We start from the raw sequence: 46070 nt of genomic DNA on the forward strand, positions 1-46070 counted from the left end.
TTCCGGGGTGTCTCCGGCAGCGGCGCGCAGGGCGGGCACGGCGGATTCTGGGTGGTGGGCGCGCTGCCAGAACATCCAGGTGCCGCCGGCGACGAGAAAGGCGATGGCAGAACCCAGCGTCAGGCTCACGATGGCCAGCACGCTGACAATGCCCGCACCGGAGCGGGCGCGGACGGATTCGCGCTGGAGGCCGAGGACTAGGGTCGCGGTGTTCATGGCTGCACTCCTAAGCGGCGGTCATCGTGAATGATGCCGTCGCGGATTTCCACGCGGCGCTGCATCCAGTCCGCCACCTTGGGGTCATGGGTGACCATGACGAGGCTGGCACCGGATTGGCGCACGGTGGTGGTCAGCATCTGCATGACCTCGTGGCCGGTGGCTTGGTCGAGGGCGCCGGTGGGTTCATCGGCAAAGACGACGCCGGGGTTGGCCACGAGGGCGCGGGCGATGGTCACGCGCTGGGCCTGGCCGCCGGAGACTTGGGCGGGGCGGCGGTCTGCGAGATCGCCGAGCCCCAGCTGGTCAAGCAGCGACAGCGCCTTTGCGCGGGCCGCGCGCCGGCCTAGACCGTTGAGCATCGCGGGTAGCGCCACATTGTCCAGGTTGCTCAGCTCCGGCAGCAGCTGGCCGTCTTGGAAGACGAAGCCGAAGTGGCGGAGGCGGGTGCGGGAGCGGGCGGCATCGGAAAGCGTGGAGATGTCCGCGTCACCGAAGCGGACGCTGCCGTCGGTGGGCGTGAGCACGCCGGACATGCAGTGCAGCAGGGTGGACTTGCCGGAGCCGGAGGGCCCCATGATGGCGACGAGATCGCCAGGGGTGATGTCCAGGGTGATGCCGGCCAGCACGGGGCCGCCGCCGAAGTCCTTCGTGATGTCGTGGAGGGAAAGTGTCTGTGTCATGCTGTTCATTTCACCGTGCCGGGCGCGCTATTCCTACAGCGCTAAGGATACTTTCCCGGTAGTGCTAGCTTTACCCCTGCCTGGGGCGCGCGCGATTAGGCTTGGGGGCGTGATTTTCAGCAAGAAGCAGGCCACCAGCAATGAGGAGCAGCAGGCGCGGGTCATCGCGGAACTGACGGCCTCGCGCCGCGCGATCGCGGATGCCTACGAGGTAGAGCGCGCCCGCATCGAGCGGGATCTGCACGATGGCGCGCAGCAATATTTGGTGGCGGCCAGCATGAAGCTCGGTGAGGCCCTGCTGGATGCCACCGGCACCGAGGCCGAGCTGCTCACCGCCGCGAAGCAGGACGTGGATCGCGGCCTGCGTTCGCTGCGCGCGACGGTGCACGGCATTCACCCGCAGGTCCTCCAGGATCACGGTTTGGTGGCCGCGCTTGCCGATGCCGCCTCCGCCCACGGCCCCCACGTCAGCGTCTACGCCCCACACCCGTTGCCGCGGCTTTCCGCCAGCGTGCTGGCCTGCGGTTATTTCTTCGGTACCGAGGCGCTGACCAATGCCGCGAAACACGCGCCCGGCGCGCCGGTCTCGGTGCTCATCACCTCGGATGCGGCGCTGCATATCTCGGTGGTGGATGAGGGCCCGGGCGGAGCACGGGTGGAGCCGGGGCGCGGGCTTTCCGGCATGGCCGAGCGGTTGGCGGCCTTTGGCGGGGAGATGTCGCTGTCCTCGCCGGAAGGCGGCCCGACGCGGGTGAGTTGTACGATTCCGCTCCTCTTGGAGCGCGGGCAGACGGGAGTATCAGCATGAGTGGATTGAGGATTGTGATTGCGGATGACTCCGCGATCCTGCGCGAGGGCCTTGCCGGGCTCTTGGAGCGCCGCGGCCACGAGGTTGTGGGCAGGGCGGGAACGGCGGTGGAGCTGGAGGGGGTCATCGGCAAGCTGAGTGCCCAGTTGCCGGATGTGGTGATAACGGATGTGCGCATGCCACCGGAGATGGGCGATGATGGGCTGAAGGCGGCGGTGGCGCTGCGCCGCGCCTATCCGGGCCTGCCGGTGATGGTGCTATCGCAGTACGTGGCGCCGGCGTATGCGGTAGCGCTGTTTGATTCCCCGGATGCGGGCACCGGGTACCTGCTCAAGGATCGCGTCTCTGAGGTGCGCGATTTCCTGGCCAGCCTCGAGGTGGTGGCCCAGGGCGGCACGGTCATCGATCCGACGGTGGCGCAGGCGCTGATGCGCTCTGGGCGCAGCGGGTTGGGCGAGCTCAGCCCGCGCGAGCGCGAGGTCCTAGAGCTGATGTCGCGCGGGAAGTCCAATAAGGACATCGCCGCCGAGCTGGTGCTCTCGAACGCCGCGGTGGCCAAGCACGTATCCAATATCTTTACCAAGCTGCGCCTGGATCCCAGCGAGGATAACCGCCGCGTGAAGGCGATCTTGCAGTACCTGTCCGCGGCCACCTACGGCGGCTAGCGCGCGGCACGTAGACTGCGGGGTATGCAAAACGTACAACCCACCGAAGTTCCAGCAGGCGCGCAGCTTATCGATGTGCGCGAAAACGACGAATGGGCCACCGTGCATGCGGAGGGCGCCACCCATATTCCCATGAGCGAGATAACGGGTCGCATCCAGGAAATCGATCCGGACCGAGATATTTATGTGATTTGCCACCTAGGCGGGCGCAGCGCGCAGGTCTGCCAGTATTTGGAGAACTCCCTGGGCTGGGACGTTATTAATGTTGAGGGCGGCACCGATAAGTGGGAGGCGGATGGCCTGCCCGTCGTTCGCGATTAATTGGCCTTTACCCATCTTTTGATGATTATGATGATGGTATGGCTTCCACTAATAATTCTGGCATACCAACCTCCCTGCTCGAATCCCCGTCCTTCCAGCTAGAGCGCCTGCGCCGTCGCACCCGCGATGGCGTCGAGGTGGCTCTGCAGACCAAGCAGACGACCATCCGCGAGTTCTGGGTGCTTACCTGCCTCGTCGAGGCGGATGCCGCCTCCCAGTCCTTCCTGTCTGAGACCTTGGCCATCGATGCCTCCGATATGGTGCGGCTTATTGATGCCCTCGAGGAGCGCGGCTGGGCCAAGCGCGAGCGCGATCCCAAGGACCGCCGCCGCCAGATCGTGGCGTGCACCAAGAAGGGCACCAAGACCCACAAGGACTTGGCGGAGCTCGTCGCCAGCGCCGAGGATGACGCGCTCGACGTATCCACCAATAAGCAGCTCAAGCACCTGCGCAAGCTGGCCAAGGCCATCATCGCTGCGGACGAGGACGAGGCATAAGCATGGACGAGCCCGAAGAATGTAGTAGGTCTAATACAGAACTTCCCAGCGTCCCGCAGCAGTACCTCCTGCGCGATCTGGCCCCGCGCCCGCGCACGCTGTGGGACATCATCACGACCACCGCTGAGATTCACCCAGAAGCCGCCGCGCTTGATGATGGCGAGATCATCACCTACGCCGAACTCATCCACGAGGTCCAGCTGTGGGCCACAGAGCTGCACGTCAATGGCGTGCGCCGCGGCGATCGCATCGGCATCCGGATGACGTCTGGCAAGCGCGATCTCTACCTCGCCATCCTGTCCACTCTGGCCGCCGGCGCGGCCTACGTGCCGGTGGATGCGGACGATCCGGATGAACGCGCGGAGATGGTCTTTGGTGAGGCCGATATCGATGGCTTGTTTAGCGATGACGGCTTCCGCTTCCTGCGCGAAAAACCGCGCCACGCGGCCAAAGGCGTCGAAGCCCCGCGGCCCGAAGACACTGCGTGGATCATCTTTACCTCCGGTTCCACGGGCAAGCCGAAGGGCGTTGCCGTCAACCACCGCTCGGCGGCCGCCTTTGTGGACGCGGAGGCCAGCCTCTTCCTCGTCGATCACCCCCACGGCCCGCTCGGCCCGGAAGACCGCGTGCTAGCCGGGCTTTCGGTTGCCTTCGACGCATCCTGTGAGGAGATGTGGTTGGCCTGGGGCCACGGCGGCTGCCTTGTCCCGGCACCGCGTTCCTTGGTGCGATCCGGCATGGACCTTGGTCCGTGGCTGATTCGCCGCGATATCACCGTCGTCTCCACGGTTCCCACCCTGGCGGGCCTGTGGCCAGCGGAAGCACTGGATAATATCCGCCTGCTCATCGTCGGCGGCGAGGCCTGCTCCCAGGAATTGGTGGACCGGCTAGCCACCGAGGACCGCGAGATGTGGAATACCTACGGCCCCACGGAGGCCACGGTCGTCGCCTGCGCGCAACGGATGATTCCGGGGCGCGCGGTTTCGATCGGTTTGCCGCTGAATGGGTGGGACCTGGTGGTCATCGATAAGCAGGGCCAACCCGTTGGCCTGGGTGAAACCGGCGAATTGGTCATCGGTGGCGTGGGCCTGGCCAGCTACCTGGACCCGCAGAAGGATGCGGAGAAGTACGCGCCGCTGGAATCCATGGGCTGGCAGCGCGCCTACCGCACCGGTGACCACGTGCGCCTGGAAGAAGACGGCCTGTACTTTGTGGGCCGCGTGGATGACCAGGTAAAGATTGGCGGGCGCCGCATCGAGCTGGGTGAGGTCGATGCGAACGTCGCCGCGCTGGATAACGTCTATAACTCCGCAGTGGCCGTGCAAAAGACCCCGGGCGGTGAATCCGTGCTGGTGGGATACGTCTCGCTGGAAGATGAGGCGCGCGGTTTTAACCACGGCGTGGCCCACGAACGGCTGGCGGAAACCATGCCTGCGGCGCTGGTCCCGCGCATCTGCGTGATGGATGAGCTGCCGGTGCGCACCTCCGGCAAGGTGGATAAGAAGGCGCTGCCGTGGCCGCTGCCCGGCGTTGGCGTGGAATCGACCACGCTGACGGAGACCGAGAAGTGGCTAGCCGAGCTCTGGGTCGAGACCCTCGGCGTATCCGTGGAGGATGAGAACGCCGATTTCTTCGACCTTGGCGGTACCTCCCTGGCCGCGGCGACGCTGGTGGGCCACATCCGCGATCGCTACCCCACCGTGGCCGTGCGCGATCTCTATGACCACCCGCGGCTAGGTTCGCTGGCGGAGCTCATCGCCGGCGCCGAACCGCGCCCCGAAGCGGAACAACAGAAACCGCTGCGCGAGGTCACCCCGGTTGGCGCGAAGACCCACGTGGCGCAAACGCTGCTGCAGATCCCCGCCATGACGCTGGCGGCGACCACCTGGCTGGCCTGGCTCATGCTGGGCTCAACGGTGGCCGCAGCTTTAGGCGTGGACTGGGCGCAGTCCTTCCCGTGGTGGCTTGTTATCACCCTGGTGCTCATCTTTGCCACGCCGCTGGGCCGCATCCCCATCGGCAGCTTTGGCGCGCGCCTGATTACTGCCGGCATCACACCCGGCGATTACCCGCGCGGCGGTTCGACCCACCTGCGCATTTGGGCCGCGGAGCGGTGGGCCGATGCCTCCGGATCGCGCTCTATCGCGGGCGCTACCTGGGTCAATAACTACGCCCGCGCCTTGGGCGTGAAGATGAAGCGCGGCGTGGACCTGCACTCGCTGCCACCGGTGACGGGCCTGCTCACCCTGGGCAAGCACGCCGCGGTGGAACCGGAGGTCGATCTCACCGGCTACTGGCTCGACGGCGACGTGCTCCACGTCGGCGCCATCGACATCAAGGAAGGCGCCCGCGTGGGCGCGCGCTCCACCCTGCTGCCCGGCACCGTGGTGGGCAAGTACGCCCACGTGGAGGCGGGTTCCACCGTCACCGGCCGCAAGAAGATCAAGGACGGCCAGCGTTGGTCCGGCTCTCCTGCGAAGAAGGTGGGCCGCTCCAAGCACCGCTTCCCCTCCAAGCCGCCGAAGCGCCGCCCCTGGTGGGTGGCTATTTACGGTGCGACCTCGCTGTTCCTGGCCGCGCAGCCGCTCATCGCGGTGCTTGTCGGCGCCATCGTGGATTTGGCGCTGGTGCATTCCACGGACGGGAACCGCTTCGTCGGCGCGGTGCTCTTCGCTCCACTCGCGGCGCTTGCGGCCTTTGCCACCTACATGCTGCAGACCTGGCTGGGCGTGCGCATCTTGTCCATCGGCATCTCGCCCGGCGTGAACCCGGTGCGCTCTGCCGCCGGCTGGCGCCTGTGGGCCATCGAGCGCCTCATGGATGAGGCCCGCACGCAGCTCTTCCCGCTCTATGCCTCGCAGCTGACCCCGCGGTGGCTGCGCGCTTTGGGCGCGCGCATTGGCAAGGACGTGGAGATTTCCACCGCCGTGATGATCCCAGCGCTCACGGACGTCAAAGACGGCGCCTTCCTTGCCGATGACACCATGATCGGCGGCTACGAGCTCGGCGGCGGCTGGATTCACTCCGGCGAGGCCAAGGTGGGCAAGCGCTCCTTCGTGGGCAACTCCGGCATTACCGCACCTGGGCGCAAACTTTCCAAGAACTCCCTGGTCGCGGTGCTGTCCTCCACCCCGAAGAAGACGAAGTCCGGGGCCAACTGGTGGGGTTCCCCGCCAGAGCGCATGCGGCGCGTTACCGCGCAGATCGATGCCCCCGCCGAGTCCGCCGAGGCGCTGACCTACAACCCGGGCTTCAAGCTCAAGGCCGCCCGCGGCGTCGTGGAGACCATGCGCCTCCTCGCGCCGATGTTCTCGGCCATGCTGCTCGCCGCCACCCTGGGGACGCTGTATTACCTGCTTGCCGATGTCGGCTTCCCCACCACCTGGGCCCTTTCCGGCCTCGTGCTCATGGCCATGGGCGCTATCGCCATGGCGGTGACCATCGCCGTGAAGTGGATCTGCGTGGGCACGCACAGCGCGGCCGACCACCCGCTGTGGAGTGTGTTCGTCTGGCTCAACGAGCTACAGGACACCTTCGTGGAGGTCGTCGCCGCCCCGTGGTTCTTCCAGCACACCTACGGCACAGGAGAGATCAACCTGGGCCTGCAGGGGCTGGGAGTGGACATCGGCAAGGGCGCCTGGATCGATTCCTACTGGTTCCCGGAAACCGATCTCTGCCACGTCGGCGCCGGCGCCTCCGTGGGGCCCGGTACCGTGGTGCAGACCCACCTATTCCAAGACCGCGTGATGAGCCTGGATACCGTCACCATCGAGGCCGGCTCCACGCTCGCCTCTCATTCGGTGGCGCTGCCCGCCTCGCTCATTGGCGAATCCAGCACCGTCGGCCCCGGTTCGCTGGTCATGCGCGGTGACCGCGTCCCCGCCAACGCCACCTGGCAGGGCAACCCCATCGAGCCGTGGGGTTAACCCACGCAAACACCGAACCCCGGCTTTAGAGGGACCACCACAAGGTCAACCTCAAGCCGGGGTTCTGTAAGCAAAAGACCCCTCCTCAGCCAAGCCGCTGAACGGTTGACCACCACAAGGAGGGGAATACTATACCGAGTATAATCGGACGTGCCGCCTCAATCAAAAATATTTTTAAAGAGCCCTTAAGTTGGTAGCCATGAGTAGTAAACGGATTAAAAAAGAGTGGTTATCAGAAAACAGGTTGGAGCCCTACCTTACAAAACCGGTGGATCCACAGATAAGGCTTTTGAGCTCTACGAACTCGATCGCCACCTTAGTGCTTCCCTTTTTCACGAGATAGCCTTCATCGAAGTAGCATTACGTAACTCAGTTTCTGGATATCTCAGCACCGAATACGGAGATGATTGGTATTGCAAGCTCGAGATGGGGTTCGATAAACGGGTTCGAGACAATATCACAGAAGCATGGAATAGCCTGCCAAGAGACTTCACCAAGAATACCGAACGAAGCAGAAGGCTAGGAGGAAGGGTCATTGCTGCTTCGATGTTTAGAACTTGGACAAATATCCTCGATACAGGAGGCTCCACGGGCTTACCAGCCCCTTTCAACAATGCTGATCATGACAGAATTTGGTCCCGCCAAGCCTTAATTTCTGTCTTCCCAGGTGCGAATTCAGTAGCTCGGAAGAAAGATCCAGAATATTCCACTCACGGTCTGACCCGTAAGTGGGTTCATTCCAAAATCCTCGAGATAAAGAAAATTAGAAATAGGGTTGCGCATCACGAGTCTGTAGTCCTTCGCGGCATCCCTGTCACGGGCACAGATACTCGTTTACGGCCTAGAGAATGCCACGAGGCCTGCCAAGATGTAGCAGCGATGTTGGACCGTGATTTAGCCTCTTACCTCACGGAAAACCTGCCAACAACAGCAATTCTCACCGAGTTGGACACCTTCTACGCAGGTCTAAATAATTCAAACAAATCATAAATGACCCACCTTCCCCAGGCCGCTAAAGCCTAAGTACCAACCCAACGGCAGGGAAAGCAGGTCATTATGTGCCGGGCCTATTGAACCCGAGACACGCTATCTTCTACACGTGGCGGTCCAGCCAGTCCACCACGGTGTCGAGGGCCTGGTCAGCGGCTGGCTCGTTGAAGACCTCGTGCTTCTGGCCCTCCCAGTTGATGTATTCCACGTCATCAGAGGAAATGGAGTTGTACCAGTCCTGGGAGAAGTACGGCGGAACGATGCCGTCCTTGGTGCCGTGCATGATAAGCGTCGGCGCGGTGAACAGGTCCGCGTTCACAGCATCGTAGGTAGCGATAGCACCCAACTGCAGCGCGGTACCGGCGCTGGTCTTTTGCGCGATGAGCGGGCTAGACGCGTACTCGTCCTTTACGGCCTGGCTGGTGGAAATGCCTTCCGTAAAGGGGTTGGACAGCATGATCTTCTTCGTGAACTCCGGCGACTGCGCACCAATGTAGGTGCGGTGCGGGATCAGGTTCTGCGCGTAGTGGGCGTTGAAGCTGGTGATATCCGCCAACGGCAGGCGCTCGAACAGGGTGGGGTCGAGCTGCTTTTGCACCTCAGAGATCTCGTCCGGCGTGATGGTCTCGCCCGTCGCCTTCTTACCGGACAGGTTCAACGGTGCACCACCGCCATTGGTGATGATGCCATCAACCTTGCCAGGTTCACGAATACCGTATGCCTGAACGGTCAACGAGCCCATGGAGTGGCCCAGCAGGAAGGTCTTTACATCGGGGTGCTCACCCTTAGCCATATCGACGACGCGGTCGAAGTCATTGAGAATGTACTGGAAGTTATCGATGTGCCCCAGCGGCGTGCTGCCGGAGGCAGACTTACCGTGTCCACGGTGGTCCAGGCGGTAGACGTTGTAGCCAGCGTCCAGCAGGCGCTTGGCCACGTAGTCATAGCGGCCAGAGTGCTCAGACACACCGTGTGCCAACACGACGTTGCCGCGTGGGTTTTCTACCAGCTGCTTGCGGTAGTAAATCTTCACGCCCTCGCCGTCGTGGCTATCGAAGTAGCCGTCTTCATCGGCGATCTGCTTATCAGAAACGGTGGAGCGACCGAGAACGTCGGTCTTATCTGCCGCCACCTCTGCTACTGGCTGGCCGCCTTCTGCAAAGGCGGTAGCGGTGAGCGTTCCTGATACTGCGATGGGCGCCATGGATACAGCGGTTGCGGTAGCCAGAACGCACAGTTTCTTCCTCATCATGTACGTACTCCTTTTAGTGGTTTGTGTCACGCATATTGATAGGATGACTTTTAGGTCACCTTGATAGTAGTTTCCCCGGGAACGTAATTCAAGTATTTTTTATTTATGGCTGCCAGCTTTTTAAGAAATAGCTGTGAGAATTATCAGGCACCCTCAGGCTGCCGCCATGAAGATGGTTAAGCGACATCAGAGGCCTTAGACATAGCAAAGCGGGAAGACCGATCTCCTCGATCTTCCCGCTCAACGGCGCTAGGGATTAACGCTACTAATCACCAATCTGGTCGCGACCGCGCTTGACGATGTTCCCGTCCGGCTCACCCACCACGTCGTAATCTTTATTGGTGTATTCAAACTTGGACAAGACATACCGCATCGCATTGACGCGAGCGCGCTTCTTGTCATTGGACTTGATGGTAATCCACGGCGATTCCTCAGTATCCGTATAACGGAACTGCTCTTCCTTCGCGCGCGTGTAGTCATCCCACTTATCCAGAGAAGCCAGGTCCATCGGCGAAAGCTTCCACTGGCGCACCGGGTCAATCTGGCGGATAGCAAAGCGCGTGCGCTGTTCCTTCCGGGTAACAGAGAACCACAGCTTGGTCAGCGAAATGCCCGATCCCAGGATCATGTTTTCTAGCATGGGCACCTCGCGCAGGAACTCCGCGTGCTGCGACTCGGTACAAAAGCCCATCACCCGCTCAACGCCGGAGCGGTTGTACCACGAGCGGTCAAAGAAGACGATTTCGCCGGCAGCCGGGAAATGCTCGATATAGCGCTGGAAATACCAGGAGGTGGACTCACGTGGGGATGGCTTTTCCAACGCGACGGTGCGCGCACCACGCGGGTTCAAGTGCTCATTGAAGCGCTTGATGGTTCCGCCCTTACCGGCAGCATCGCGACCCTCAAATAAAATGATGTGGCGCTGGCCAGTTTCCTTGGTCCAGTTCTGCCACTTCAATAGCTCAATTTGAAGTGCGCGCTTAATGGACTCGTATTCATTGCGAGTCATACGCTCTTCATAAGGGTAATTCTCCCGCCACGTCTGCACCGGAGAGCCATCCGGCATGATCAGCGACGGATCATCCTCATCCGTTCCGTCAACGACGAAGCCGTCGGTTTTTGCAAGGTCAATCTCAGGAAGATCGTCGTCTTTAATATCAGCCATGCACTTAGTGTAACCCGAATGTAGACATCTAGCGCGCTAACTTTTCGCAGGTGCACCCCATAAATAAAGGAAAGGAAAACGAAAAAAGACCTACCGAAACCGGTAGGTCTTCTTTGTTTAGTAAGCCTTAAGGCTCACCCGAGGATGCTCTTAGACGAACATGCCGATCAGCTGGGATGCACCGTTAGCAATGTCGATGAACGGGCTAACAATGTCGTGGCCAGCTTCTACGATGGTGTTAGCTACGCCGTTTGCCTTGGAGGAAAAAGTGATGATTTCCATTATGGTCTCCTTAAAATGGGATGGAAAGTAATCCGGTTTAGATTACTAGGAAGACAGTTCGGTGATTGCGTCCGGCAAAGCTGCCTCAGTAGCAGTCTCAGCTGCGTTCTCCAAGTTACCAAAGGAAAGAATCTCGGTAACGCCGGACAGTACCTTGTACCAGCCTTCCTGGGTGTTTACGAAGTTGTCTAGGTGCATCTGGATGGTGGCGAGATCCACGTTCATGTTTTTCTCCTCGAATAGGTCCGAAGCTTGTACCCCGAAGGGGCTTTGCAATGTGCAGGCACCCTCGGTGGGCGCTACGAGAAGTATTTTGCCATAGGGCTTCAGCGAAGCAACCCCAGATTTCCAGAAACCTTCTCAGCGCCTTAAGTTTTCATAAAAATTTTACACTGGATTTTTACTTCAACCGTTTACCTTATTTACAACTGTATGCCGCTGAACTGGGATTACCGCACCACCCCCTTCGCTGCTAGGTTAAGGAAAAATTATCACCGTAAAGATTGTTGGTGAATTTTCCTATAAATGCAGTACCGGAGGTTTATATGGAATTAGTTTTCATTACCGCGGTTTTTGCCCACTTTTTACCCTAATACGGGGTTAGTTCCGGTAACTAAAGGCGATTGAGAAGACTGCCGATGTAACGAAAAGTAGATTCCAAGCTATACAAACGGATCCGTTCGTATCCCCTGTCCCCTCAAAGGGGTATCCGCCTCAGCGCTTTGCAGAGGGGCATAAAACGCCGCTGCGCCCCTCCCCGCGTGCGTTCAGCACACAGTGGAGGGGCGCAGTTTCGCCAGACTCAAGCGCATATAAGAGCGGGAGCTCAGTATGCGCCAGGCGTGGTGGAGAGCTCTTAGAAGCCCATGCCGCCCATAGCGTCAGCGTCAGGCATAGCGTTGTTGGAGCCGGCAGGCTCTGGCTTATCAGCCACAACAGCCTCGGTGGTCAGGAACAGTGCCGCAATGGAGGCGGCGTTCTGCAGTGCAGAGCGGGTGACCTTAACCGGGTCGTTGATGCCGGATTCCATGAGGTTGACGTACTCGCCGGTAGCGGCGTTGAGGCCCTCGCCGGCGGGCAGGCCGGAGACCTTATCTGCAACGACGCCTGGCTCCAGGCCAGCGTTGTGAGCGATCTGCTTCAGCGGTGCAGACAGTGCCTCGCGGACGATCTTTACACCGGTTGCCTCATCACCTTCAGCCTCGATGGAGTCAAGAACGGTAGCGGCCTGCAGCAGGGCAACGCCACCGCCGGCAACGATGCCTTCTTCCACGGCTGCCTTGGCGTTGCGGACAGCGTCCTCGATGCGGTGCTTGCGCTCCTTGAGCTCAACCTCGGTGGCTGCACCGACCTTGAGCACGGCCACGCCACCGGAGAGCTTAGCCAGGCGCTCCTGCAGCTTCTCGCGGTCATAATCGGAATCGGAGTTCTCGATCTCAGCGCGGATCTGCTTGATGCGGCCATCGATCTGCTCCTGGGTGCCAGCACCCTGGACGATGGTGGTCTCATCCTTGGTGACAACGACCTTGCGTGCCTGGCCCAAGTACTCCAGCTCGGCGGTCTCTAGGGAAAGGCCAACCTCTTCGGAGATGACCTGGCCGCCGGTCAGGATGGCCATGTCCTGCAGGGTGGCCTTGCGGCGGTCACCGAAGCCCGGGGCCTTCACGGCAACGGACTTGAAGGTGCCGCGGATCTTGTTCACCACGAGGGTGGACAGGGCTTCGCCCTCAACGTCCTCAGCAATGATCAGCAGCGGCTTACCGGACTGCATGACCTTCTCCAGCAGCGGGACGAGGTCCTTGATATTGGAGATCTTAGAGGAGACCAGCAGGATGTACGGATCCTCCAGCACCGCCTCCTGGCGCTCCATATCGGTAGCGAAGTAGCCGGAGATGTAGCCCTTATCAAAGCGCATACCCTCAGTAACCTCGAGGTCCACGCCGAAGGTATTGGACTCTTCCACAGTGATAACGGAGTCCTTATTTACGGAACCGTTGCCCACGGTGTACATAGCCTCGGCAATCTTTTCACCAATTGCCGGGTCTGCGGCGGAAATGCCAGCGGTGGTAGCGATCTGCTCCTGGGTTTCTACTTCCTTGGCGGAAGTCAGCAGCGAGTCCACAACCTTCTTGGTTGCGGTCTCGATGCCGCGCTTGATGCCCATTGGGTTGGAACCAGCGGCCACATTGCGCAGGCCTTCGCGGACGAGTGCCTGTGCCAGAACGGTTGCGGTGGTGGTGCCGTCGCCGGCGACGTCATCGGTCTTCTTGGCAACTTCCTTGACCAGCTCGGCGCCGATCTTTTCGTAAGCATCCTCGAGCTCGATTTCGCGAGCGATGGAAACGCCGTCATTAGTAATGGTCGGTGCGCCCCAGGACTTTTCTAGGACGACGTTGCGGCCCTTGGGTCCGAGGGTGACCTTGACTGCGTCAGCCAGAGTATTCAGGCCGCGCTCAAGGCCGCGGCGGGCCTCTTCATCAAAAGCGATAATCTTTGCCATAGTGTTTGTGCTCCTTGGATTTATTGAGGACGACACTCACGTCTTTCTCGCTGCGGACGCCCGCGACGGCATGGCTGGTGAGTGTGGACCAACCTCAACCACAACGATGGAGATTTATCTAGCACTCATCCTGTCCGAGTGCTAACGCCCATTCTGGCACTCTCCTACCCCTACTGCAAGAAACAACGCGCTTGCCTGTAGCGATCTTTTGCCCGCCGCACACCGCGCTGTGGCACTTCCCCTCGGAAGGACGGCTGAGGCGGAAGGTGGCGCGGTGGGGAAGGTGGGGGCATCGGCAAGCGCGGGCAGGAATGCATAGGAATTGTCGTGAGGATCGGTCTTGCGGCCCAAGCGCTCAAGGTACCGTGGATTGCATGACAGATATGATTGACACCATACGTAGCGACCGTGACACCATCTTCCGCCAGCTCAGCGAGCTCGTGGGATTCAACTCCGTACACAATGAGCCGGGCTTGGAGGACCAGGCCCAGGGCGCAAGCCAGTGGGTGAAGGCCGCGCTGGAAAAAGCCGGGGCAACGGTAGAAACCATCACCACCGCGGATGGTTCCACCGCCATTCTGGGCGAGCGCAAGGGTGAAGAAGGCGCCAAGACCGTCCTGTTGTACTCGCACTACGATGTCGTGCCTGCAGGAGACCGCGCAGCCTGGGAATCCGATCCGTTCACCCTGACCGAGCGCGCCGATGCCGAGGGCACCACCCGCTGGTACGGCCGCGGCGCGGCAGACTGCAAAGGCAATGTGGCCATGCACCTGGCGGCCCTGCGCGCCCTCGAGGCCAATGGCGGCACGAAGGTAAACCTGAAGTACCTCATCGAGGGCTCCGAGGAGCGCGGCGGCGAGGGCCTGTCCCAGCTCATCAAGGACCGCCCGGAGCTTTTCGCTGCCGATGCCATCCTGATTGCAGATGCCGGCAATGCCGCGGTGGGCCAGCCCACCTTGACCACCTCCCTGCGCGGCGGCGCGCAGATTGAGGTCGAGGTCAATACCCTGGCCGCGCCCGTGCACTCCGGCCAATTCGGCGGCGCTGCCCCAGACGCAGTGAAGGCGCTAATGCGCACGCTGGATTCGCTCACGGATGAGTACGGTCGCACCACCATCGATGGCGTGGATACCAGCGCCCATTGGCAAGGCCAGGAATACCCGTCCGAGGCCTTCCGCGGCGACGCACAGCTGCTCGAGGGCACCGAGATCATGGGCTCCAAAGACCCGGAGGGCGCTACCCCGGTGGCAGACATGGTGTGGTCCCGCCCGGCCATTTCCGTGACCGGCTTTACCTCTACCCCAGTGGCTGAGGCCGTCAACGCCGTTCCCGCTACCGCGGCGGCCAAGCTGAACCTGCGAGTTCCGGCCGGCACCGATGCCCGCGCCATTGGCGAGGCCGTCTGCGAGCACGTGAAAAACCACGCCCCCTGGGGCGCGCACATCAAGGCAGAGGTCGTGGAGGCCAATGCCGGTTTTTCCACCGACCCGGAAAAACCCGCCGTGGCGCTGTTGGGCCAGTGCCTTTCCGAGGCCTATGGCAAGGAAACCGCGGCGCAGGGCATGGGCGGTTCCATCCCGCTGACCACCGAGCTGCAAGAGGCACACCCCAACGCGGAAATCGCCCTCTACGGCGTGGAGGAACCCAAGTGCACCATCCACTCCGCCAATGAGTCCGTCGATCCCACCGAGATCGAGCACGTCGCCGCTGCGGAGGCGCTTTTCTTGCAGCGCTACGCGTAAGAACATGCGCGCAACGGCGGCATATAATACTGTGTGCTAAAAATAATCTTTCGAAGTTGTGGAAAAACCGGTAAACTTTCGACGAGTTGACCCCGTTTCCGGCCACGCTGCTTGCACACGTGGGATAGTTCGTACTCGGCCGAGTACGAACTGTCTTGGTGTGTATATGACTATGGCGCATATCGCCACGCCCCGCGGCAATGAGGGTCTGAGAACTTGACACAACCTAAGGAGCGCAGATTCCAACGTGCTAATACTTCTGGGTGCCCTCATCGTTGCCACCGTGGTTGCACCGCTGCTCATTATGAATGTGGGCCGCCCAGCCTTTGGTTTATTGGCAATCGTTCCCGGTGTCGGTTTCGTGTGGACCCTCGCGCACTTTGCCCGGGGTACCTTCCACGACGGCGGCGCGCTGAATTACACCATCGAGTGGATGCCGGCCGCGCACCTCGCCGTGGATCTGCGCATGGATGCCCTGGGCGGGCTCTTTAGCCTCATCATCTTAGGGATGGGCGCGTTGGTCCTGCTGTATTGCTGGGGCTATTTCGATTCCACGCGCCGCCGCCTTGCCATGTTCGCCGGCCAGATGGTGGGTTTTGCCACCGCCATGTTTGGGCTTGTCACCTCCGATAGCCTGCTGCTCATGTACGTCTTCTGGGAGATCACCTCCCTCTTGTCGTACCTGTTGGTCAGCTACTATGCCGAGCGCGCCTCTTCGCGCCGCGCCGCGCAGCAAGCCCTGATGGTCACCGTCTTGGGTGGGTTGTCCATGCTGATGGGCATCTGCCTGCTCGGCCGGCAAACAGGGGCGTGGACGTTTAGCGAAATCCACGCCTACGATCACTTCCCCCAAACCCCATACGTCACCGTCGCCATCGTGCTCATCCTGGTCGGCGCGCTCACCAAGTCCGCCATCGTGCCGGCGCACTTCTGGCTGCCGGGTGCTATGGCAGCGCCAACGCCTGTCTCGGCGTACCTGCACTCCGCGGCCATGGTCAAGGCCGGAATCTACCTGATCGCTCGCCTGGCACCGGATATGTACGAGGTAGCCACCTGGCACCTCGTGGTCATTTCCTTAGGCGTATTTACCATGCTGCTCGGCGGCTGGATGGCGCTGAAGCAAAAAGACCTCAAGCTCATTTTGGCCTATGGCACGGTCTCCCAGCTGGGCTTTATCACCTCCATCGTGGCGGTTGGCTCCCGGGAGGCCATGCAGGCGGGCCTAGCGCTGACCTTTGCCCACTCGCTCTTTAAAGCCGCACTCTTCATGGTGGTCGGCGCCATCGACCACTGCTCTGGCACGCGCGATATTACGAAGCTATCCGGCCTCGGCCGCAAGCAGCCCTTCCTCTACGGCATCGCCATTATCTCCGCCCTATCCATGGCGGGCGTTCCCCCGCTCTTTGGCTTCGTTTCCAAGGAGGCCGTGCTGGAATCCACCATGCACGAAGAGCTGCTTATTGGCATGCCGCGCAATATGATCCTGGTAGCCTATGTGGCAGGTTCCATCCTCACCATGGCCTATGCCCTGCGCTTTTTGTGGGGTGCCTTTGCCACCAAGAACCTCCCCGAGGATAAAGACGGCGTCTCTAAGGCCGTGGCCACGATGCACAAGGTCAACGTGGGCCTGTGGCTCGCCCCCGCCGTGCTCACCGCGCTGACCATCACGCTCGGCCTCGCGCCGCAGGCGCTCTCGGCGACCATCGATCAGCACCTCGATTCCACCTTTGGGGCAGGCGAGCACCACGGCCTAGCCCTCTGGCACGGGTGGTCAGTGACCTTGGGCGTATCCGCCATCATCATCGTGGCCGGAATCATCGTGCACTGGCGCCGCCAGGTCCTGGAGCAATGGCAGTTTGCGTACCCCGCACTTGGCGATGCCGACGCCGTCTACGACAAGGTCATCTCCACCCTGCGCAAGCTCTCCCTGCGCACCACGGCCGTCACCCAGCGCGGTTCGCTGCAGCTCAACCTGACCGTCATCTTCGCCACCCTCATGGTGCTGCCGCTGACCATGCTGATTACCGGTGATCTCACGGATATCCGCATGGTGGTTGCAGAAAACCCCTGGCAGGTCGTCGCCGCCATCATCATGATGGTGGCCGCCATCGCAGCCACGGTCACCGATAACCGTCTCTCCGCCGTCATCATCGTCGGCATCACCGGCTACTCGTTGTCCTTTGTCTTTGCCATCCACGGTGCCCCGGATTTGGCGCTGACCCAGTTGCTCACGGAAACCATCATCATGGTGCTATTCATGCTGGTGCTGCGCCGCATTCCGGCGTCTACCGAGTGGAAGCAGGACCCGAAGATGGGACGCCTGCGCGCCTGGCTCTCCGTTGGCACCGGCCTGACCGTCACCATCGTGGCGATGTTTGCCATCAACGCGCGCTCGGCAGAACCTATCTCGCAGTACATGCCGGAGCTGGCTAAGGAGATAGGCCACGGCGCCAATGCCGTCAACGTCTTGCTGGTGGACCTGCGCGCCTGGGATACCTTTGGCGAGATCACGGTGATTATCATCGCCGCGCTCGGCGTGGCCTCCCTGATTTATCGCACCCAATCCTTCTCTAGGGATAGCCGCCGGCCTACCCTGCAGGTCACGGGCCGGCGCTGGCTGGCCGCGGGCTCGGAATCAGAGCAGGCGCTCAACCGCTCGCTGATGATCGATGTCTCCACCCGCGTGCTCTTCCCCTCCATGATGGCGCTGTCCTTCTACTTCTTCTTTGCCGGGCACAACGCGCCAGGCGGCGGCTTCGCCGGTGGCCTTGTGGCCGCACTCGCGCTCATCCTGCGCTACCTGGCCGGTGGCCGCGCGGAGCTCGATGAGGCCCTGCCCATCGATGCCGGGCGCACCATGGGCGCTGGCCTCTCCCTCTCTGCCTTGGCGGTGGTGGTGCCTATGTTCTTTGGCCATCCGCCGCTTACCAGCGGATATACCTCGCCCGAGATCCCTCTTATCGGCGCGGTCTCGCTGCCTTCGGCGCTGGTCTTTGACTTGGGCGTCTACCTCATCGTCGTGGGGCTCACGCTCTACGTGCTCAGCTCGCTCGGCGCCAAGCTGGATGAAGAAGAAGAGATGCGTAAGCAGCGCGCCCGCGACCGCGCCCGCTCGCTGGCGCGGAAGAACCGGGAGCGCAGCACCAAGCAAAAGGCCCAACGGGCGCAAAAACAAGAGAAGAAAAAAGAAAAGATACCAGCCGCAACGAGCTCCTCCGGCACAGGTTCCGGGGATAACGCAGGAAAGGAGAAATAAATGCAAGCCAACCTCTTCCTCCTGCTCGCCGCCGGAGTAATGGTTTCTGCGGGCATCTACCTCTTGCTCGACCGCGCCATGACCAAGATGATGCTCGGGCTGCTCTTGCTGGGCAATGGCGCCAACCTCTTTATGCTGCAGGCCGGTGGCCCGGCGGGCTCGCCGCCCATCGATGGCCGCGAGGCCCAGCCTTATGGCAGCGATATTGCGGATCCTCTTACCCAAGCGATGATCCTTACCGCCATCGTCATTTCCATGGCGCTGACGGCCTTTATTCTCACCTTGGCCTACCGCCAGTACCGCTACCGCACCGCCGACGTCATTGAAGATGACGCCGAAGATACCGCGATTGCCGCTAAGGCCTCCAAGCCCGGCAACGCCGCGGCGAGCGCGGATCATGATGCCTCCAATGACCCCGCCACCGGACGGGCCACCAAGGAAGGCGATAATTTCGGCCCCGAATCCTTCGAGGAGCCGGTGAAGGGAGCCGAAGATGACTGAGCCATTCCACCAGGCGGCCGAAACAATGTACCCGTACGTCGGCGCCCTCATCCCGCTGCCCGTCATCATCCCGGCTGTGGCCGCGGCGCTCTCGCTGCTGTTTGCCCGCATGCCTAATGTGCAGCGCCAGATCGCCTTTTTCTCCCTGCTGATTACGGCTGCGGTGAACGCGAGCCTGATCATAATAGTGGATTTCCATGGCATACAGACCCTGCAGATAGGCGGCTGGGACGCCCCCGTGGGCATCACATTGGTGGCGGACCGGCTCTCCACGATGATCCTCTTTACCTCGTCTGTGGTGCTGTTCTCCGTCATCTGGTACGCCATTTCCCAGGGTGTGCGCGATGGCACCAAGGACGAACCGGTCGCGGTCTTTTTGCCCACCTACATGTTGCTGACCATGGGCGTGAATATCTCGTTCTTGGCCGGCGACCTCTTTAACCTCTACGTCGGCTTCGAGGTCTTCCTCGTCGCCTCGTACGTGCTGTTGACCTTGGGAGCATCGGCAGGCCGCGTGCGCGCCGGCGTGGGTTATGTGATGGTCTCGATGGCCTCATCCATGATCTTCTTGCTGGCGCTAGCGTATGTCTATGCCTCCGTCGGCACCATGAACATGGCCCAGATTGGCCAGCGCATGCAGGACATCCCGGAGGGCACCCGCACCGCCATCTTCGCCACCTTGCTCGTGGCCTTTGGCATCAAGGCCGCGGTGGTGCCGCTGGCCGCCTGGCTGCCGGACTCCTACCCCACCGCGCCTTCGCTGGTCACGGCCGTGTTCGCCGGCCTGCTCACCAAGGTTGGTGTGTACGCGATCATCCGCGCGCGCACGTCCATCTTTACCAATGGTGGCCTCGATACCGTGCTGATGTGGGTGGCGCTGGCCACCATGCTGGTGGGTATCTTGGGCGCCATCGCGCAGACCGATATTAAGCGTCTACTGTCCTTTACCCTGGTCAGCCACATCGGCTATATGATCTTCGGCGTCTCCTTGGGCACCGCCCAGGGGCTATCCGGCGCCATTTTCTACGCCATCCACCACATTTTGGTGCAAACCGCGCTCTTCCTCGTCGTCGGCCTCATCGAGCGCCAGGCCGGTACGTCCTCGCTGCGGCGCCTGGGCTCGCTGATGTATTCCGCCCCGCTTATCGCCGTGCTGTATTTTATCCCAGCCATCAACCTGGGCGGCGTGCCGCCGTTCTCTGGCTTCCTGGGCAAGATCATCCTCATTCAGGCGGGCACCAATGAAGGCTCCTGGCTGGCGTGGGTGCTCATCGGCGGCGCGCTGGTGACCTCGCTGCTGACCCTGTACGTCATGATGCTGGTCTGGGCCAAGGGCTTCCAGCGTGACCGCGCCGATGCCCCCGAGGGCAACGTCGCCCTAGCACGCCCCGCCCCGCTTTCTGATATCACCGATGAGGTCGAGTTCTCCTCCCGCCAGGATGTCGGCCGCGTGCCGTTCGGCATGGTGGGTGCCACCGCACTGTTGGTCATTGCCTCGACCTCGATCACCTTCCTAGCCGGCCCGATTTCCGGTGTCACCTCCCGCGCGGCCGAATCCGCGCAGGATACCTCCATTTATCAGTACGCCGTATTGGGCGAAAATGCCGATAACCCCACCCGGCACCTTGACCAGAAGGACCGCTACGAAGGCGGCGCGGACTCCTACAAAGAGCGCAGCCACCTGCTGCCGGACCCCGGCCCGGCCCACGATCCGGAATCTGCTGCCAAGGAGACGGCGAGCTCGGAGACACCAAGCTCGGACGCGTCGACGAAATTGAGGGCACCAGAAAGCCCTACGCCAGTAAAGAAGGAGGCCCGCGATGACTAAGAGCCGCTTTGCCGGTCTGCGCTACCGCTTCCGGCCGTGGTTTACCGTCTGGATCACGGTCATGTGGTGCATGCTCATGGGCGAAATCACGGTGGGCAATGTGGTCGGCGGCCTCCTCGTCGCCCTGGTCATCGTCTTCGCCCTGCCACTGCCGGCGATGCCCATTGCCGGCGTCGAGGTCGCGTGGGGCAAATTCTTCCGCTACATGCTGCGCTGGTTCTGGGAGCTGTTTTATGCCTCCCTCAAGGTGGGCTGGCTGGCCTCCCGGCCGCAGCCGCTGCCTCAAACCGCCATCCTGGAATTGCCGATGCGCCTGGAAAATGAGTTCATCCTCTCCCTTGCGGTGACGCTGTACAACCTGCAGCCGGGTGGAACGGTGACAGACATTGACATCGCCAATCGCATGATCACCATCCACATCCTGGATGCCCGGGATGAGGCGCAGATCCAGCGCGAAATTGATGCCGTGTCCCGTCTAGAATCTTCCATGATCGAGATCTTTGAAAGGAGCCACCCATAATGGATCCGCAGATCTATCACGCCATCCTGCTGGTTCCCGCATTCCTGCTGTGGGTCTCCGTATTAATTACCGTCTGGCGCATTATCGTAGGGCCCAACTCCCTCGACCGGCTGGTGGGAATGGACGGTTTTACCGCCATGTTCCAATGCGCGCTGGCGACCTACATGTGCTGGTCACTAGATACCTCCGTAGTCTCGGCCATGCTGGTCATCGCGCTGCTCGGCTTCATCTCCACCGTGTCTGTTACCAGGTTTAGGAAGAGGGATAACCAATGAGTTGGTCACTAATCGCCGATATCCTCTCGCTCATCCTCGTCATCAGCGGCAGCCTCCTCATCCTCGCCGCCGCCATTGGCCTGGCGCGCTTTAAAGACACGATGTCCCGCGTTCACGCCGTGAGCAAGCCGCAGACCACCGGTCTCATCCTCACCATCATGGGTGCGTTCATCCGCATTACCGGCGCCGAATCTTTCAGTATGGCCGAGCGTGGTGATTTGGGTATGCTTATTTTGCTGGTACTGTTTGCGATGTTTACCAGCCCGGTAACCGCGCAGCGCACCTCACGCATTGCACGCCGTGAAGGCCTGTATGGTTCCGAGGAATCGATGTCGCGCAATGACCGCCCCGCCGGCCGTTCGCTGCGCCGCAAATAGGAGGCACCTTTAACCGTGAAAAAGCTATACGGACTGCCTACTCTGGCTACCCTTCTGATTGCCTTCTTTATCTTCAGCATATCCCGCTATAGCAAATACGACGGTCCCAATGCCTTCATCTGGCGCGTGCCGCTGGATTTGAAGATTTACTGGCTCGCCGGCGGCGAGGTGGCTAACGGCGCCAACCTTTATGACAACGCTTATATTGGCAACCTTCCTTTTACCTACCCGCCCTTTGCCGGCACGCTGTTCAAGTGGATTTCTGCGCTTGCCGATGACCCCCTTATTATCCTCTGGCAAGGCGGCACCATCCTTGCTTTATTGGCCGTCATCCTCATGGTCTTCCACGAGCGCGGCCTTAAACTTTCTCCGCTGACCTGGTTTGTTGCCATCCTACTGGTGCTGTGCGCCCCGGCTGTAGAGCCGATGTACGGCACCTTGTTCTATGGCCAGATCAACGTCTTTTTGATGTTCTTGGTCGCCCTCGACGTCGTTCCTAAGAAGAGGGCCCTACCCGGCATTGGCATCGGCCTCGCCGCAGGCTTGAAACTCACCCCGGCCTTTATGGGCTTGGTACTCCTATTCCAGAAGCGCTGGTGGCAGGCGGTTATCTCCGTCCTTACCTTCGCGGTGACCGTTGCGATTGGTTTCGTCACCATTCCGGATGCCGGGGTGTTCTGGACCGATGCCATCTTCAATTCCTCCCGCGTGGGTGAACACACCAACCCGGGTGCGCAATCCATCCGCTCGGTCATGGTGCGCGCGTGGGGCATCGACGGCGGTTGGATGTGGCTCGCCGCCGTAGCGGTGGTCTTCGTCTTGACTTGCTTGGCCCTGCGCACAGCGATGAAGCACAAGAATAACTCCGCCGCCATGTCCCTTGCCGGCATTAGCGCCTGCCTGGTCTCGCCCTTCTCTTGGTACCACCACTGGGTCTGGGTCTTCCCGTTAGCCATCGTGGTTCTCATCTCCGTCAACCAGGCACTGGGCAAGCGTCTGCGCGGGGTCATCGGCGCGCAAGTAGCAGCACTCATTTCCTTCGCGGCCATGTGCGTGGTGCTGCTGCCGTACGTCTCCGCAGCCTTCTGGCTCGAGGGCTCCAACCGCTCTTTGAACCAGTTGGACTTCCAGCCCTGGGCCATGCTCCTTTTCACCGCCTCCGGCATCCTTTACATCGCCTTTTATGCCCTGTGGGGATTTATCCCCGGCACCCAGCCCAGCGAGGAAGATGCCCCCAGGGGCCGGCACGCGGCACAGCGTGCTGCTCAGCCGCAGTACGCCCAACAGCACCGCGCCCAGCAGCCCCAGCACGCCCAGCCGCAGCACGCCCAGCCGCAACGCACTCAGACAGCCGGAGCTCACGCGTCTGGCGCTACCGCACGGGGTTCTGCCACTACCGACGAAACCGCAGAGTTCCCAGTATTTAACCCTGAGACCCGCGAGTTTCCCTCCACCGAGGGCTATACCGATATTCCGGCTCCCCCGTCCCCCGGCGGCCGCCACGCCCTAGATAACGACTAAGCCGCACGCAGCCGCCGCATGCCGGCAGCCATCTGCGCACCACCGCGCCGGCCTCGTACAGCTTCCTCCAGTGCGACCCTAGGCTTGCGCTCACTAAACGCACGCCTAGCCGATCATCGCTTAGCTGATTAGCGCACCGGCCGGAAGGTGTGGAGCTCGCGGCAGGTTTCTTCGACGACATCGCGCCAGCTGCCGGTTTCTTGGAAGAGGCGGCGTTGGCGTTCGTATCCGGCGCCGCCGTCGATGATTTCGTGCACCAAGGCCAGCTCTTCCGCGCAGCCCAACTCGCGGGCTAAGGGCGTGAGTTCTTCTACCATCTGGGCCAATTCATCTTTGACCCAAGCCTCGTCCGTATCGCGCGATGTAATAACGAGGGCATCCATGCCGTAGCGCGCGCCGCGCCACTTATTTTCCGCCACGTGCCACGGCTGCAAGACGGGTAGCTCCTCGCCCGCATCAATCATGCGGTCATAGTGCACGACCAAGCAGTGCGTGAGAGCGACGACGGCGGATAGCTCCCGCAGGTTCGAGGTGGCGTCGGATACGCGGACCTCTACGGTGCCCCACTTCGAGGCTGGGCGGATATCAAAGTGCATCGAGCCGGTGTGATTGATAACCCCGGAGATGGCCTGATCCCGCATATAGGACTGCCACTCGTCCCACGTGAAGAATTGATACGGCATGCCAGCGGTAGGCAGCTGTTGATAGAGCATCGTGCGGTTGGAGGCGTAGCCCGTATCGAGGCCTTCCCACCCGGGCGAGCACGCAGAAATGGCCAAGAGGTGGGGGTACTTCGTCATCAACGCATTGATGATGGGCCAGACGCGATCCTCGTGGCTGATGCCAACGTGGACGTGTGTGCCCCACAGTAGCATCTGCTTTCCCCAATACTGGGTGCGGGCGATGATCTCTTGATAGCTGGGTTTATCCGATAGCGGGTTTTCCCGGAAATCCGTAAACGGGTGCCCGCCAGAGGCCCACACATCGATACCGAGCTTGGCAGCTGCTTCTTCCACGGCCGCCAGCGAGGTTTCTAGCTCCGCAATGGCTTCTGGCACCGTGGTGCAAATGCCCGTGACTAGTTCCACCGTATTCTGGAGGAATTCCTTTTCCACGTGAATATCTGGGTGGGCGGCAGTGGCGAGATCAATAAGCTCAGCCCCACGCGGGACGAGATCGCGCGAGTCGCGGTCCACGAGCGCGACTTCCCATTCCACCCCGAGCGTGGGCTCGGGGGAACGGGCGAATACTTCTGCCGGAATCTTCACTGGTCCAGCTTAACGGGTGGCAGGTAATATTCCATGAATTTTATTTAGGCCTGTGGGACGGCGAGGGCGACCACAACGGCGCCGTCCTCGGTAGCTTCCTTGGGCAGGTCCTTATTCATGGGCTTGATTTCCGCCTGGTAGCGCGCGGCGACTTCCTTAGCCAAGGACTCCGCGGAGGTATCGCCTTCTGGGTAGAAGACGGTGGTCTTGGGCACGGTCAGGACGTCGCCTGGCAGGTTGCCCACATAGCCCACCTTGAAGCCGCCGTCCTTCAACACGTCGGCTTCGTTCTTGGCCTTATCGGATTCACCGGAGTTATTAAGAACGCTGACCTTAATGTCATTGCGGTCGCGCGCAGCGGACGGCGTATCGTTGCCGCCGGCCCGGGCTTCATCCCCGCCGCGATCGTTACCTCCGCCGCGTGCACCGGCATCGCGGCCGGCATCGCGGTTAGCCTCGCCCTCGGCGTTCGGGTGCGCGTTATCGCCCTCGCCTTCGCGAGGCGGCTGGTTATTGGCCCCGTCGCGGGAGCCATCGCCGCGCGCGCCATCCGCGGCAGGCCCGCCGGCGCCGTTACCCTCCTGGCCACCATTGGCGGAGCCGTCTGACTTCGACTGCTCGGAATCGGAAGCGACGGTCGAGTCATCGTCCTCCGAGGTCATGGCATAAAGGCCCCACAGGCCGAGCATCACAGCTACGGCGATAAGCACCATGGCAAGCCCGCGCAGCGGTAAACCGCCCTTCTTGGCGTGGGCGCCTCCCCCACCGCCAGTTTCAGCCGCAGCGGCTCCCGCTCCGGCACCTGCAGCGCCAGCGGTAGCGTCCTCGCCGCCTACCTCATCGTCATAAGCGCCGTCGTAGGCGTCGTCATAATAAGCATCGCCATAATCGGTCGCGGCGGCATCCTCCGCGGCGGCACCGTCTGCGGCGTCGTCGAATTGCTGGTCGTATAGATTATCCGGATTCTCTTTAGTCACTTCAGTAACATTAGTAGCCAGTTCTAACGCGGTGGGGTATTTCCCCGCGCGGCGCGCCGCGTGTTTTCGCGCTCCTCCCGCAGGCGCTTCAACCGGGCCACCAAGAGAGGATGGGATTCGGCGGCAGCGGGGGCATCAAGAAGCAGGTTGAGGCGTTGGTGATAGCGCACCGGCGAGATATCCAGCTGCGCGCGGATGGCCTCTTCCTTGCGGCCAATGCTGCGCGGGGCGGTTTCCTCAAAATCTAAGATGGCGGCGTCTAGGTCAGACAAGGGGTTCATGCCTAAACTGTAGAGCATGACTATTCGCCCCATCGTTATCCACGGCGACCCCGTGCTTCATCAGCCCACCACGCCGGTGGAAGAATCCGAGATTTCCAGCCCTGAGATGCAACAGCTCATCGCGGACATGTACGAGACCATGGAGGTCGCCCACGGCGTGGGCTTGGCTGCGAACCAGGTGGGCATCGGCAAGCGGCTCTTCGTGTACCACTGCCCCGATACCGAAGGCCCGGACGGCACCGAGCTGCCCGCCGATAAGGCCGGCATGCGCAAGGGCTGCGTCATCAATCCAGTGCTGGAGACCTCCGAGATTCCAGAGACCATGCCTGCCGATGACGGCTCCGACGACGAAGGCTGCCTCTCCGTGCCGGGTGAGGGCTTTCCCACCGGCCGCGCCGACTGGGCGCGCGTAACCGGCAAGGACGAGCACGGCAACGACATTTCCGTGGAGGGCTACGGCTTTTTTGCCCGCTGCCTGCAACACGAGACCGGCCACCTCGATGGCTACGTCTATACCGATACCCTCATCGGCCGCTACAAGCGCCAGGCCAAGAAGGCCATTAAGCGCAATGGCTGGACCGAGCCGGGCTACACCTGGATGCCGGGTGAAGACGAAGACCCCTTCGGGCACGACGATTAATCATGTCCCGCATCTTTCGTTCCGATGAGGTGCAGGTAGGCGATCGCGTCGTGGCCCGGCGGGATTTTGGCGATGTGCACAGCGATGTCATCGGCCACGTCCTCAGCCTTAAGCCGCTGGTCATCCGTCCGCAGCAGGTCGGCGGCTATCCTTCCGATCTCGAGGCCGTGGAGATCGCGCCCGAGCAGCTGAAGATCATCAAGCGGCTTTCGCCGCGCATGGTGCGCAATTCCGATATTCGCGCCGTCGAATACGCCACCGCCCAGGCCTTTCCCGGCAAGGAGCACACGTGGACCGCGGACGGCTCCTGGCTCATGCGCGCCGGCGATGGCGTGACGGGCCGGTCCAATTCCGCCGTCCCGCTCGGGCCTTCTGCGGGCTTCATCCCGGTCCCGCTAGCGGAAATCACGGAGTTCTACCGCCGCCACAATCTCCCGGTGCGATTGCTCATCCCGGAGCGCATTGGCAAGCCTGCAGAGCGCCTGCTTGCCGATGCCACCTGGGAGACCGAACCCGAAATCCTCGTCATGGTCCTGCGCGATCTCGCGGGTCTATCCGCTGAAGTCCCGGGCTCCCACCCCAGCGGCGCGGAGTTCCGCATCGACGCCCAGCCCGATGACGCGTGGTTAGAGATGTACCACTTCCGCGGCCAGGCGCTGCCTGCCCAGGCCTTGGAATACCTGCGCGCCCGCATCGAGGGCACGATGGGCTTTGGGCGGCTGATTATTGGCGGGGAGACCGTTGCCATCACCCGCGGCACCATCACCGAATCCGGCGACGGCACCGCCTGGCTGGGATATTCTGCCGTGGAGGTAGCGCCCTCGCATCGCCGCCAGGGCTTAGGCGCCCTTTTGGGCCAGCACATGCTGCGCTGGGGTCGCGAGCAGGGCGCGAAGCACGCCTACCTCGATGTCTTGGCATCTAATACCGCCGGCATTCGCCTGTACGAAAAGCTGGGGTTCATCGAGCAGCACCGCCAGATCTACGCCCAACTGCGCGACTAGCCCCAGCTGGGTTAGTCCGCCTAGCCCGCCGGCCGCGGCCTGGACTAGTCCGGGCCATTGCCCGCGCGGTACTGTATTATCCATGCGCATCACCACGTGGAATATCAACTCCGTTCGCACCCGCATCCAGCGGGCGCTGGATCTTCTCCACAAGCACGATATTGACGTGCTGTGCTTACAAGAAACCAAGGTCAAGGACGATAAATTCCCCCGCGAGGCCTTCGAGGATGCCGGCTACCATGTCACCTGCCATGGCCTGAACCAATGGAATGGCGTGGCCATCATTTCCAAAGAAGAACCGGAAGAAGTCTTTACCGGATTCCCCCACCAGCCTGGCTTTGCCAAGGACCCTGAAAAGCCCCAGGACCGCGAGGCCCGGGCGCTTGGTGCGCGCATCCGCGGGGTAGAAATCTGGTCGCTGTATATTCCCAACGGCCGCGAGATTACGGACCGCCACTACGACTACAAGCTGGATTTCCTCTACCAGCTCTCCCACTACGCCGCGGGCCGCGCCCAATCCAAGCTGCTTCTAACCGGCGATTTCAATATCGCCCCGCGCGATGAGGACGTGTGGGATATCGAGGCCTTCCGCGGCAAGACGCATGTCACCGAACCCGAGCGCGCCGCCTTCCAGATGCTCGAGGAGGCCGGCCTCGAAGAGGTCACGCGCCGTTTTACCGAAGACCAGCGCTATACCTACTTTGATTACAAGGGAATGCGCTTTCACAAGAACGAGGGCATGCGCATCGATTTCCAGCTGGCCTCGCCGCCGCTGGCCAAGCACGTCACCGGCGCGCACGTAGACATGGAAGAACGCGCTGGCGAAAAGACCTCCGATCACTGCCCGCTTAGTGCAGATTTCGATCTGCCCGATTTCGATTCCGTGCGTTAAATGACCTGGTCGCTTGATCTCAGCTTCTGGCAGCTGATCTTCCTCATCATTGATTATTCCATCAAGATCATCGCCGTCGGCTTCGTGCCAGAAGGCCGCCGGCCCTCCAATTCCACCGCGTGGTTGCTGGCCATTCTGGTGCTGCCCGTCATCGGCCTGCCACTGTTTTTGCTCATGGGCTCGCCGTATATCAACCGGCGCCGCCACCGCATCCAGCAAGAGGCCAATGAACGCCTTGAGGATATTTCCGCCCGCACCCCGGATCATCCCAGGGGCATCCTGTCGGCGGAGGTGGAATCCGTCATCAAACTCAACCGCGAACTGACCGGCTTTCCGGCGCTCATTGGCCACAATCTGGGCCTGCATGCGGATTATGATGAATGCATTCGCGCCATCGCCGCGGCCGTGGACCGCGCCGAAAAGTACGTCTCCATCGAGGTCTATATCCAGTCCTGGGACGAGGTCACGGATGTATTTTTCCAGGCCCTCGCCCGCGCCACCGCGCGCGGCGTCAAGGTTCGCCTGTTGCTGGATCAGATTGGCAGTTTTAAGTACAAGGGCTATTCCTCGCTGGGGGACAAACTGACAGAGATCGGCGTGGATTGGCGCCTCATGCTGCCCATCCAGCTGCACAAGGGCAGGTTCCGCCGCCCGGATCTGCGCAACCACCGCAAGCTCGTCATCATCGATGGCGAGGTAGGTTTTATAGGTTCCATCAACCTGATCAAGCGCCAATACAAAACCACTGACCGCTTTTGGATCGATTACATGGTGGAGTTATCCGGCCCCATCGTCACCGCCATGAACGCGGTTTTCGCGGTGGATTGGTACACCGAATCCGGCGAGAACCTCCCGCTAGATGAGCTGCCCTATGACGATGCCCAAACCGTTGATGCCAACTATCTGCAGATGATTCCCTCCGGCCCCGGCTATACCACCGAGCCAAACCTGCGCATGTTTAACTCCCTGGTACACCACGCCAAGCAGCGCCTGGTGCTGTGCTCGCCGTATTTCGTGCCGGATGAATCGCTCTTAGAGGCCGTCACCACCGCCTGCTACCGCGGGGTGGACGTGGAGCTTTATGTCTCCGATACCGCGGACCAATTCATGGTCAACCACGCCCAGTCTTCCTATTACCAGGCGCTGCTTGAGGCCGGGGTGCATATCTACCAATTCCCCTACCCGTATGTTTTGCACTCCAAGTTCATCATCACGGATCCGGATGACCAGGAGTTCAATCCGCTGTGCATGTTCGGCTCGTCCAATATGGACCCGCGGTCCTTCGGCCTCAACTATGAGACCACCATGCTCGTGGCCAAGGGCGATCTCCTCGCCCAGTTCAACCAGCTCGCCGCCAATTACCGCGCGGTCTGCCACCAGCTCACCCTCGAGGAGTGGAACCAGCGCGGCTTTGTCCGCCGCTACATCGATAACGTCATGCGGCTGACCTCGGCACTGCAATAAGCTCTGCTTGCCGATGCCCCAATAGTCCACTCATAGGCTATCTAAACACAAGCCTTCTTTTGCAGAACCAGAGTAGAACTTCCCGCGTTGAACCGCGCACGGTATCACCGCAGAGATGAGCGTGTAGTCCACTTAATTGACTCCGGATCGGCGTTAATTATTGGAACTAATTGCGAAAGATACGCCGAATCCTCCGCAGATTTCTCTCTTGTCTATTGCTTTTACTATAAACCCTGATTCTGACTTTGATATTGCTTATGCGCGAGAGCGTATCAAAAGCTTAGGGAATACAAGAGTGATCATATCGCGGCTATTCCGAAGAGGATTATTAAAAGGCGCTTCTTTAACGCCCAAAATTCTGTACGGCAAAAAGCTCACCGTTCGCGCCAACGGCAATGCCCGTGCCAACCGTTTTCGCTTCTGGGTCCAGCAAAATCTTCCTGTGGCTGGGTGAATTCAGCCACATATTTACCAGCTTCGCATCTGCGAAATCGTCCCATGCTTGAAGGACGTTTTCGCCACCGGCAGGAATACTATCCGGATAGGTTTCCCAGTGATTTGGCCGATGCTGCAAATCCCCTGTTCCCACCAAATGGTCGGCCCAGTCTTGAGCGATATTGTTTAACGCAGGGTTTTCTGTCACGGGATTTAAACCATGATCCGCCCTTGCTGCATTGACTTCGTTAACAATAGAGTGCGCACGGGCCCCATCGGGCTTCATGTGGCTAACTACTTCAGCAGCGTTACCGATAGGTCCTTGTGCCTTAGCTGGAGGGGTAGTTGCGGCTACCCCACCTCCCACTAATGCGGCACCCGCGATAGTCGGGGCTACAAACTTTTCAACAGAATCTGGAAGCATTTCATTGGACACACTTACCACTCCCTCGGATAAACTTGACTACATTACTCTACACAATTTCTTTTTCTTCACCCCCAACCCTAACGCAAAAGAAAAATATTGTCAGTACATAAATAATATTTAAACTGCATTTCCGATAAAATAGAATTATATTTAAAGACGTTTAGAGTTTAATTTGCGATATGCGCCCATCCATAGGGTTCTCAAATATTCTCCCACCTGGAAAGGCTGTTTTCTGAGGCAGCCATTAATCACCACCAATAAAAGTAACCGGCTGATCACAATCAGCCGGTTACCAGTCATGTCTCAAACAACAGACCTACCCTCGCCTAAGCATCGCGCTTGTGCAGCACCAGCACGCCAAGGGCCCACAGCACTGCGGCCCAGATGAAGAATACGATGCCGCTGCCTGCGGATTCCGTCCACAGTGCGTTATCCACTGGGACATTGAATAGCCAGTTCTGGAAAGCAGTAAAGGGCATGAAGCTACCGATCTTATCGCCTACCACGGGCATCATGCTGACGATTTGATCCACGCCCAAGTACAAAATAAGGCCTAGCGCCACAGAGCCCGCAGTCTGGCGAATGAGCATGCCGATGCCTTGGGCAAAGGCCACCACGAGGACCGCGGCCAGTGGGTACTTCCACAGCTGCTCGCGGCCGACTTCATCGTTCCAGGGATCGAAGGTGGCGGAAATGGAGCTATCGGCAAGCAGATCCGTAAGCAGGTACGCGCCCACCACACCGATGAAGGTCAGTACGGCCGCGATGACCGCGTATAAGACCAGCTTGGACACGGCCACGCTCCAGCGCCGCGGGGAGGCCATGAAGGTAATGGCTTGGGTGCCGAAGCGATATTCGGTGGTCACCAGCATGATGGCCTGAATCATCAGCACCGGCAGGCCCAGGGTTACCAGGAATACGACGGTGAACTCGGCCCCAATAGGCTGAAAGCCCATATCAACGGCTTGCGGATCGAGCGGCTCCGTAAACGCAGCGGTGACACCGGCCCAACCCCAGGAAAATAGGAGGAATAGCGCGGTAGTCCACCAGAAGGAGCGGGTGGTGCGCAGCTTAATCCACTCGGATTTCAAGATATTCAACATGGCGGATTAAACCTCCTGCTCGTTGGGGCGGGCGAACCCACCGGATTGGCCTGGCTGGCCGGATTGGCCGACCTGGCCCGACTGACCTGCCTGCGCGCCCGAGGCACCAGGCGTGCCTGCGTGGTACTGCACGGCATCGCCAGTGAGATCCATGAAGGCATCCTCCAGCGAAGCGCTTTTCAGGGTGAGCTCATGCAGCGGCACCCCGGTGGAATAGGCCAGCTCGCCCACGAACTCGGTGGTCTGGTTGATGACCTCTAGCCGCGGGCGGCCCTCCTCATCCTTGGATTCGGTAAAGGAAACGCCCTCCTTCTTTAGGGCCTCACCGAATTCCGGGAGGTGGTTCGAGCGCACATACACCAAGGACTGCGAGTGCCCGCGGACGAACTCGTGGGTGGGCTTATCCGCAACCATCTTCCCCTTGCCAATGACCACGAGGTGATCGGCCGTCTGGGCCATCTCGGACAAGAGGTGGGAAGAGATCAAAATGGTGCGGCCTTCTGCAGCTAGCGCGCGCACGAGCTGGCGCACCCAGCGGATGCCCTCTGGATCCAGGCCGTTGACCGGCTCATCCAGAATGAGGATTCCCGGATCGCCCAATAGCGCACCCGCAAGGCCCAAGCGCTGGCCCATGCCGAGGGAAAAGCCGCCGGCTTTCTTACCGGCGACATCGGAAAGCCCCACCAGCCCCAGCACCTCATCGACGCGGGAGGCAGGAATGCCATTGGACGCCGCCATCCACTTCAGGTGATTCGCGGCCGTGCGGTTGGGGTGCACCGCCTTCGCATCCAAAAGCACGCCCACCTCACGCAGCGGGTGCGCCAAGTCGCGGTAGTGCTTGCCGTTCACGCGAATCTCACCCGCCGTGGGCTCGTCCAAGCCCACGATCATCCGCATGGTGGTGGATTTGCCGGCGCCATTGGGCCCCAAGAAGCCGGTGACCACACCGGGCTTTACCTGAAAGGTGAGATCCTCAACGGCGCGGACAGACCCGTAATCCTTAGTCAGTCCCTGTACTTCAATCATGAGCACTACAGTGCCATAATTTTGGATACTTTACCGGTACAGTTTTTCCACCCGCTGCCGCAGGGCAGGAAAGGCGTGGCGGAATGGCGCGATAAGCGGCAGGTTTTCCACCTCATCCAGGCCCACCCAGCGCAGCTCGTGCGATTCCTCGTTGGCGGTGGTGGGCAAGCGCAGGCCGCTGCGGGTGCGCGCCAGCACGGTGGTATAGGTCCATTCCCCCGGCAAATCCCCCGCCGGAGGATAGGGCCCGGCCGTCACTTGGGTGTCGAGCACCTCGACATCGGCAGGCGCGATGGCGCATTCCTCGTGCGTTTCCCGCAGCGCGGCCTGGGTGGGGCTTTCTTGTAGGTCCCGCGCCCCGCCGGGAATCCCCCAGGTATTTCCGTTATTGGTCCACGCGGCGCGGTGTTGCAGCAGCACCTCGCGCCCGGCGACGAGGAAGAGGCCGGCGGCACCGAATTTTCCCCATACGCGAATGCCACTGGGGCCCGCCGCCCAGCCGTCTCCACTGTGAGGGTTATGCATATTTTCTATCCTAGCCACACACGCGGGTAAATGGTGGCGCCTAGCACACTGGGGGCGTTATTCTAAGTAAATGACTGAGCAGGCAGTGCGGGTAGAGTCAGAGCGCGAAGAGGACGCTCACCCCAGCGATCACTGGCTGGATGAGGTTACCGCGCCCTCTCGCCCGGCCCTAAGCGGGCTCACCCACCGCGCCATGGAATGGTTTGCGGGCCCGGCGCGCCTACTGCGGCGGTTTTATTACTTCGCCTCCACCACCCCGGGCAAGCTTTTTACCGTCACCCTGATCCTCACGGTGGCATTGGGAGCCGCCGGCTTATCGATGTCCCAATCTTCCGCCGCCCGCCACTCCGACCTCGACGAGCTGCTCAATACCACCGAGCCGATGTCCAACGCGGCCCACCACCTCTATAGCTCCCTATCGGTGGCAGATACCATCGCGACCACCGGATTCGTGCAGGCCGGCGTGGAATCAGAGGGCAACCGCGAGCGCTATAACGATGCCATCGATGCTGCCTCCATCGCCGCGACCGAATCTGTGCTGGGCACCACGCCTGACGATGCCCGCGTGCGCGATCTCGTCACCTTCATCCAGCGCGAGCTGCCCATTTATACCGCGATGATCGAAAAGGCGCGCTCGAACCACCGCGCCGGCAATGCCGTGGCTAATTCCTATATGTCCAATGCCTCCTCGCTCATGCGCGAGCACATTCTGCCGGCGGCATCCGAGCTCTTCCAGCTGACCACTGCGAAGGTTAACCAGCAGCAGCAAAAGCTCACCTCGCCGCAGTGGGTCCCACTATCTGGCCTTTTGGCTGCGGTTTTCTTCCTCATCGTGGCGCAGTGGTGGCTGTGGCGCCAGACGCGCCGCCGGTTTAACCGCGGCTTTTTAACCGCAACTGTGCTGCTCTTCTTGGCCGTTTTCTGGGTCGCGCTGTCTAACCTAGCCACCTGGTCCACCGGCCACCAAGGCTTTGAAACGGCCTCGCGCCCGTGGGATTCGCTGACAGCCTCGCGCATTGAGGCGCAGCAGGCGCGCACCTCAGAAACCCTCGCGCTGGTGCTGCGCTCCTCTGAGGAAGATACGCTCGAGCGCTTTTCCGGATCGGTAGATTCCATCGAAAAGGCGCTGGGGGATTATGAAAGCGCGCTGCATGATGATGACGTCGAGGTCAACGATCCCGAGCTCATCCACAGCGCCCGCGCCGCCACCGAAAAGTGGCAAAACTCGCACGAAAAACTCATGGAGGCGCTGAGCGAGGGCGACTACGATGAGGCCGTCTACCAGGCCACCATCACGGATCCTGAGGATGGCGAGACCACCGCCGCGCAGTCCTTTAATGAGCTCGATAGCGAGCTTTCGGAGCTCATCGGCCAGGCGCGCATCGCCATGCGCACCTACTTAGAGCGCGGGCTGACCGCCATGACCGCGGTCTCCTCCGCCGTCTTCCTGCTCACCCTGTGCGCCATCTTCGCGGTGTGGCTGGGCATTCGTCCCCGACTGCAGGAGTACCTCTAATGCGCTACCGAGCACGGCTTACCGCACCGCTGACCGCCATCGTTGCCACCTGCAGTGTCCTCGCGCTGGCCGGCTGCGATATTCGCTCCGCTCCGCCACTGGAATCACCCGAACAGCAGGCACTCGATGCCAGCCCCGGCCCGCCGCTGCCGGAGGGCTCCACCATAGAAGAAGCCGGTAGCACCGCGCCCAAGAAGGAAGACGATACCGAACTCAGAGGCACCTACCGGCCGGATGGCAAAACGGCGAAGGAGCGGGTGCCGGACATCGTCAAGCGCGGGCGCCTTATCGTGGGCGTGGACCGCTCCAATAACCTGCTGAGCTACCGCGATGCCGCCTCCGGCGATGTCCGCGGCTTCGAGGTCGATATCGCTCACGAGATTGCCCGCGATATCTTCGGCGATCCCAATAAGGTGGATTTCCGCTTCGTCGAATCCTCTGACCGCACCGCCGCGCTGGATAATGGCACCGTCGATATCATCGTGCGCACCATGACCATTAGCCCCGAACGCGAGAAGGAAGTGGCCTTTTCCATCCCCTATATGACCACGCAGACCCGCATGCTGGTCCTTACCAGCTCTGGGATGAATTCCATCGATGATGCGGAAGACAAAAGGCTGTGCGGGGTGCGCGGATCCACCGCGCTGGATACCATCCGCGAGCGCGCCCCCAAGTCCGATATCCTCATCACCCGCTCCTGGGGCGATTGCCTCATGGCGCTGCAGCTCAACCAGGCCGATGGCGTGGTGGTTGATGATGCCCTGCTTTCCGGCATGGCCGCGCAGGATTCCTATACCTCCATCGTGGGCGAGCCCCTAAAGACCGAGAATTACGGCGTTGCCGCGCGCCGCCCTAGCAAGGATCATGACTCCCGCCCGCTGCTGCGCCAGGTCAATTCCACCTTGGAGCGCATCCGCCGCGACGGGACGTGGTCCGACATCTTTGACAGGTGGCTAGGTGCTTACCTGGACGAGCCCACCCTGCCGTCGGGTACATACATCGAGGAAGATAAGTCATGAAGCATAACCCGAATTTCAGCGAAGACGAGCTCGAGTACCTAGAGCCCGAAAACCTCGATACCCAGCGCCAATTCCGAAAGCCCACCAAGGCTTCTTACCGCGACGCTGACCGCGACCAAGACCCTGACCAAGACCGCAGCCAGGACCGCGACCTCGGCGCTACCGACTCCCCTGACGCGGCCAGCACAGCCAGTACAGCCGACGCCGCCGACCCCGCTGGTCCGGATACCGCCGCTGCTCGCCCCAACTCTGCAAACCGCAACATCGACGTCGATACGGCTGCCACTCCTCATAACGCTGGCAATAGCAATAAAGGCGCTAGCGAAGCTGATGTTGATACCGCCGCGGCGCAGGTTTCCGGCACGGCTCCCGCGGCTGCCTTCCCGGATACGGAGGCCACGGGTAGGCGCACAGCGGGCGGCAGCACAGCTGGCCCAAACGCTGCGGGCCAGCGCACGACTGGCCCGGGCGCAGAGGGCCAGGGCACCGCGGCTCAGGGCGTACGAAATGGCAACGACGCCGATGAGAGCGACGATGCCGGCGATACCGGCGGAGTGGGCACGGCGGCCGTGGCGTATGACCCTTTCGCCAGCGAGCCCATCGAGCACCGGGAGGATCCGGGAACCTCGGCGGTAGCCTTCGATCCCTTCGCCGATGACGATGAAGACGACGATGGATCCATCGACCCGGATCACCTCTCCAGCCTGCTCGCGGACCTAGAGAATATCCGCGCCCAGCGCGAGAGCGAACGCGATGAAAAAACGGCGCAGGAAAAGTCCTCGGAGCGTTCGCGCCGGCAGGCAATCGATACCTTCCGCGAGCGCCGCGGCACGCAGCGCACCGAGCGGCCGGTTGCTGATGGCATGGTACGCCTGCCGTTTATCACCCCGGCCAATCCCACCGCCGCCCTTATCGATCCCACAGAGAAGATCAAGGGCAAGAAAGTTCCGCCGCCGCAGCTGGAACCGGGCGATATGGTCGCGGAGCAATACGAAATCCTCGGTGTCATCGCCCACGGCGGCATGGGCTGGATTTACCTGGCCAATGACCACTATGTCTCCGGGCGCGTGGTGGTGCTCAAGGGCATGCAGGCCCAAAAGTCAGCCGATGAGACGGCCGCTGCCGAGGCCGAGCGCGAGTTTCTGGCAGACATTACCCACCCGGGCATCGTCAAGATTTTTAACTTCATCGACGATGACCGCGTGCCCGGTGGATTCATCGTCATGGAGTACGTGGGCGGGCCATCGCTAAGAAGCAGGCGCAATAAGCAGCCCAACGAGCTGCTGCCCGTTGACATTGCCATTGGCTATATCCTGGAAATCCTGCCGGCGCTTGAGTACCTACACTCGCGCGGCGTGGTCTATAACGACCTGAAGCCCGATAACATCATCGTCACCGAGGACCAGGTCAAGCTCATTGACTTGGGCGCGGTCTCCGGCATCGGAGCCTTCGGGTTTATCTACGGCACCCAAGGCTTTCAGGCCCCGGAGGTTGCCTCCAAGGGGCCGTCCATCGCCAGCGATATCTACACCATCGGCCGCACCCTGGCGGCGCTGTGCCTCAAGCTGCCCAGCGAGGACGGTGTCTTCCTTCCCGGAATCCCCAACCCCTCCAAGGAGCCGGAGCTGCGCCGCTTCCTCTCCCTCTACCGCCTGCTGCTGCGCGCGACCCATCGCGACCCGCAGCGCCGGTTTAGCTCCATCAAGGAGCTGCGCACCCAGCTCTACGGCGTGCTGCGCGAGGTGCTCGCCATCCGCGACGGCCGCCAGTACCCCTCCCAGCACTCGCTCTTCTCGCCGCAACGTACCACCTTTGGCACCAAACACCTGGTCTTTCGCACGGATCAGCTTATCGATGGCATCGACCGCACCATCCAAATCACCGCCCCCGAGGTCGTCTCCGCCTTGCCGACGCCCCTGGTAGACCGCGATGACGTCGGCGCCAGCCTGCTGCAAGGTACGTCCTACGCCGAGCCGCAGGAAGCCCTCGAGACCCTGCGCCAGGCCATGCGCACCCCTGAATACGAACATTCCGCCGAGATTCCCCTCGGCGTGGTGCGTTCCATGATCGACTTGGGCTATACCGACGAGGCGCGCCAGTGGCTAGGCTCCATCGAAGACCGCCTCGGCCGCGACTGGCGTTACCAGTGGTATGCCGGCATCACGGAGCTCTTGCACGATGATTACGTCGATGCCCAGGAGTACTTCGCCACCGTCCTCGATTTATTGCCCGGCGAGGCCGCCCCGAAGCTCGCCATCGCGGCCATCAATGAGCTCATCCTGCAGCAAATTGATTACAGTGAAACATCGCTTATTGATGCCACCGTTGCCCGCGCCTGCTCCAACCTCTACACCACCTTGGCGGATCTCCCCTCTTCTGCCTTTGAGGGCCAGCCGGAAGTCTGGTCCCACGTCACCCAAGACCCGGGCGCGCTGCGGTTTAATTCCATGCGGCTATACGGCATCGTTTGGGCCACCAACCCCACGACGGTGTCCTCCGCCTTTGGGCTTGCCCGCCAATTGCGCGCGGAGGGCCAAGTGGAGCTGTCCGTAGCCACCTTGGATAAGGTACCCAATGCCTCGCGCCACTTCCGCATGGCGCTGCTTACCACCGTATTGCAGCTCATCGTGCACGATTTATCGGAATCGCGCATTCGTCGCGCTGCCCGACGCCTCGAAGAAGTCCCCACCAACGAGCCGCGCTTTCTCCAAATCAAGATCGCCGTCATCTCCGCGGGCCTGAACTTCCTGCGCAACGCCGATCTCGCGCGGGCGTCCTCGCCGAATGATCTCTTTGAGTACGCCTTTACCCAGCGCGGCCTGCGCACCGGCCTGGCCGAGACCCTGCGGGCCCTTGCCCGCCAGGCCCCGTTTAGCCGCCACCGCTACGCGCTGGTGGACTTGGCCAACCAGGTCCGGCCCATCACCACCTTCTAGGGCCTACTTACATGGCCTACTTAAATAGGCCGTCCTCGCGCGCCTTGGCGGCAACGTCTGCGGACTTCTGCGCGATGGCCAGCTCCTCGTTGGTGGGAACCACCAAGACCTTGACCGGGGAATCATCGGTGGAGATGACCCGAGGCTCATCGGAGCGGACGAGGTTGCGCTCTTTATCAAAGTCGATGCCGTACATATCCAGGTTGTACAGCGCGTCCTGGCGCACCTCGGTGTCGTTTTCACCCACGCCGGCGGTGAAGGTAATCGCGTCCACGCGGCCCAGAGCAATCATGTAGGAGCCGATGAAGCGGCGCAGCTGGTGGATGTAGATGTTATACGCCAGCCATGCGTCTTCATCGCCGTTATCGATGTGCTCGCGCAGCGTACGGAAGTCATTGACGCCCGCAATGCCCTTGACACCGGATTGCTTATTGAGCAGCTTATCGATCTCGTCGATGCTCATGCCCGCCTGGCGCACCAGGTGGAAGATGATGCCTGGATCGATATCGCCGGTACGCGTACCCATGGCGAGGCCGGCCAGCGGGGTCAGGCCCATCGAGGTATCGATGGCACGTCCATTGCGGATGGCGGCCGCGGAGGCACCATTGCCCAGGTGCAGCGTGATCTGGTGGGTGTGCTCCGGATCGCGGTCCAAAATCTTCGGCACCTGCTGGGAGACGAACTCGTGGGAGGTGCCGTGGAAGCCGTAGCGGCGGATATCGTACTTGGAAGCAACCTCGCTATTGATGGCATAGAGCGCTGCGGCCGGCGGCAGGGTATTGAAGAACGCGGTATCGAAGACCGCCACGTGCGGAATATCCGGCAGGATCTTGCGCGCCACGCGGATGCCGTCCAAGTTGGCCGGGTTGTGCAGCGGGGCCAAGGGGATGAGATCCTCGATCATCGATTCAATTTGATCCTCGATGAGCTGCGGCTCCGAGAAGAGGCGGCCGCCGTGCACGACGCGGTGTCCCACGGCGATGATATCGACGTCCTTCGGGCCCACCTGATGATCATCCATGAGGTCAAAGGCGCGTTTTAGGCCAAAGGAGTGATCGGGAACTTCCAGTTCCTCGGTGACCTTTTCCCCGTTGACCTTGATGGTAATGGCGCCGCTCGGCTCGCCAACCTGTTCCACCAGGCCGGAGACGAGTGGATCATCGGTGGCAGTAGCGGTTGGGTCCACCAGCTGAAACTTGATGGACGAGGATCCCGAGTTAAGGACCAGTACGTATGACATTTATTTCTCTCCAGCCTGGATAGCGGTAATGGCAACGGTATTGATGATGTCTGGAACGGTAGCGCCGCGGGATAGGTCATTGACCGGCTTGTTCAGGCCCTGCAGGATGGGGCCCACGGCCAAGGCGCCGCCGGTGCGCTGTGCGGTCTTATAGCCAATATTGCCGGCATCCAGATCGGGGAAGACGAAGACATTGGCCTTACCCGCGACATCAGAATCCGGCATCTTCTTCGCGGCAACGCCGGGATCGCAGGCGGCGTCGAACTGCAGAGGGCCATCGACCTTGACCGAGGAGTCGAGCTTCTTGGCGGCCTCGACGGCTTCAATGGCGCGCTCGACGTCCGGGCCGGTGCCGGAAGCGCCGGTGGAGTAAGACAGCATGGCTACGCGCGGATCGATGCCGAACTGGGACGCGGTCTGCGCGGACACCACGGCGATTTCGCCCAGCTGTTCCGCGGTCGGGTTCGGGTTTACGGCGCAGTCGCCGAAGGCCCACAGGCGCCCGCGCATGACCATCAGGAAGATGGAAGAGACCACCGATGCATTCGGCTTGGTCTTGATGATCTGGAAGGACGGCTTAATGGTGTGGGCGGTGGTGTGGGCGGCGCCGGAAACCATGCCATCGGCAAGCCCCTTGTGCACCATCATGGTGCCAAAGTAGGAGATGTCCTGCATGGTCTCGCGGGCCTGCTCCAGGGTCACACCCTTCTTCTTGCGCAGTTCCGCGAAATCGGCGGCGAATTCCTCCGCAAGCGGCGATTCCAGGTGGTCGATGATATTGGCTCCCGAAATATCCAGCCCCAGCTCCTTAGCGCGGGCCTTAATATCGGATTCCTTGCCCAGGATGGTCAGCTGGGCAACCTCATCGCGCAGCAGGGCATCGGCGGCTTCAAGGATGCGGTCATCATCGCCCTCTGGCAAGACGATGTGGGATCCAGTCGTCTTGGCTTGGTCGATGAGCTGCTTTTGGAAGAGGTCTGCGGACATGACGGGCGCGGTCTCCTCTGCCGCGCTTAACGCACCTGGCACGGCCTCTAGGTCGGTGAAGACGCCTGCCACGGTGGCGCCGAGGGACTCTGCCTTGCGCTGTGCCAGCTCCGCGGCGCGCTCTGGGGCGCCGGAGATAATGACCAGTGGCAGGCCCAGCGCGGCGGCGACCTCCGCATCGAAGGAGATTTCGCCGGTGCCTTGGACCAAGAGGGCACCGGCAGTAGCGGTGGGCGCGTGGGCCAAGACATCCGCCACGGTGGGGTCGAAATCTTCTAAGCGGATCAGTTCAGCGCCAAGGCTATCCGCCAAGGCGGGAATATCGAGGCCGTCGAAGCCGCGGCCGATGGAGCTTAACACTGTGGACTGGGATGCAGACATGCGGATTACCTTTCCTTTGCCGTCACGGGAACACTTGGAACACGCGCCGTAACATTATGCCGTACATCACAGTTACTAGCACGTGGTGACGACTCCACTGTACGTGAATCACCCCCTCCCCCGCCCTTCCGCAACCTCCTAAACTGGGGGTAGATAACTCAGAGCAGTGTGGCATTTATCGCACTGCCACCGCGTAGAATGTGAGAAAAACCAAAAGAAAGGACACCCTAAACAGATGACTAGCCCCATGCGTGTCGCCGTGGTCGGCTCCGGACCGGCCGGCATTTACGCCTCTGACCTCCTCGTAAAGTCCGATGTGGACGTGCAGATCGATCTCTTTGAAAAGATGCCCGCACCCTTTGGCTTGATTCGCTACGGCGTCGCCCCGGATCACCCGCGCATTAAGGGCATCGTGCAATCGCTGCACAACATCATGGAGAAGGAAGACATCCGCTTTCTGGGCAATATCGAAGTGGGCAAGGACATCACCGTCGAAGAGATGCGCGAGTACTACGACGCCATCATCTTCGCCACCGGCGCCACCGCCGATAAGGAAATGGGCATCCCCGGCGAAGACCTCGAGGGCAACTACGGCGCCGGCGAATTCGTGGGCTTTTATGACGGCAACCCCAACTTCGAGCGCGATTGGGACCTATCCGCGGAGTCCGTCGCCGTCGTGGGCGTGGGCAACGTTTCGCTCGACGTGTCCCGCATCTTGGCCAAGACCGCGGATGAGCTGCTGGTGACGGAGATCCCAGACAACGTCTACGCTTCCCTGAAGGAAAACCGCGCCAAAGAGGTCCACGTCTTTGGCCGCCGCGGCCCGGCGCAGGCCAAGTACACGCCGAAGGAGCTCAAGGAGCTCGATGAGTCCCCCACCATCGAGGTCATCGTGGCCCCAGAAGACATCATCTACGACGAGGCTTCCGAAGAAGCTCGCCGCGCCGCCAAGTCCACCGACTTGGTCTGCCAGACCCTAGAGTCCTACGCCATGCGCGAGCCTGGCGATGCCCCGCACAAGCTCTTCATCCACTTCTTCGAGTCCCCGGTAGAGGTGCTTGGCGATGACGGTCACGTCACCGCCATCAAAACCGAGCGCACCGAGCTCAATGGCGATGGCTCCGTGAGCGGCACTGGCAAGTTCACCGAGTGGCCCGTGCAGTCGGTCTACCGCGCTGTGGGCTACCACCCGCAGTCCGTGGAGGGGATTCCCTTCAACAACGACACGGCCACCATGCCCAACGACGGCGGCCACGTGCTTGCCAATGTCGACGGCGACAAGCTACCCGGCCTCTACACCACCGGCTGGATCAAGCGCGGTCCGGTGGGCTTGATTGGCAATACTAAATCCGACGCCAAGGACACCACCGGCATGCTGCTTGAGGATTACAAGGCAGGCGAGCTCGAATCCGCCACCAAGCGCGATCCGCAGGATATCCTCGACCTGCTCAGCAGCCGCGATATCGCCGTCACGACCTGGGACGGCTGGCACCGCCTCAACTCCGCCGAGCAGGCCGCCGGCGAACCGCACGGCCGCGAGCGCATCAAGATCGTCGAGTGGGACGAGATGGTCAAGCATGCCGGCCCACAGCACTAACCAGCGCTGCACTGCGGGCCTGACTAGGCACCGACTGGCACGGTCGGCAGCGCCCCGAAGCTAGTCGGTATCGTCCACCCCTGAGGTCAGCTTGGGGTCGAGCTCGACCCCACCCTCGTATTCAACAACCTCGATATCGGGCACATTGTCCGCTTGCGGGTCGATGCCGCGCGCACCGCCCTGCGCGAGCAGGCCAGGAGTCGAGGTCACGCTCACCTTATGCGCGGCCAGTGCGGCGCGATCGCGGGCCTCTTCCACCGTTTCCGCCGTCGTGGTCACAAGCCCCATGCGCCGGCCCTTATAGGCATCGGGCTTGCCAAAGAGCTTCACGTCCGTCTCGGCGTAGTGGAGGGCGGAGGCGATGCCGGTAAAGGCGACATCGGCAAGCGGCTCAGGCGCGTGCAAGAACATGCTGGCGCCCGGGGTTATCATCGTGGCATCGATGGGATAGCCCAAGATGGCGCGGGCGTGCAGATCGAACTGGGAAAAGCGCTGCGTATAGGCGGTAAGCATCGCCGTATCCGAAGGCCGCGGGGAAACCGAAGAAAAGTAAACATCATCGCCGGCGACGAAAAGCTCCACGCCGTACACGCCGCGCCCGCCCAGCTCATTGGAGATGCGCGCCGCAACCGAGCGCGCGTTCTCCAACGCAATCTCGCTCATGCCGGTGGGCTGCCATTCTTCGATCAAATCGCCCTTCTCGTGGCGGTGGCCGATGGGCTCGCTAAACCACGTGGCCAACTTGCCCGTGGCCGGATCGATGGAGCGGATGGCCAGCAGCGTGACCTCCAGGTCAAAATCCACGAAGCGCTCCGCCACCACGCGCTGCGAATCCGAAGAAACGCGGCGCACCGTCTCCCACGCCTCGCGCACGTCTTCTACGTCCCGCGCCAGCATGTGGCCCTTGCCCGAGGTGGACACGTCTGGCTTCACAATGCACGGAAACCCCAGCTCCGTCGCCGCTTCTTCCAGCTCCTCCACAGAGGAGGCGAAGCGGTAGGCCGAGGTCGGCAGCCCAATATCTTCCGCCACCGCGCGCACCCGTTCGCGGTCTTGGGTAAGGGCGCAGGCACGCGCCGTGGGCACGACGACGGCATCCGTGGACTGCTCAACCTGCTCTAAGGCCTCCACCGCGACGATTTCCACCTCCGGCACCACGTAGTGCGGCTGAATCTGCTGCACCAATTCCGATACCTGCGCGGAGTCAGTAATATCCGCGATATAGCTATAGTGCGCCACTTGGTGCGCCGGCGCCCCCTGGTACTTATCCACGGCGTGGACCTCAAGGCCCAGGGACTGGAATGAAATAGCCAGCTGCTTTCCCAACTCGCCCGCGCCGAGCAGCAATACCTTCGTGGCATTGCCCGTCAGCGGCGTGCCGATATGACCGGCGATTTTGCCTGGAATATCCATGACTTTGCTCCTTTGATTCCGCTCCGAGCAGCAGATACTTCCCCAAATTATTTCATAGATGCCCGCCGCACCCCGGGCGCACATGCGTGAAGTGCATAAACGCAAGCGCCCGGCCAAGGATTCTCATCCTCGAACCGGGCGCTCGTTGGGCTCTAGAGCGTGCTACTAGGCCTGGGGTGCCTCTGGTGGAACCGGGGCATCGACTGGCTCTGCCACGGTAATAATGTTGTCCTCATACCCCAGCGCACCGCCGACGAACTTGCCGCCGCAGGTGATAAGGACCAGGCGGTTGGTACCGTCCGTATCATTAACCACGTCCGGGAAATCCCCGCCCTTGGGCAGGCGGTACGGCTTTTCCGTCACGCGGAAGGTGCGCTCCTCACCATCGATGACCACCGTGAATTCCTGGTTTTCTTGCAACCGGGTGAATTTCTCCGCATAGCCGGTGCCTTGGCCCTGGTAATTCACGTGGCCGGTGATGACACTGGAGCCGACATTGCCGGCATCGCCAGGCACAGCCGAGGCGGAGTACCAGCCCAGGCGGGAGACATCGTGTGGCGGCAGCAGCACGCCCTGGTCCGTCACCTGCACCGGGTCCACGGCAGCGTACTCGCCATCGATGCCCACAGACATGCCTTCGAAGCCTTCGAATTGGCCCGGGGCCGGCTCGAATTCGTGCTCCTGCGCACCGGAATCATCGACGTAGGCATCGCCCTTATCGTCCGGAGTGTCTACGGCCGAGACGCTTTCCGATGCCCCCTCACTAGCCTCATCCTCTTCCCCACCGGTGGTGAGGTAGAGGGCCAGCTGTATCAACATCAGAATTACGGCCACTACCAGCACGATAAAGCCGATCTTCTTACCCTGGCTTACGGGTTCCTCGCGGCCTGTCTCCTCAGACATTGCCCAATCTCCTCATTGTGGTCTTCTCGATGGTTCATCAGATGGGTTGCCCCCTCCAGCGTGTGCGGTGACACCCTGAAGGGGGACATGTTGTGCCCAGGCGCTATGGCCTGTTACCTGACCAGTACGCTCACACTACTGAATGTAGTCCCGCATACCTGGGTCAAGCTTGGTAGCACCGGACGGTACGGACTTGATCTGCGTACGTCCTGCGTCGGACGGTAGCGGTTTACCAGTCTTTCCAGGCTCTTGGCCCATAACCTCGACAGGACGATCGTCCTTGTCAGTACCCTGGTCAACCTTATCCGGCGTATCTTGGCCCTTCACCTCGGTGGGGCGAGGCTCTTCGCTGGAGTTCTGGTCAACCTTATCCGGCGTATCCTGACCCTTCACCTCGGTGCTTGGGTGCTCGCCGTGGCCCTCGGTGTCCTTCTCAGGACGATCCTTAGGCTTGTCGTGATCATGGTGGCCGTGGTCGTGATCATGGTGGCCGAAGATAATCTTGCCCAGGCCGATTCCCAAGCCAATGCCCGGAATCAGGATGGCCCACTTAGGAATCTTGCCCTTAGACGGCTTGCCTGGGACATCGGAGTCATCAGAGGTTACGGTCTGATCCTCATCATTGATGTCCTTGTGCTCAGCAATCTTATTCGGCTTCTCAGCATCCGGAGTGTCCTCACCCTCAGCGTCAACCTCAGTAGAGGTCAACTC

Annotated in this window: 41 protein-coding genes and 1 pseudogene (1 of these 42 cut by a window edge); 23 read left to right on the forward strand and 19 right to left on the reverse strand. The window is 61.3% G+C overall.

Going from position 1 to position 46070, the window contains the following annotated elements:
• Positions 1-216: the beginning of an FtsX-like permease family protein gene (locus ABRP84_RS08035; protein ID WP_349853276.1), read on the reverse strand. The gene continues 1185 nt to the left of window position 1, outside the view; only the first 216 of its 1401 coding nucleotides appear in the window; it begins with the start codon at positions 214-216; its stop codon lies off the left edge, out of view.
• Complete coding sequence (locus ABRP84_RS08040; protein WP_349853277.1) at positions 213-899, reverse strand: ABC transporter ATP-binding protein; 687 nt, start codon at positions 897-899, stop codon at positions 213-215. The genes ABRP84_RS08035 and ABRP84_RS08040 overlap by 4 nt, the downstream gene beginning before the upstream one ends.
• Here ABRP84_RS08040 and ABRP84_RS08045 point away from each other — a divergent pair.
• The 6 genes from ABRP84_RS08045 to ABRP84_RS08070 all read left to right on the forward strand — a co-directional run bounded on the left by ABRP84_RS08045 (position 898) and on the right by ABRP84_RS08070 (position 8106).
• Positions 898-1707 (forward strand): sensor histidine kinase, encoded by an 810-nt coding sequence (locus ABRP84_RS08045; RefSeq protein ID WP_349853278.1) that lies wholly within the window; start codon positions 898-900, stop codon positions 1705-1707. The two genes, ABRP84_RS08040 and ABRP84_RS08045, sit on opposite strands and share 2 nt — an antisense overlap.
• Positions 1704-2372, forward strand: coding sequence for a response regulator transcription factor (locus tag ABRP84_RS08050; RefSeq protein ID WP_005279481.1), 669 nt, complete (start codon positions 1704-1706; stop codon positions 2370-2372). The genes ABRP84_RS08045 and ABRP84_RS08050 overlap by 4 nt, the downstream gene beginning before the upstream one ends.
• Positions 2373-2396: 24 nt before the next feature.
• The gene (locus ABRP84_RS08055) at positions 2397-2693 is read left to right on the forward strand and encodes a rhodanese-like domain-containing protein (protein WP_349853279.1); all 297 of its coding nucleotides are present in this window, start codon (positions 2397-2399) and stop codon (positions 2691-2693) included.
• A 38-nt stretch (positions 2694-2731) separates the two neighbouring features.
• A complete protein-coding gene (locus tag ABRP84_RS08060; protein ID WP_349853280.1) occupies positions 2732-3190 on the forward strand; it encodes a MarR family winged helix-turn-helix transcriptional regulator in 459 nt (152 codons plus the stop codon).
• A gap of 2 nt (positions 3191-3192) precedes the next feature.
• Positions 3193-7116, forward strand: coding sequence for a Pls/PosA family non-ribosomal peptide synthetase (locus ABRP84_RS08065; protein ID WP_349853281.1), 3924 nt, complete (start codon positions 3193-3195; stop codon positions 7114-7116).
• 225 nt (positions 7117-7341) lie between these two features.
• Positions 7342-8106 carry an Abi family protein gene (locus ABRP84_RS08070; protein WP_023023986.1) on the forward strand — a complete coding sequence of 255 codons (765 nt, stop codon included), beginning with the start codon at positions 7342-7344 and terminating at the stop codon, positions 8104-8106.
• Between the two features lie 103 nt (positions 8107-8209).
• On the opposite strand, the gene ABRP84_RS08075 is transcribed toward ABRP84_RS08070, so the two are convergent.
• From ABRP84_RS08075 to groL, 5 genes are all read right to left on the reverse strand, one after another.
• Positions 8210-9358: an alpha/beta hydrolase gene (locus ABRP84_RS08075; RefSeq protein WP_349853282.1), complete on the reverse strand. Its 1149-nt coding sequence runs from the start codon at positions 9356-9358 to the stop codon at positions 8210-8212.
• A 265-nt stretch (positions 9359-9623) separates the two neighbouring features.
• Positions 9624-10523 (reverse strand): polyphosphate kinase 2, encoded by a 900-nt coding sequence (gene ppk2 / locus ABRP84_RS08080; RefSeq protein ID WP_023023989.1) that lies wholly within the window; start codon positions 10521-10523, stop codon positions 9624-9626.
• Between the two features lie 150 nt (positions 10524-10673).
• Positions 10674-10805 (reverse strand): hypothetical protein, encoded by a 132-nt coding sequence (locus tag ABRP84_RS08085; RefSeq protein ID WP_023023991.1) that lies wholly within the window; start codon positions 10803-10805, stop codon positions 10674-10676.
• A gap of 45 nt (positions 10806-10850) precedes the next feature.
• Positions 10851-11030, reverse strand: coding sequence for a hypothetical protein (locus ABRP84_RS08090; protein WP_349853283.1), 180 nt, complete (start codon positions 11028-11030; stop codon positions 10851-10853).
• Between the two features lie 631 nt (positions 11031-11661).
• Positions 11662-13305: a chaperonin GroEL gene (gene groL, locus ABRP84_RS08095; protein WP_349853284.1), complete on the reverse strand. Its 1644-nt coding sequence runs from the start codon at positions 13303-13305 to the stop codon at positions 11662-11664.
• Position 13306: 1 nt separating this feature from the next.
• On the opposite strand from groL, the gene ABRP84_RS08100 reads away from it, so the two are divergent.
• The 9 genes from ABRP84_RS08100 to ABRP84_RS08140 all read left to right on the forward strand — a co-directional run bounded on the left by ABRP84_RS08100 (position 13307) and on the right by ABRP84_RS08140 (position 23325).
• Complete coding sequence (locus ABRP84_RS08100) at positions 13307-13450, forward strand: hypothetical protein (RefSeq protein WP_156904629.1); 144 nt, start codon at positions 13307-13309, stop codon at positions 13448-13450.
• 229 nt (positions 13451-13679) lie between these two features.
• A complete protein-coding gene (locus ABRP84_RS08105) occupies positions 13680-15047 on the forward strand; it encodes a dipeptidase (protein WP_023023997.1) in 1368 nt (455 codons plus the stop codon).
• A gap of 247 nt (positions 15048-15294) precedes the next feature.
• Entirely contained in the window at positions 15295-18303 is a 3009-nt protein-coding gene (locus tag ABRP84_RS08110; RefSeq protein ID WP_023023999.1) for a Na+/H+ antiporter subunit A, read from the forward strand.
• Positions 18304-18804 (forward strand): Na(+)/H(+) antiporter subunit C, encoded by a 501-nt coding sequence (locus ABRP84_RS08115; protein ID WP_023024001.1) that lies wholly within the window; start codon positions 18304-18306, stop codon positions 18802-18804. It abuts the gene before it with no gap.
• Positions 18797-20632, forward strand: coding sequence for a Na+/H+ antiporter subunit D (locus ABRP84_RS08120; protein WP_284869430.1), 1836 nt, complete (start codon positions 18797-18799; stop codon positions 20630-20632). The genes ABRP84_RS08115 and ABRP84_RS08120 overlap by 8 nt, the downstream gene beginning before the upstream one ends.
• Positions 20625-21152: a Na+/H+ antiporter subunit E gene (locus ABRP84_RS08125; RefSeq protein ID WP_023024005.1), complete on the forward strand. Its 528-nt coding sequence runs from the start codon at positions 20625-20627 to the stop codon at positions 21150-21152. Before ABRP84_RS08120 ends, ABRP84_RS08125 begins: the two co-directional genes overlap by 8 nt.
• Entirely contained in the window at positions 21152-21427 is a 276-nt protein-coding gene (locus tag ABRP84_RS08130) for a monovalent cation/H+ antiporter complex subunit F (protein WP_005279460.1), read from the forward strand. The genes ABRP84_RS08125 and ABRP84_RS08130 overlap by 1 nt, the downstream gene beginning before the upstream one ends.
• Complete coding sequence (locus tag ABRP84_RS08135; protein ID WP_005279458.1) at positions 21424-21804, forward strand: monovalent cation/H(+) antiporter subunit G; 381 nt, start codon at positions 21424-21426, stop codon at positions 21802-21804. The genes ABRP84_RS08130 and ABRP84_RS08135 overlap by 4 nt, the downstream gene beginning before the upstream one ends.
• Positions 21805-21819: 15 nt before the next feature.
• Positions 21820-23325: a glycosyltransferase 87 family protein gene (locus tag ABRP84_RS08140; RefSeq protein WP_284869429.1), complete on the forward strand. Its 1506-nt coding sequence runs from the start codon at positions 21820-21822 to the stop codon at positions 23323-23325.
• Between the two features lie 128 nt (positions 23326-23453).
• On the opposite strand, the gene ABRP84_RS08145 is transcribed toward ABRP84_RS08140, so the two are convergent.
• Genes ABRP84_RS08145 through ABRP84_RS08155 form a run of 3 tightly spaced genes read right to left on the reverse strand, consistent with a single transcriptional unit; the run spans position 23454 to position 25869 of the window.
• A complete protein-coding gene (locus ABRP84_RS08145) occupies positions 23454-24593 on the reverse strand; it encodes a glutamate--cysteine ligase (protein ID WP_284869428.1) in 1140 nt (379 codons plus the stop codon).
• A gap of 44 nt (positions 24594-24637) precedes the next feature.
• Entirely contained in the window at positions 24638-25570 is a 933-nt protein-coding gene (locus ABRP84_RS08150) for a LytR C-terminal domain-containing protein (RefSeq protein WP_349853285.1), read from the reverse strand.
• Positions 25571-25593: 23 nt separating this feature from the next.
• A complete protein-coding gene (locus ABRP84_RS08155) occupies positions 25594-25869 on the reverse strand; it encodes a DUF3263 domain-containing protein (protein WP_084529689.1) in 276 nt (91 codons plus the stop codon).
• Here ABRP84_RS08155 and ABRP84_RS08160 point away from each other — a divergent pair.
• The 4 genes from ABRP84_RS08160 (at position 25868) to cls (ending at position 29851) form a co-directional block, all read left to right on the forward strand.
• Positions 25868-26491 carry a peptide deformylase gene (locus ABRP84_RS08160; protein ID WP_023024016.1) on the forward strand — a complete coding sequence of 208 codons (624 nt, stop codon included), beginning with the start codon at positions 25868-25870 and terminating at the stop codon, positions 26489-26491. The genes ABRP84_RS08155 and ABRP84_RS08160 overlap by 2 nt on opposite strands.
• Positions 26492-26493: 2 nt before the next feature.
• Complete coding sequence (locus tag ABRP84_RS08165; protein ID WP_349853286.1) at positions 26494-27495, forward strand: N-acetylglutamate synthase, CG3035 family; 1002 nt, start codon at positions 26494-26496, stop codon at positions 27493-27495.
• An 82-nt stretch (positions 27496-27577) separates the two neighbouring features.
• Complete coding sequence (locus ABRP84_RS08170; RefSeq protein WP_349853287.1) at positions 27578-28387, forward strand: exodeoxyribonuclease III; 810 nt, start codon at positions 27578-27580, stop codon at positions 28385-28387.
• Entirely contained in the window at positions 28388-29851 is a 1464-nt protein-coding gene (cls, locus tag ABRP84_RS08175; protein WP_349853288.1) for a cardiolipin synthase, read from the forward strand.
• A 343-nt stretch (positions 29852-30194) separates the two neighbouring features.
• On the opposite strand, the gene ABRP84_RS08180 is transcribed toward cls, so the two are convergent.
• The 4 genes from ABRP84_RS08180 to ABRP84_RS08195 all read right to left on the reverse strand — a co-directional run bounded on the left by ABRP84_RS08180 (position 30195) and on the right by ABRP84_RS08195 (position 33367).
• Positions 30195-30722 carry a CAP domain-containing protein gene (locus ABRP84_RS08180; RefSeq protein WP_239268516.1) on the reverse strand — a complete coding sequence of 176 codons (528 nt, stop codon included), beginning with the start codon at positions 30720-30722 and terminating at the stop codon, positions 30195-30197.
• A 317-nt stretch (positions 30723-31039) separates the two neighbouring features.
• On the reverse strand, positions 31040-31816 hold the full coding sequence (locus tag ABRP84_RS08185) for an ABC-2 transporter permease family protein (protein ID WP_349853289.1): 777 nt from the start codon (positions 31814-31816) through the stop codon (positions 31040-31042).
• Positions 31817-31822: 6 nt separating this feature from the next.
• Positions 31823-32842, reverse strand: a complete 1020-nt coding sequence (locus ABRP84_RS08190) for an ABC transporter ATP-binding protein (RefSeq protein WP_349853290.1) — start codon at positions 32840-32842, stop codon at positions 31823-31825.
• 30 nt (positions 32843-32872) lie between these two features.
• Complete coding sequence (locus tag ABRP84_RS08195) at positions 32873-33367, reverse strand: NUDIX domain-containing protein (protein ID WP_023024031.1); 495 nt, start codon at positions 33365-33367, stop codon at positions 32873-32875.
• A gap of 70 nt (positions 33368-33437) precedes the next feature.
• Between ABRP84_RS08195 and ABRP84_RS08200 the strand changes: the two genes are divergently transcribed.
• From ABRP84_RS08200 to ABRP84_RS08210, 3 genes are read left to right on the forward strand one after another with little or no spacing between them, the layout of a single operon-like run.
• Complete coding sequence (locus ABRP84_RS08200) at positions 33438-34883, forward strand: GlnX family signal transduction membrane protein (RefSeq protein WP_349853291.1); 1446 nt, start codon at positions 33438-33440, stop codon at positions 34881-34883.
• Complete coding sequence (locus ABRP84_RS08205) at positions 34883-35902, forward strand: glutamate ABC transporter substrate-binding protein (protein ID WP_239268526.1); 1020 nt, start codon at positions 34883-34885, stop codon at positions 35900-35902. The genes ABRP84_RS08200 and ABRP84_RS08205 overlap by 1 nt, the downstream gene beginning before the upstream one ends.
• Entirely contained in the window at positions 35899-38838 is a 2940-nt protein-coding gene (locus ABRP84_RS08210) for a serine/threonine protein kinase (RefSeq protein ID WP_023024037.1), read from the forward strand. Before ABRP84_RS08205 ends, ABRP84_RS08210 begins: the two co-directional genes overlap by 4 nt.
• A 16-nt stretch (positions 38839-38854) precedes the next feature.
• Here the strand turns inward: ABRP84_RS08210 and ABRP84_RS08215 are convergent, their stop codons facing one another.
• Together ABRP84_RS08215 and pta are read right to left on the reverse strand one after the other, a co-directional pair.
• Positions 38855-40078 carry an acetate kinase gene (locus ABRP84_RS08215; protein ID WP_349853292.1) on the reverse strand — a complete coding sequence of 408 codons (1224 nt, stop codon included), beginning with the start codon at positions 40076-40078 and terminating at the stop codon, positions 38855-38857.
• Complete coding sequence (pta, locus tag ABRP84_RS08220; RefSeq protein ID WP_349853293.1) at positions 40079-41446, reverse strand: phosphate acetyltransferase; 1368 nt, start codon at positions 41444-41446, stop codon at positions 40079-40081.
• 235 nt (positions 41447-41681) lie between these two features.
• On the opposite strand from pta, the gene ABRP84_RS08225 reads away from it, so the two are divergent.
• Complete coding sequence (locus ABRP84_RS08225; protein ID WP_349853294.1) at positions 41682-43043, forward strand: FAD-dependent oxidoreductase; 1362 nt, start codon at positions 41682-41684, stop codon at positions 43041-43043.
• Positions 43044-43103: 60 nt separating this feature from the next.
• Here the strand turns inward: ABRP84_RS08225 and purT are convergent, their stop codons facing one another.
• The 3 genes and pseudogenes from purT to ABRP84_RS08240 form a co-directional block, all read right to left on the reverse strand.
• Positions 43104-44456 (reverse strand): formate-dependent phosphoribosylglycinamide formyltransferase, encoded by a 1353-nt coding sequence (gene purT / locus ABRP84_RS08230; protein WP_349853295.1) that lies wholly within the window; start codon positions 44454-44456, stop codon positions 43104-43106.
• A 165-nt stretch (positions 44457-44621) separates the two neighbouring features.
• Entirely contained in the window at positions 44622-45359 is a 738-nt protein-coding gene (locus tag ABRP84_RS08235; RefSeq protein ID WP_349853296.1) for a class F sortase, read from the reverse strand.
• A 135-nt stretch (positions 45360-45494) separates the two neighbouring features.
• Positions 45495-46070: pseudogene (locus ABRP84_RS08240) on the reverse strand (VaFE repeat-containing surface-anchored protein); the annotation flags it as partial.

This window comes from Corynebacterium sp. KPL2861 (genome assembly GCF_040225475.1).
Classification (GTDB): Bacteria; Actinomycetota; Actinomycetes; order Mycobacteriales; family Mycobacteriaceae; genus Corynebacterium.

What these genes read in the sequence shown, in the direction of transcription:
- ABRP84_RS08045 (WP_349853278.1), top strand. Translation starts at nt 898, where the DNA reads ATGCTGTTCATTTCACCGTGCCGGGCGCGCTATTCCTACAGCGCTAAG.
- ABRP84_RS08040 (WP_349853277.1), bottom strand. Translation starts at nt 899, where the DNA reads ATGACACAGACACTTTCCCTCCACGACATCACGAAGGACTTCGGCGGC.
- ABRP84_RS08050 (WP_005279481.1), top strand. Translation starts at nt 1,704, where the DNA reads ATGAGTGGATTGAGGATTGTGATTGCGGATGACTCCGCGATCCTGCGC.
- ABRP84_RS08055 (WP_349853279.1), top strand. Translation starts at nt 2,397, where the DNA reads ATGCAAAACGTACAACCCACCGAAGTTCCAGCAGGCGCGCAGCTTATC.
- ABRP84_RS08060 (WP_349853280.1), top strand. Translation starts at nt 2,732, where the DNA reads ATGGCTTCCACTAATAATTCTGGCATACCAACCTCCCTGCTCGAATCC.
- ABRP84_RS08065 (WP_349853281.1), top strand. Translation starts at nt 3,193, where the DNA reads ATGGACGAGCCCGAAGAATGTAGTAGGTCTAATACAGAACTTCCCAGC.
- ABRP84_RS08075 (WP_349853282.1), bottom strand. Translation starts at nt 9,358, where the DNA reads ATGATGAGGAAGAAACTGTGCGTTCTGGCTACCGCAACCGCTGTATCC.
- ppk2 (WP_023023989.1), bottom strand. Translation starts at nt 10,523, where the DNA reads ATGGCTGATATTAAAGACGACGATCTTCCTGAGATTGACCTTGCAAAA.
- ABRP84_RS08085 (WP_023023991.1), bottom strand. Translation starts at nt 10,805, where the DNA reads ATGGAAATCATCACTTTTTCCTCCAAGGCAAACGGCGTAGCTAACACC.
- ABRP84_RS08090 (WP_349853283.1), bottom strand. Translation starts at nt 11,030, where the DNA reads ATGAACGTGGATCTCGCCACCATCCAGATGCACCTAGACAACTTCGTA.
- groL (WP_349853284.1), bottom strand. Translation starts at nt 13,305, where the DNA reads ATGGCAAAGATTATCGCTTTTGATGAAGAGGCCCGCCGCGGCCTTGAG.
- ABRP84_RS08105 (WP_023023997.1), top strand. Translation starts at nt 13,680, where the DNA reads ATGACAGATATGATTGACACCATACGTAGCGACCGTGACACCATCTTC.
- ABRP84_RS08115 (WP_023024001.1), top strand. Translation starts at nt 18,304, where the DNA reads ATGCAAGCCAACCTCTTCCTCCTGCTCGCCGCCGGAGTAATGGTTTCT.
- ABRP84_RS08120 (WP_284869430.1), top strand. Translation starts at nt 18,797, where the DNA reads ATGACTGAGCCATTCCACCAGGCGGCCGAAACAATGTACCCGTACGTC.
- ABRP84_RS08125 (WP_023024005.1), top strand. Translation starts at nt 20,625, where the DNA reads ATGACTAAGAGCCGCTTTGCCGGTCTGCGCTACCGCTTCCGGCCGTGG.
- ABRP84_RS08130 (WP_005279460.1), top strand. Translation starts at nt 21,152, where the DNA reads ATGGATCCGCAGATCTATCACGCCATCCTGCTGGTTCCCGCATTCCTG.
- ABRP84_RS08135 (WP_005279458.1), top strand. Translation starts at nt 21,424, where the DNA reads ATGAGTTGGTCACTAATCGCCGATATCCTCTCGCTCATCCTCGTCATC.
- ABRP84_RS08160 (WP_023024016.1), top strand. Translation starts at nt 25,868, where the DNA reads ATGACTATTCGCCCCATCGTTATCCACGGCGACCCCGTGCTTCATCAG.
- ABRP84_RS08155 (WP_084529689.1), bottom strand. Translation starts at nt 25,869, where the DNA reads ATGCTCTACAGTTTAGGCATGAACCCCTTGTCTGACCTAGACGCCGCC.
- ABRP84_RS08165 (WP_349853286.1), top strand. Translation starts at nt 26,494, where the DNA reads ATGTCCCGCATCTTTCGTTCCGATGAGGTGCAGGTAGGCGATCGCGTC.
- ABRP84_RS08170 (WP_349853287.1), top strand. Translation starts at nt 27,578, where the DNA reads ATGCGCATCACCACGTGGAATATCAACTCCGTTCGCACCCGCATCCAG.
- cls (WP_349853288.1), top strand. Translation starts at nt 28,388, where the DNA reads ATGACCTGGTCGCTTGATCTCAGCTTCTGGCAGCTGATCTTCCTCATC.
- ABRP84_RS08185 (WP_349853289.1), bottom strand. Translation starts at nt 31,816, where the DNA reads ATGTTGAATATCTTGAAATCCGAGTGGATTAAGCTGCGCACCACCCGC.
- ABRP84_RS08190 (WP_349853290.1), bottom strand. Translation starts at nt 32,842, where the DNA reads ATGATTGAAGTACAGGGACTGACTAAGGATTACGGGTCTGTCCGCGCC.
- ABRP84_RS08195 (WP_023024031.1), bottom strand. Translation starts at nt 33,367, where the DNA reads ATGCATAACCCTCACAGTGGAGACGGCTGGGCGGCGGGCCCCAGTGGC.
- ABRP84_RS08200 (WP_349853291.1), top strand. Translation starts at nt 33,438, where the DNA reads ATGACTGAGCAGGCAGTGCGGGTAGAGTCAGAGCGCGAAGAGGACGCT.
- ABRP84_RS08205 (WP_239268526.1), top strand. Translation starts at nt 34,883, where the DNA reads ATGCGCTACCGAGCACGGCTTACCGCACCGCTGACCGCCATCGTTGCC.
- ABRP84_RS08210 (WP_023024037.1), top strand. Translation starts at nt 35,899, where the DNA reads ATGAAGCATAACCCGAATTTCAGCGAAGACGAGCTCGAGTACCTAGAG.
- ABRP84_RS08215 (WP_349853292.1), bottom strand. Translation starts at nt 40,078, where the DNA reads ATGTCATACGTACTGGTCCTTAACTCGGGATCCTCGTCCATCAAGTTT.
- pta (WP_349853293.1), bottom strand. Translation starts at nt 41,446, where the DNA reads ATGTCTGCATCCCAGTCCACAGTGTTAAGCTCCATCGGCCGCGGCTTC.
- ABRP84_RS08225 (WP_349853294.1), top strand. Translation starts at nt 41,682, where the DNA reads ATGACTAGCCCCATGCGTGTCGCCGTGGTCGGCTCCGGACCGGCCGGC.
- purT (WP_349853295.1), bottom strand. Translation starts at nt 44,456, where the DNA reads ATGGATATTCCAGGCAAAATCGCCGGTCATATCGGCACGCCGCTGACG.
- ABRP84_RS08235 (WP_349853296.1), bottom strand. Translation starts at nt 45,359, where the DNA reads ATGTCTGAGGAGACAGGCCGCGAGGAACCCGTAAGCCAGGGTAAGAAG.